56 protein-coding genes and 4 tRNA genes (2 of these 60 cut by a window edge) are annotated in these 54,808 nt (G+C 70.2%); 31 read left to right on the top strand and 29 right to left on the bottom strand.

The annotated features are described in order from the left end of the window. From AC1MGR_RS06350 to AC1MGR_RS06335, 4 genes are all read left to right on the top strand, one after another. Window positions 1-576, top strand: the 3' portion of a protein-coding gene (locus AC1MGR_RS06350; protein WP_480234018.1) for a 5-formyltetrahydrofolate cyclo-ligase. It extends 33 nt beyond the left edge of the window; 576 of the gene's 609 nt are visible here — the last part of the coding sequence; the start codon falls outside the window, past its left edge; the stop codon is at window positions 574-576. Between the two features lie 9 nt (window positions 577-585). Beyond that, window positions 586-1,407 (top strand): TIGR00282 family metallophosphoesterase, encoded by an 822-nt coding sequence (locus tag AC1MGR_RS06345; protein WP_480234017.1) that lies wholly within the window; start codon window positions 586-588, stop codon window positions 1,405-1,407. Between the two features lie 141 nt (window positions 1,408-1,548). Next, the gene (locus tag AC1MGR_RS06340) at window positions 1,549-2,544 is read left to right on the top strand and encodes a MotA/TolQ/ExbB proton channel family protein (RefSeq protein WP_108039261.1); all 996 of its coding nucleotides are present in this window, start codon (window positions 1,549-1,551) and stop codon (window positions 2,542-2,544) included. A gap of 1 nt (window position 2,545) precedes the next feature. Continuing rightward, the gene (locus tag AC1MGR_RS06335) at window positions 2,546-3,559 is read left to right on the top strand and encodes a peptidoglycan -binding protein (RefSeq protein WP_480234016.1); all 1,014 of its coding nucleotides are present in this window, start codon (window positions 2,546-2,548) and stop codon (window positions 3,557-3,559) included. A 9-nt stretch (window positions 3,560-3,568) separates the two neighbouring features. Here AC1MGR_RS06335 and AC1MGR_RS06330 read toward each other — a convergent pair whose 3' ends face one another. The 3 genes from AC1MGR_RS06330 to AC1MGR_RS06320 form a co-directional block, all read right to left on the bottom strand. Further along, complete coding sequence (locus AC1MGR_RS06330; protein ID WP_480234015.1) at window positions 3,569-3,946, bottom strand: hypothetical protein; 378 nt, start codon at window positions 3,944-3,946, stop codon at window positions 3,569-3,571. A 10-nt stretch (window positions 3,947-3,956) separates the two neighbouring features. Beyond that, the gene (locus AC1MGR_RS06325; protein ID WP_480234731.1) at window positions 3,957-5,480 is read right to left on the bottom strand and encodes a S10 family peptidase; all 1,524 of its coding nucleotides are present in this window, start codon (window positions 5,478-5,480) and stop codon (window positions 3,957-3,959) included. A 69-nt stretch (window positions 5,481-5,549) separates the two neighbouring features. Beyond that, window positions 5,550-6,002 carry a DNA polymerase III subunit chi gene (locus AC1MGR_RS06320; protein ID WP_480234730.1) on the bottom strand — a complete coding sequence of 151 codons (453 nt, stop codon included), beginning with the start codon at window positions 6,000-6,002 and terminating at the stop codon, window positions 5,550-5,552. Between the two features lie 301 nt (window positions 6,003-6,303). On the opposite strand from AC1MGR_RS06320, the gene AC1MGR_RS06315 reads away from it, so the two are divergent. Further along, entirely contained in the window at window positions 6,304-7,215 is a 912-nt protein-coding gene (locus AC1MGR_RS06315) for an alpha/beta fold hydrolase (protein ID WP_480234014.1), read from the top strand. Window positions 7,216-7,387: 172 nt separating this feature from the next. Then, the gene (locus AC1MGR_RS06310; protein WP_480234013.1) at window positions 7,388-7,618 is read left to right on the top strand and encodes a hypothetical protein; all 231 of its coding nucleotides are present in this window, start codon (window positions 7,388-7,390) and stop codon (window positions 7,616-7,618) included. A gap of 8 nt (window positions 7,619-7,626) precedes the next feature. Here the strand turns inward: AC1MGR_RS06310 and AC1MGR_RS06305 are convergent, their stop codons facing one another. From AC1MGR_RS06305 to tpiA, 5 genes are all read right to left on the bottom strand, one after another. Then, complete coding sequence (locus AC1MGR_RS06305) at window positions 7,627-7,929, bottom strand: hypothetical protein (protein WP_108039272.1); 303 nt, start codon at window positions 7,927-7,929, stop codon at window positions 7,627-7,629. Window positions 7,930-8,124: 195 nt separating this feature from the next. Beyond that, window positions 8,125-9,753 carry a CTP synthase gene (locus AC1MGR_RS06300; RefSeq protein ID WP_108039273.1) on the bottom strand — a complete coding sequence of 543 codons (1,629 nt, stop codon included), beginning with the start codon at window positions 9,751-9,753 and terminating at the stop codon, window positions 8,125-8,127. A gap of 190 nt (window positions 9,754-9,943) precedes the next feature. Further along, window positions 9,944-10,366 (bottom strand): preprotein translocase subunit SecG, encoded by a 423-nt coding sequence (gene secG, locus AC1MGR_RS06295; protein WP_108039275.1) that lies wholly within the window; start codon window positions 10,364-10,366, stop codon window positions 9,944-9,946. A 205-nt stretch (window positions 10,367-10,571) separates the two neighbouring features. Beyond that, entirely contained in the window at window positions 10,572-11,330 is a 759-nt protein-coding gene (locus tag AC1MGR_RS06290; RefSeq protein ID WP_480234012.1) for a GNAT family N-acetyltransferase, read from the bottom strand. 72 nt (window positions 11,331-11,402) lie between these two features. Then, entirely contained in the window at window positions 11,403-12,167 is a 765-nt protein-coding gene (gene tpiA, locus AC1MGR_RS06285) for a triose-phosphate isomerase (RefSeq protein WP_108039279.1), read from the bottom strand. Window positions 12,168-12,342: 175 nt separating this feature from the next. Here tpiA and AC1MGR_RS06280 point away from each other — a divergent pair, with 175 nt between their 5' ends. The 7 genes from AC1MGR_RS06280 (at window position 12,343) to AC1MGR_RS06250 (ending at window position 20,211) form a co-directional block, all read left to right on the top strand. Continuing rightward, window positions 12,343-14,247, top strand: a complete 1,905-nt coding sequence (locus tag AC1MGR_RS06280) for a peptidylprolyl isomerase (RefSeq protein ID WP_480234011.1) — start codon at window positions 12,343-12,345, stop codon at window positions 14,245-14,247. Between the two features lie 6 nt (window positions 14,248-14,253). Then, a complete protein-coding gene (gene trpE, locus AC1MGR_RS06275) occupies window positions 14,254-15,777 on the top strand; it encodes an anthranilate synthase component I (RefSeq protein ID WP_480234010.1) in 1,524 nt (507 codons plus the stop codon). A 92-nt stretch (window positions 15,778-15,869) separates the two neighbouring features. After that, on the top strand, window positions 15,870-16,484 hold the full coding sequence (locus AC1MGR_RS06270) for an aminodeoxychorismate/anthranilate synthase component II (RefSeq protein ID WP_108039286.1): 615 nt from the start codon (window positions 15,870-15,872) through the stop codon (window positions 16,482-16,484). 78 nt (window positions 16,485-16,562) lie between these two features. Continuing rightward, window positions 16,563-17,588: an anthranilate phosphoribosyltransferase gene (gene trpD / locus AC1MGR_RS06265; protein ID WP_480234009.1), complete on the top strand. Its 1,026-nt coding sequence runs from the start codon at window positions 16,563-16,565 to the stop codon at window positions 17,586-17,588. Window positions 17,589-17,597: 9 nt separating this feature from the next. After that, complete coding sequence (gene trpC / locus AC1MGR_RS06260) at window positions 17,598-18,461, top strand: indole-3-glycerol phosphate synthase TrpC (protein WP_480234008.1); 864 nt, start codon at window positions 17,598-17,600, stop codon at window positions 18,459-18,461. An 8-nt stretch (window positions 18,462-18,469) separates the two neighbouring features. Beyond that, window positions 18,470-18,955 carry a cyclic pyranopterin monophosphate synthase MoaC gene (gene moaC / locus AC1MGR_RS06255; RefSeq protein WP_480234007.1) on the top strand — a complete coding sequence of 162 codons (486 nt, stop codon included), beginning with the start codon at window positions 18,470-18,472 and terminating at the stop codon, window positions 18,953-18,955. Beyond that, a complete protein-coding gene (locus AC1MGR_RS06250; RefSeq protein ID WP_480234006.1) occupies window positions 18,952-20,211 on the top strand; it encodes a molybdopterin molybdotransferase MoeA in 1,260 nt (419 codons plus the stop codon). Before moaC ends, AC1MGR_RS06250 begins: the two co-directional genes overlap by 4 nt. Before the next feature lie 14 nt (window positions 20,212-20,225). On the opposite strand, the gene AC1MGR_RS06245 is transcribed toward AC1MGR_RS06250, so the two are convergent. From AC1MGR_RS06245 to AC1MGR_RS06235, 3 genes are all read right to left on the bottom strand, one after another. Beyond that, window positions 20,226-20,360, bottom strand: coding sequence for a hypothetical protein (locus AC1MGR_RS06245; RefSeq protein ID WP_480234005.1), 135 nt, complete (start codon window positions 20,358-20,360; stop codon window positions 20,226-20,228). 79 nt (window positions 20,361-20,439) lie between these two features. Then, window positions 20,440-21,624 (bottom strand): hypothetical protein, encoded by a 1,185-nt coding sequence (locus AC1MGR_RS06240; protein ID WP_480234004.1) that lies wholly within the window; start codon window positions 21,622-21,624, stop codon window positions 20,440-20,442. Window positions 21,625-21,627: 3 nt separating this feature from the next. After that, entirely contained in the window at window positions 21,628-22,998 is a 1,371-nt protein-coding gene (locus AC1MGR_RS06235; RefSeq protein WP_480234003.1) for an RsmB/NOP family class I SAM-dependent RNA methyltransferase, read from the bottom strand. Between the two features lie 83 nt (window positions 22,999-23,081). Between AC1MGR_RS06235 and AC1MGR_RS06230 the strand changes: the two genes are divergently transcribed. Next, on the top strand, window positions 23,082-23,309 hold the full coding sequence (locus AC1MGR_RS06230; RefSeq protein WP_108039298.1) for a DUF1674 domain-containing protein: 228 nt from the start codon (window positions 23,082-23,084) through the stop codon (window positions 23,307-23,309). A 75-nt stretch (window positions 23,310-23,384) separates the two neighbouring features. Continuing rightward, window positions 23,385-23,693 carry a cupin domain-containing protein gene (locus AC1MGR_RS06225; RefSeq protein ID WP_108039300.1) on the top strand — a complete coding sequence of 103 codons (309 nt, stop codon included), beginning with the start codon at window positions 23,385-23,387 and terminating at the stop codon, window positions 23,691-23,693. A gap of 66 nt (window positions 23,694-23,759) precedes the next feature. Here the strand turns inward: AC1MGR_RS06225 and AC1MGR_RS06220 are convergent, their stop codons facing one another. From AC1MGR_RS06220 to AC1MGR_RS06210, 3 genes are all read right to left on the bottom strand, one after another. Continuing rightward, complete coding sequence (locus tag AC1MGR_RS06220; RefSeq protein ID WP_108039302.1) at window positions 23,760-24,290, bottom strand: L,D-transpeptidase; 531 nt, start codon at window positions 24,288-24,290, stop codon at window positions 23,760-23,762. A 213-nt stretch (window positions 24,291-24,503) separates the two neighbouring features. Next, the gene (gene bluB, locus AC1MGR_RS06215; protein ID WP_480234002.1) at window positions 24,504-25,169 is read right to left on the bottom strand and encodes a 5,6-dimethylbenzimidazole synthase; all 666 of its coding nucleotides are present in this window, start codon (window positions 25,167-25,169) and stop codon (window positions 24,504-24,506) included. A gap of 179 nt (window positions 25,170-25,348) precedes the next feature. Next, window positions 25,349-25,621: a DUF6894 family protein gene (locus tag AC1MGR_RS06210; RefSeq protein ID WP_480234001.1), complete on the bottom strand. Its 273-nt coding sequence runs from the start codon at window positions 25,619-25,621 to the stop codon at window positions 25,349-25,351. Between the two features lie 426 nt (window positions 25,622-26,047). Between AC1MGR_RS06210 and AC1MGR_RS06205 the strand changes: the two genes are divergently transcribed. Further along, window positions 26,048-26,422 carry a DUF2794 domain-containing protein gene (locus tag AC1MGR_RS06205; RefSeq protein WP_108039308.1) on the top strand — a complete coding sequence of 125 codons (375 nt, stop codon included), beginning with the start codon at window positions 26,048-26,050 and terminating at the stop codon, window positions 26,420-26,422. Window positions 26,423-26,684: 262 nt separating this feature from the next. On the opposite strand, the gene AC1MGR_RS06200 is transcribed toward AC1MGR_RS06205, so the two are convergent. From AC1MGR_RS06200 to rpmI, 6 genes are all read right to left on the bottom strand, one after another. Continuing rightward, a complete protein-coding gene (locus tag AC1MGR_RS06200) occupies window positions 26,685-27,452 on the bottom strand; it encodes a Bax inhibitor-1/YccA family protein (RefSeq protein ID WP_108039312.1) in 768 nt (255 codons plus the stop codon). Window positions 27,453-27,798: 346 nt separating this feature from the next. Beyond that, window positions 27,799-28,641 (bottom strand): DUF1186 domain-containing protein, encoded by an 843-nt coding sequence (locus AC1MGR_RS06195; RefSeq protein ID WP_480234000.1) that lies wholly within the window; start codon window positions 28,639-28,641, stop codon window positions 27,799-27,801. 15 nt (window positions 28,642-28,656) lie between these two features. Beyond that, complete coding sequence (gene pheT / locus AC1MGR_RS06190) at window positions 28,657-31,080, bottom strand: phenylalanine--tRNA ligase subunit beta (RefSeq protein ID WP_480233999.1); 2,424 nt, start codon at window positions 31,078-31,080, stop codon at window positions 28,657-28,659. A 106-nt stretch (window positions 31,081-31,186) separates the two neighbouring features. Then, a complete protein-coding gene (gene pheS / locus AC1MGR_RS06185) occupies window positions 31,187-32,269 on the bottom strand; it encodes a phenylalanine--tRNA ligase subunit alpha (protein ID WP_480233998.1) in 1,083 nt (360 codons plus the stop codon). 272 nt (window positions 32,270-32,541) lie between these two features. After that, entirely contained in the window at window positions 32,542-32,913 is a 372-nt protein-coding gene (gene rplT / locus AC1MGR_RS06180) for a 50S ribosomal protein L20 (RefSeq protein ID WP_056476294.1), read from the bottom strand. 48 nt (window positions 32,914-32,961) lie between these two features. After that, entirely contained in the window at window positions 32,962-33,165 is a 204-nt protein-coding gene (rpmI, locus tag AC1MGR_RS06175) for a 50S ribosomal protein L35 (protein WP_018044555.1), read from the bottom strand. 305 nt (window positions 33,166-33,470) lie between these two features. Here rpmI and AC1MGR_RS06170 point away from each other — a divergent pair. From AC1MGR_RS06170 to AC1MGR_RS06155, 4 genes are all read left to right on the top strand, one after another. After that, a tRNA-Asp gene (locus tag AC1MGR_RS06170) sits at window positions 33,471-33,547 on the top strand. A 26-nt stretch (window positions 33,548-33,573) separates the two neighbouring features. After that, window positions 33,574-33,650: transfer RNA gene (locus tag AC1MGR_RS06165), tRNA-Asp, on the top strand. A gap of 78 nt (window positions 33,651-33,728) precedes the next feature. Next, a complete protein-coding gene (locus AC1MGR_RS06160; RefSeq protein ID WP_480233997.1) occupies window positions 33,729-33,944 on the top strand; it encodes a hypothetical protein in 216 nt (71 codons plus the stop codon). Window positions 33,945-34,081: 137 nt separating this feature from the next. After that, window positions 34,082-34,603: a CAP domain-containing protein gene (locus tag AC1MGR_RS06155; protein ID WP_480233996.1), complete on the top strand. Its 522-nt coding sequence runs from the start codon at window positions 34,082-34,084 to the stop codon at window positions 34,601-34,603. Between the two features lie 23 nt (window positions 34,604-34,626). Here the strand turns inward: AC1MGR_RS06155 and AC1MGR_RS06150 are convergent, their stop codons facing one another. The 8 genes from AC1MGR_RS06150 to AC1MGR_RS06115 all read right to left on the bottom strand — a co-directional run bounded on the left by AC1MGR_RS06150 (window position 34,627) and on the right by AC1MGR_RS06115 (window position 42,530). Beyond that, window positions 34,627-35,265, bottom strand: coding sequence for a cyclic nucleotide-binding domain-containing protein (locus AC1MGR_RS06150; RefSeq protein ID WP_108039363.1), 639 nt, complete (start codon window positions 35,263-35,265; stop codon window positions 34,627-34,629). A 42-nt stretch (window positions 35,266-35,307) separates the two neighbouring features. After that, window positions 35,308-35,595 (bottom strand): hypothetical protein, encoded by a 288-nt coding sequence (locus tag AC1MGR_RS06145; protein ID WP_480233995.1) that lies wholly within the window; start codon window positions 35,593-35,595, stop codon window positions 35,308-35,310. A gap of 46 nt (window positions 35,596-35,641) precedes the next feature. Further along, window positions 35,642-35,717 (bottom strand) — tRNA-Val (locus AC1MGR_RS06140). Between the two features lie 145 nt (window positions 35,718-35,862). Beyond that, window positions 35,863-38,289, bottom strand: a complete 2,427-nt coding sequence (gene lon, locus AC1MGR_RS06135) for an endopeptidase La (protein ID WP_108039326.1) — start codon at window positions 38,287-38,289, stop codon at window positions 35,863-35,865. Window positions 38,290-38,569: 280 nt separating this feature from the next. After that, window positions 38,570-39,841 carry an ATP-dependent Clp protease ATP-binding subunit ClpX gene (gene clpX / locus AC1MGR_RS06130; RefSeq protein ID WP_055955375.1) on the bottom strand — a complete coding sequence of 424 codons (1,272 nt, stop codon included), beginning with the start codon at window positions 39,839-39,841 and terminating at the stop codon, window positions 38,570-38,572. Between the two features lie 222 nt (window positions 39,842-40,063). After that, window positions 40,064-40,690, bottom strand: coding sequence for an ATP-dependent Clp protease proteolytic subunit (locus AC1MGR_RS06125; protein WP_055955505.1), 627 nt, complete (start codon window positions 40,688-40,690; stop codon window positions 40,064-40,066). Window positions 40,691-40,822: 132 nt separating this feature from the next. Further along, complete coding sequence (gene tig / locus AC1MGR_RS06120) at window positions 40,823-42,271, bottom strand: trigger factor (RefSeq protein WP_480233994.1); 1,449 nt, start codon at window positions 42,269-42,271, stop codon at window positions 40,823-40,825. A 174-nt stretch (window positions 42,272-42,445) separates the two neighbouring features. Further along, window positions 42,446-42,530 (bottom strand) — tRNA-Leu (locus AC1MGR_RS06115). 233 nt (window positions 42,531-42,763) lie between these two features. On the opposite strand from AC1MGR_RS06115, the gene AC1MGR_RS06110 reads away from it, so the two are divergent. Beyond that, window positions 42,764-44,233 carry a multicopper oxidase family protein gene (locus AC1MGR_RS06110; protein ID WP_480233993.1) on the top strand — a complete coding sequence of 490 codons (1,470 nt, stop codon included), beginning with the start codon at window positions 42,764-42,766 and terminating at the stop codon, window positions 44,231-44,233. Here AC1MGR_RS06110 and AC1MGR_RS06105 read toward each other — a convergent pair. Beyond that, on the bottom strand, window positions 44,230-45,732 hold the full coding sequence (locus AC1MGR_RS06105) for an NAD(P)H-hydrate dehydratase (protein WP_480233992.1): 1,503 nt from the start codon (window positions 45,730-45,732) through the stop codon (window positions 44,230-44,232). The two genes, AC1MGR_RS06110 and AC1MGR_RS06105, sit on opposite strands and share 4 nt — an antisense overlap. A 206-nt stretch (window positions 45,733-45,938) precedes the next feature. Here AC1MGR_RS06105 and AC1MGR_RS06100 point away from each other — a divergent pair, with 206 nt between their 5' ends. From AC1MGR_RS06100 to rnr, 10 genes are all read left to right on the top strand, one after another. Beyond that, complete coding sequence (locus AC1MGR_RS06100) at window positions 45,939-46,277, top strand: P-II family nitrogen regulator (protein ID WP_003600526.1); 339 nt, start codon at window positions 45,939-45,941, stop codon at window positions 46,275-46,277. A 675-nt stretch (window positions 46,278-46,952) separates the two neighbouring features. Beyond that, window positions 46,953-48,365 carry a type I glutamate--ammonia ligase gene (gene glnA / locus AC1MGR_RS06095; protein WP_108039334.1) on the top strand — a complete coding sequence of 471 codons (1,413 nt, stop codon included), beginning with the start codon at window positions 46,953-46,955 and terminating at the stop codon, window positions 48,363-48,365. Window positions 48,366-48,555: 190 nt separating this feature from the next. Beyond that, entirely contained in the window at window positions 48,556-49,263 is a 708-nt protein-coding gene (locus AC1MGR_RS06090; protein ID WP_480233991.1) for a hypothetical protein, read from the top strand. A 225-nt stretch (window positions 49,264-49,488) separates the two neighbouring features. After that, a complete protein-coding gene (locus AC1MGR_RS06085) occupies window positions 49,489-50,304 on the top strand; it encodes a quinoprotein dehydrogenase-associated SoxYZ-like carrier (protein WP_480234729.1) in 816 nt (271 codons plus the stop codon). Beyond that, the gene (locus AC1MGR_RS06080; protein ID WP_108039338.1) at window positions 50,282-50,887 is read left to right on the top strand and encodes a rhodanese-like domain-containing protein; all 606 of its coding nucleotides are present in this window, start codon (window positions 50,282-50,284) and stop codon (window positions 50,885-50,887) included. The genes AC1MGR_RS06085 and AC1MGR_RS06080 overlap by 23 nt, the downstream gene beginning before the upstream one ends. A gap of 35 nt (window positions 50,888-50,922) precedes the next feature. Continuing rightward, the gene (locus tag AC1MGR_RS06075) at window positions 50,923-51,315 is read left to right on the top strand and encodes a thioredoxin family protein (RefSeq protein ID WP_480233990.1); all 393 of its coding nucleotides are present in this window, start codon (window positions 50,923-50,925) and stop codon (window positions 51,313-51,315) included. A gap of 9 nt (window positions 51,316-51,324) precedes the next feature. Continuing rightward, window positions 51,325-52,044, top strand: a complete 720-nt coding sequence (locus AC1MGR_RS06070) for a cytochrome c biogenesis CcdA family protein (protein ID WP_480233989.1) — start codon at window positions 51,325-51,327, stop codon at window positions 52,042-52,044. An 82-nt stretch (window positions 52,045-52,126) separates the two neighbouring features. Continuing rightward, window positions 52,127-52,705, top strand: a complete 579-nt coding sequence (locus AC1MGR_RS06065; protein WP_480233988.1) for an NADPH-dependent FMN reductase — start codon at window positions 52,127-52,129, stop codon at window positions 52,703-52,705. A 72-nt stretch (window positions 52,706-52,777) separates the two neighbouring features. After that, window positions 52,778-53,116 carry a hypothetical protein gene (locus tag AC1MGR_RS06060; RefSeq protein WP_480233987.1) on the top strand — a complete coding sequence of 113 codons (339 nt, stop codon included), beginning with the start codon at window positions 52,778-52,780 and terminating at the stop codon, window positions 53,114-53,116. Between the two features lie 145 nt (window positions 53,117-53,261). After that, window positions 53,262-54,808, top strand: the 5' portion of a protein-coding gene (rnr, locus tag AC1MGR_RS06055) for a ribonuclease R (RefSeq protein WP_480233986.1). It continues 763 nt past the right edge of the window; only the first 1,547 of its 2,310 coding nucleotides appear in the window; the start codon lies at window positions 53,262-53,264; its stop codon lies off the right edge, out of view.

Genomic DNA, 54,808 nt, shown 5'->3' with positions numbered 1-54,808 from the left:
ACATCCATTCCCGCCTTCAAGGCGGCCTTGCGCAACGAGGCCCTAGCGCGCCGTGATGCACTCCGGGACGAGCACCGCCGAATTGGTTCGATGCGGATCGCCGAGACGGTGATGACGATCGAGGCGCTGGCGGAGGCCGAGATCGTCGGGGCTTTCTGGCCCATCCGCAGTGAAGTCGATCCGCGTCCCCTCGCTCGCCTCCTGTTCGCACGTGGGCAGCGCATCGCACTTCCGAAGGTCACGCCCGACGGATTGGTGTTCCGGGAATGGCGCGAGGGCGAGGCCCTCGTCGCCGGTCGCTTCGGGCTCAGCGAGCCACACGACGACCTGCCGCCTCTTGATCCCACTGCGCTCCTCGTGCCGCTGGCGGCCTTTGATCGGCGTGGCCATCGGATCGGCTACGGGCGCGGTTACTACGACCAGGCGATCGAGCGTCTGTCGCGGAACGGCCCCGTGCTCACCATCGGGATCGCCTTCTCGGTCCAGGCCGTGGATACCGTGCCCGCGGAGCCGCACGATCAGCCCCTCGATCATCTCATCACCGAAGCAGGGCCTGTCCCGCTGATACGGACCTGACGTCCTGCAATGCGCATCCTCTTCCTCGGCGATGTGGTGGGCCGTCCTGGCCGGACCGTCATCTCGCACCGGCTGCCGGGCCTCCGTGAGCGTTGGCGCCTCGACTGCGTCGTCATCAACGGCGAGAACGCCGCGGGGGGCTTCGGGCTGACGGAAGCGATCTGCGACGAACTGCTTCAGGCGGGAGCCGACGCGGTGACGCTCGGCAACCATTCGTTCGACCAGCGCGAGGCCCTCGTCTTCATCCAGCGGCAGACCCGCCTGGTCAGGCCGGCCAACTATCCGCCGGGTACGCCGGGCCGCGGAGCCACGGTGATCGAGACCCACAAGGGCGCTCGCGTGCTCATCCTGAACGTCATGGGCCGGCTCTACATGGATGCCCTGGACGATCCCTTCGCTTCGGCAGAGCGGGAACTCTCGGTCTGTCCCCTGGGCGCGGTGGCGGATGCGGTCATCGTCGACGTGCACGCCGAGGCCACGAGCGAGAAGCAGGCCTTCGGTCATTTTCTCGACGGCCGAGCCAGCCTCGTGGTCGGCACCCACACCCACACGCCGACCTCGGATCACAGGATCCTGCCCGGCGGCACCGCCTATCTCTCGGATGCCGGCATGTGCGGCGACTACGATTCGATCCTCGGCATGCAGAAGGACGAGCCCCTGCGCCGGTTCCTGCAGAAGACGCCCGGCGCCCGCCTGGAAGCGGCCCAGGGCGAAGGGACGCTCTGCGGCATCGCGGTGGAGACCGACGACGCGACGGGCCTCGCCAGGAGCGTGGCCGCGGTGCGCCTCGGACCGCATCTGGAGGAGGCCTGGCCGCGGGCGTGGGATTAGCCGGCGTACCGCAGCCCCCATACACGGGACGACGCCACGCCCGACTTGATCAGCGCCGAACCACCCTGCAATGTGCCGGCGCGTTCGCCCCGCACCCTGCGCGCGGGCCGACAGTTCCGCGTTGAGAGTGTGCCCGAGCCGATGGCGACCCCCCCCGCACCCGCGACGATCGCCAAGCCGGGCATCTACCTCGTCCGGATGCTGGTATTCCTGATTCTGGTCGGCTTTCTCGCCTTCGTCCTGTTTCGGCAGATCACGCCGGCGTTCCTTGCCAATCCGGGCCTGAACGGACTCATCCTCGGGGTCCTGCTCATCGCCGTGCTGCTGGCCTTCGGGCAGGTGGTGCGGCTCTATCGGGAGGTGACCTACGTCAATGCCGTGGCGGCGGGCGAGAGCCCGAGCCGGCCGCCACCCCTGATGGCGCCCCTGGCCCCCGCCATCGCGGCCCGGCACGACGGAATTACCTTGCCGACCAGCCGCGCTTTCCTGGACACGGCGGCTGCGCGCCTCGACGAGGGCCGGGAAATCCTGCGTTATGTTTCAGGTCTCCTGATCCTGCTGGGCCTTCTCGGCACGTTCTGGGGCCTGATCGACACGCTGAGCGCGGTCGGCTCGGTCATCAAGACGATGCGGGGCGGCGGCGAGGCCGCGGCGATGTTCGACGAGCTGAAGAACGGCCTCGCGGTGCCGCTCTCCGGCATCGGTCTCGCCTTCTCGGCTTCCCTGTTCGGCCTGGCGAGCTCGCTGATCATCGGCTTCCTCGACCTGCAGGCCGGGCAGGCCCATGCGCGCTTCCACAACGAGCTGGAGGACTGGCTTCTCTCCGGCGAAATACCGCAGGGTCGTGTCGAGGTCGCGGCCCCGGCGAAGGCGCAACCCATGTCACCCCCGACACAGGATCCCACCAGCGCCCGCGAACTGAAGGAGGCGGTGGATCGCCTGACCGCCGTGGTGGCGGAGGGTGCCAACGGGCGGGTCGCCACCCAGGCCATGACGAATCTCGCGGAAGGCATCCAGGGGCTCGTGCAGCACATGCGTGCCGAGCAGCAGATGATTCGCGACTGGGTCGAGGCCCAGGCGACCCGCGAGCGCGAGCTGAAGCAGGTGCTCGAGCGCCTGGGTCGCGAGCGGAGCTGACATGGCCTCGACCCGCGGTCGCCGCGACCGGAGCCTCAACGTCTGGCCGGGCTACGTCGACGCCCTCGCGACGCTGCTGCTCGCGGTCGTCTTCCTGCTGACGATCTTCGTGGTGGGCCAGTTCTTCCTGTCCCAGGAGATCAGCGGCCGCGACTCGGTGCTGACCCGGCTCAACCGCCAGATCGCCGACCTCACGGACCTCTTGGCCCTGGAGCGCTCGACCCGGAAGACGCAGGAGGAGCAGGCCTCGTCCCTGCGCAGCACCCTGCTCGGGGCGCAGGCCGACCGGGACCGGCTCAAGGCGCAGGCCGAGGCGTCCCAGGGCGCGGCCGGGCGCCAGGGCGAGATCGACAGGCAGCTGGCGGCCGAGCGCGCCAACACCGCCCGGGCCGTCTCGCAGATCGACCTCCTGAACGAGCAGATCGCGGCGATGCGCCGGCAGCTCGCCGCCCTCGAGGACGCCCTGGCGGCCTCCGAGAATCGGGACCGCGAGAGCCAGGCCCGCATCGCCGATCTTGGAAGCCGTCTGAATGTGGCCCTGGCCCAGAAGGTCCAGGAGCTGGCGCGCTACCGCTCGGACTTCTTCGGCCGCCTGCGCCAGATCCTCGGCAACCGCCCCGACATCCGCATCGTCGGCGACCGCTTCGTCCTGCAATCCGAGGTGCTCTTCCCGGCGGGCTCCGCCAGCCTGAAGCCGGAGGCCGGGCCGGAACTTGACCGCATCGCCGGCGCGATCCTCGACCTCGCCAAGCAGATCCCGGCCGACCTCCCCTGGGTGCTGCGGATCGACGGCCATACCGACGCCCGGCCGATCGCCAGCGCGCAGTTCCCCTCGAACTGGGCGCTGTCGGCGGCCCGCGCCATCGCGGTCGTGCAGGCCATGGTCGCCAAGGGCATCCCGCCCCAGCACCTCCTCGCGGCGGCCTTCGGCGAGTTCCAGCCCATCGAGGCCGGGACGACCGAGGAGGCCTACGCCCGCAACCGCCGCATCGAGATAAAGCTCACCGAGCGCTGAGCCGGACCTTCACTTGACGATGCGGTCGAGGCGGTTGTTGACGAAGAAGTACAGCTCCTTCGCGCCGGGCTCGTTGTAGAGCACCTGCACCTCGCGGCCGGCGCGCCCCTCCCCCACCAGCACGTCGGTGGGCGGCTTGCCCTTCAGCCGGACGAGGTCGCATTCGCCGATGCCGATCTCGATCGCGGCGGCTCCGGCCGGTGCCGGCGCCGTGCAGGTGCCGTCCCCCGTCAGGACGGGTCCCTGGAAGGTCGGGGCCGGGGCGGGCTTCGGCACGGCGACGGGGAGCGGGTCCGGCGCCCGGGTCTCGGTGCTGGTGCAGGCGGACAGGCCGGCGGCCGCGAGCGCGGCCAGGACGAGCAGGCGCGGATGGAGAAGAGCGGGCAAGACGGGGTCCTCAGCGCTGCGCGGGGCTCCGCGCGCTGAGCGCGGCCGCGTAGAGAGCCGCCGCATCCCGATGGAACGCGGCGCGCGAATCCGGTCGGGAATAGAACATGTGCCCGCCCGGGTACACGGCGAGATCGAGGCGTCCGCCGCCATAGGCCGGCATCTGGTCGATCAGGAGCTTCGAGGCGAAGTACGGTGTGACGAGGTCGGTATAGCCGTGGGCGACCAGGACCCGCATGTTGCCGTCGAGGGAGAGCACGCCGCGGAGGGCGCCGAGGGATTCGGGGGCCGAGCGCCCGCCGCCCCAGGTCCAGCCCCGGTTCACCGCCCCATTGAGCAGTTCGTAGCGCAGGTCCGGCACCCGGTAGTTCAGAGTGTCGTTGTAGAGCGCGATCATCGCGCTGGTCAGCGGCGCCTGGAGCGCGGTGAGCAGTGGGTCCTCGAAGCCCGAATGGGCCGCGTTCGGATCGGGGTCCCATCCGGTCACGCCGGTGTCGTAGGCGCTGGCGACGCGGCCGGTGTCGCGCCCGATCTCGCGCTGAACGCTCTGGCCGGAGAGCCGCCCGGCCTGGCGCCGGACGAAGCTCGGGTCGAGCCCCGCCAGGGCACCGACCCGGTCGCCCAGCCGCGCCACGGCGGCGTTGTCGGACGGCCCCTTGAGGAGATCGGCGAGGTAGGGTCCGGTGGCGTAGGCCTCGGCATCCGCCATGGTCTCGCGCGTCGGGACGCCGCCCGCCCGCTCGATGGCGGCGGCGGCGAAGGAGGGCAGCTTGATCACGTGGCCCCAGGGGGTCGTGCGGGGCGCCTGCAGCCAGGCGAAATCCAGCACCGGCGAGAGCAGAACCATGCCCGACAGGCCGATTCCGATCTCCTCCTGCAGCTTCGCGGCGATCAGCGGTCCCCGGAAGCCGCCGTAGCTCTCGCCGACGTAGAATTTCGGCGCGGCCATGCGGTCGTTGGTACGAAGCCAGCGGGCGATGGCCGAGGACAGCACGGACGCGTCTGCGTCGATGCTCCAGTAGCGCTTGGCGTCGCCGTCGGCCGCGCGGCTGTAGCCGGTGCCCACGGGATCGAGGAAGACGAGGTCGGTGAAGTCGAGCCAGGTCCCGTCGTTGGGCACGAGGCCGATCGGCGCCGAGGGGCTGATGCTGGCCCCCTCCACCGGCAGGCGCCAGGGTCCGATCGCACCGATGTTGAGGTAGGCCGAGGCGGCGCCCGGCCCGCCATTCACCGCGAAGGTGACCGGGCGCGCCGCATCCCCCTTCCGGCTGCCGCCTGGGCCGGCCAGCGTGTAGGCGATGAAGGCGATCTCCGCCTGGAGCTTGCCGGCCTCGTCGACCAGGGGCAGGCTGCCGGCGCGCGCGGTGAAGGCGAGCGTGCGGCCGTCCGGCAGGGTGACGCTGTGCTCGGTGACGGAATCCGCGGGGAGCTTGCCGCCCTGGGTGGGGCGCGGCTCCGGCGCCTTTCGCGCCTCGGCCGGACGCTCGCCCTGGAGGGCGGGCTGCGCCTGCAGCGGCGGGGTCGCGATCAGCATGGCCGCGAGGCCGATGGCGAGACGTCTCATGGCAATCCTCTCGGCGGTGGTCGGAATGGCAAGGCGCCGTCAGGCCTTCTTTTGCCAGCGGCCGTCGTCGTCCTGCTGCCAATAGGCGATCGTATGCCCGGCGGCCTTCGCCTCCTTCCACTGCTCGCGGGCGCGCAGCAGGGATTCCTGGTCGGTGCCGTCGAACAGCACGCAGATGCGGGCATAGTCGGCGGCATCGGCCGGAAGGTCGGCGCCCTCCACCAGGAAGCGGATCGAGGCGGCGTTCGGGTTGACATCCTTCAGGGTCAGCACGACGGGCTGGCTGGCCGCATCGCTGTCGCGGTCGGTCCCGTGCGGCAGGAAGCTGTCGTCGCTGTAGGTCCAGAGCTGGTCGTCGAGCGCCTGGAGCCGCTCCTCGCTGGCGGCCTGGATGGCCGCCCGCCACTGGCGCTCCAGCGAGCGCTCCAGAAGGTTCGGAAGCACCTTCTCGAGGGGCTGGTTCTGGAGGTGGTAGAACAGGATCTCGGTCACAGGCTGCAAGGTAGTCGACCGCGGCGCCAATGCCAGCGCCATGGCCGCGCCCCACGCCCCTTCCGGCGGGCGGACCCGCGCGTGAAAACCGCGCAGGCGCGTCCTGAAGACAGAACCCGGCGCACCCGCGTGGGTAAGCGTTTCGCGGACGCGGATGGCGATCCGCCGGACAAGTCGGGGGACGAGACACCATGCGACACCGGAATGCTCGGACCGATCACCGGGGGGTGCTGGACACGTCGAGCCGATGCGCGGGCGTCACGACCCCACCCCGCGCCGATCATGACGGGTCCTCGTCCTGATGGGGATCGGCCCCATCGACAGCCCGGCCGGGTGGATCTCGCCGGCGGTCTCCCGCCGCCTCGTGCCGCGATCGACCATCGACCTGCAGGACGGGCGGACGCTCGCCTACGCCGAAGCCGGGACCGGAGCGCCCGTCGTGGTCATCCACGGCACGCTGATGTCCCTGGAAGACCTCTGGCTCGGACCGGTGCCGCACCTCGCCGCACAATTCCGGGTCATCGCATTCGACCGCCCGGGCCATGGGTTCAGCCGCCGCCAGGGCGCCGCCGACGCTCATCTCTGGCGGCAGGCCGCCCTGATCCGGGACGGCGTTCGGGCGCTCGGCCTGGAGCGGCCGATCATCGTCGGGCATTCCTTCGGCGGCGCGGTGGCGCTCGCCTACGGCCTTCAGTTTCCCGATGAAATCGCGGGCGTGGTCGCCTTGGCGCCGATCTGCTTCCCCGAACCGCGCCTGGAGCACCTGCTGTTCGGCCCGCGGGCGGGGCCGGGTGGGCAAGTGGCGTCGGACCTCCTCCAGCGCACCGTGGACCCCGCACTGCTGCCGCTCCTGTGGAACGCGATGTTCCTGCCGGCCACGATGCCGCCGGACTTCGCCGCCGCCAATCCGTTCGGGCTGGCCGGTACCGCGGACCAGCTGGTGGCCGAAGGCGAGGACGCCGCCGGCCTCATGGCGGGGCTGACCCGGAACGCGTTGGCCTATGCGACCTGCCGGGTGCCCGTCCGCATCCTGGGCGGTGATTCGGATCTCGTCGTCAACACGCCGCGGCACGGCTACTGGGCCTCGTGGCGGATTCCCGGAGCCGATTTCACCCTCCTGCCGGGGACTGGCCACATGCTGCATCACCAGCATCCCGAGGCGGTCCTCGCTGCGATCCGCGCCCTCGCCGGTCACGTTCGCGCGAAAGCCTGATCCGAATCGCGTCGGGCGCGTTTCCGCTCAGCCTTCGTCAACCGAAGGCCATTATTGCAGTGCACATGCAACCCGCCGACGGCAGGCCCCTGCCCGCCGCGCGGCTCTCCATCCCATGTCGAGCCGCATCCCGAGGCCGGGGTGCCGAGCCACCAGCCAAGGATCTCATCCCGTGAGCTTCACCGTCAGCGCGCGCGTCTCCGACCGGTGCTTCAGTTTCCGCCACAGCTCGATCCTGGGCGCCGTGGAGCAGGGCTGGTCGCTGATGACCGCGGGGATGACCGAGGTGCGGATCACCGATGTCGCGGGCCGCGTCCATTGTCCGAACGCCCTGCACCAGCACCTGTTCGGGCCGCGCGAGCCGGTTCTGCCCGCCGCGGCCGTCATCAAGCTCGCGGCCTGAGCCGCGCCTCAGCGCCGGACGGTCTTTCCTCCGAAGGTCGAGAACGACTCGTCGATGACGCCCTTCCGGGCGTCGTCGGCTTCGACCCGTACCTGGATCGCGCCGGTCAGCGCAGGCTCTCCCTCGGTCTCGCCCTTCCGCTGCCCGTCTTCCAGGTCGCCCCCGGCCTGTTCCGTTCCGGCGCTGTTGCGGTCCCCCGCCGAGACGACCGTGATCGCCTTCCGGTCGAGCCCGTGCTCCTGGACGAGGTGCTCGACGCTCATCTCGGCGTCGCGGCGGGTCTCGAAATCGGCGGTGAAGATCGGCGGCATGCTGTGGCTCCCTGCGGGCCGTCAGGGCCCGTGTCCACAGTCAATGGAGCAGCCGGAGCGACGTTCCCCTCTCGGCCGGGCGTCGCCGGATCAGGCACCGATGCCGCGCGTCCCCGTCACGGCCCCGGGGATTCCACCGAGCCGCCGCGGCAGCCCTGGGCTTCGCGCGCGCCGCGAGGCAGGCCGGGTTTCAGATCAGACCAGGCGGCTCTGGACCATCGCGGCACCGACGAAGCTCTCGAACAGCGGATGCGGCTCGAAGGGCCGGGACTTCAGTTCCGGGTGGAACTGCACGCCGATGAACCAGGGATGCCCGACATGCTCAACGGTCTCGGGCAGGAGCCCGTCCGGCGAAAGGCCGGAGAAGCGCAGGCCCTTGGCCTCCAGGCACTCGCGATAGGCCATGTTGACCTCGTAGCGGTGGCGGTGGCGCTCGGAGATCTGGGTGCTGCCGTAGATCTCGGCGATCTTCGAATCCGGCCGCAGGCTGGCCTGGTAGGCGCCGAGCCGCATGGTGCCGCCGAGATCGCCGGCCGCGGCGCGGCGCTCGAGCTCGTTGCCCTTCAGCCACTCGGTCAGGAGACCGACCACCGGCTCGCTGGTCTCGCCGAACTCGGTCGAATTGGCGTCCGCGACCCCGGCGAGCGACCGGGCCGCCTCGATCACCGCCATCTGCATGCCGAAGCAGATGCCGAAATACGGGATCTTGCGCTCGCGGGCGTAGCGGGCCGCGCGGATCTTGCCCTCGGCGCCGCGCTGGCCGAAGCCGCCCGGGACGAGGATGCCGTGGATGCCCTCGAGGAACGGCGCGGGGTCCTCGCGCTCGAAGACCTCGGCCTCGATCCACTCGAGGTTGACCTTGACCCGGTGCGCGATGCCGCCGTGGGTCAGCGCCTCGGTGAGCGACTTGTAGGCGTCCTTGAGGCCCGTGTACTTGCCGACGATGGCGATGGAGACCTCGCCCTCGGGGTTCTTCACCCGCTCCGAGATGGTACGCCAGCGCGACAGGTCCGGCTCGTCCTGCGAGGGCAGGCCGAAATGCGCCAGCACCTCCCGGTCGAGGCCGGCCTCGCGGTAGGAGAGCGGCACGTCGTAGATCGAGGCGACGTCGCGGGCCTCGATCACGGCCGTCTCGCGCACGTTGCAGAACAGGCCGAGCTTGCGCCGCTCGTCCGTGGGGATCGGCCGGTCGCAGCGGCAGAGCAGCATGTCGGGCTGGATGCCGATGGAGCGCAGCTCCTTCACCGAGTGCTGCGTCGGCTTGGTCTTCAGCTCACCGGCGGACGGGATGTAGGGCAGCAGGGTCAGGTGCACGAAGGCGGTGGCGCCGCGGGGCAGTTCCTGCCCGAGCTGCCGGATCGCCTCGAAGAACGGCAGGCCCTCGATGTCGCCGACCGTGCCGCCGATCTCGACCAACACGAAGTCGAAGGCCTCGTTGCCCTCGAGGACGAAGTCCTTGATCGCGTTGGTGACGTGCGGGATCACCTGGATCGTCGCGCCGAGGTAATCCCCGCGCCGCTCCTTGGTGATGATGTCGAGGTAGATCCGCCCGGTGGTGATGTTGTCGGCGCGGGTCGCGGGCAGGCCGGTGAAGCGCTCGTAATGCCCGAGGTCGAGGTCGGTCTCGGCCCCGTCGTCGGTGACGAAGACCTCGCCGTGCTGGGTCGGACTCATCGTGCCCGGGTCGACGTTCAGGTAGGGGTCGAGCTTGCGCAGGCGGACCTTGTAGCCCCGGGCCTGCAGCAGGGCCGCGAGGGCGGCCGATGCGAGACCCTTGCCGAGCGAGGAAACCACGCCGCCGGTGATGAATACGTACCGCGTCATGGGCCTCGGTCCATAAACAAGGGAGAACGATTCGCCAAACAACAAAAACGCCTATCCCCCGCGAAGCCTGCGCATGCGCGGTGGGGGCATCGGTCGATCGGCATTGCGACGATGATCGGCGTCCGAACCCTCGGACGCCGCGGTCAGGTCCCGGTCGAGGCCGGCGCCCGTGGGGCCGCCGGCCGGCCGATCAGCGCGACTGCGGGGCCTGCGGCACGGCCGGCTGGGCCGGCGCGGTCTCGGGAACCTGCGCGGGGGTGCCGGGCTGCGTGCCCGGCTGGGCGCCGCCCTGCCCCCGCAGGGTGTCGAGCAGGTTGCCGGCGTTCGGCTGGGTCGCCGGCTGGCTGGTCCCGGTCCCGTCCAGGATCGAGCGCGGGGCCGCGCTCCGGTGCGACAGGATCGCCAGGGCCATGCTGGTGGTGAAGAACAGGGCCGCCAGGATGGCCGTCGCGCGGGTCAGCGCATTGGCCTGGCCGCGTCCCGTCATGAAGCCGGCGACGCCGCCGCTGCCACCGCCGCCGAGACCGAGGCCGCCCTCGGAGCGCTGGAGCAGGACCACGGCGATGAGGCCGAGGACGACGATGAGATGGATCGAGATCAGAACGGTCTGCATCGGGTTTCCGGAAGCTTCATCCGCCGCGCGCCGGTTCCGATGAGAGACCCGGGCACGGGTGCGTTACGGGCCGGAGAGTCCTGGCACCGCCGACATATCCGCGGGGCCATACACCAGATGGCCGCGCGCGCCAACCGGACCGGGGCTTCGGCGCGCGTCCGGCGCGACGGCTTTTCCGACGCCGAAGGGAATCGCGCGGGAAGCCCTAGTCGCGTCGGCGGTAGCGATAGCCGTAGAGGTTGCGGGAAAACCCGAGCCCGGCATAGAGCGCCCGCGCCGGCGCGTTCCCGGCGACCACCTGCAGGCAGGCCCCGCTCGCCCCCGCGCCCCGTGCCCAGGCCATCAGCGCCACGATCAGGCTGCGGGCATGCCCCGCCCGGCGATGGGACGGGTGCGTCGCGACGGATTCGAAGACGAGGATCCCGCGATGCAGGACGCCGTAGGCGACGGCGATGGTCCGGCCGGCCTCGATCCGCCGGGCGAACATCCGGGGCAGGATCAGCGACGCGATGGACTCGCGATACGTCCGCAGGGCGAGCGCGGACGCCGCGCCCTCGCAGGCGGCCCGCGCCTCCAGCCACGCCGCATCCGGCGCGGGCGCGAGGACGACGTCGGCGGGCCCTTCGCGATCGCCCGGCGGCAGCGCCGCGAAGAGCGTGCAGGTCTCGCCCTCGGACCGATATCCGAGCCCGTCGAGCAGGGCATCCATCTCCGGGACGAGATCCGGGACCCGGACGATCAGCGGGCGCCCGAGGGTCCGGTAGACGATCTCGGCCTCCGCGACGACGCGGGCGGGATCGTCGCGCCAGCCGCGCAGGGGATTGAGCGAGTTCGTCCGCCGCGTCGGACCGCCCGAGGCCCGCAGGACCCAGCCGCCGAGGCCGATCTCCAGCGGCGAGGGGCGCGCGTTGCGGCAGGCCTCCTCGACGGCCCAGGCCCGATCCGCGTCCGATTGCCAGATCATGTCCACCGACGAATCATGGGGCCGCTCCCGCCGAAAGAAACCCGGCGCAGACGGGCGGTTCGAGCCCGGACCTCAGCGCAGGTAGGCGCGGGCGATGCCGAGGAAGTCGTCGGCGACCAGGCTGGCGCCGCCAACCAGCGCGCCGTCGACGTTCTCCACCGCCATCAGCTCGCGGGCGTTGCTCGGCTTGACGGAGCCGCCGTAGAGGATCCGCACCTTCTGCGCCTCGGCGCCGATGAGCTGGCCGAGCATCTCGCGCAGCGAGGCGTGGACCTCGGCGATGTCCGCCGGGGTCGGGGTCAGGCCGGTGCCGATCGCCCAGACCGGCTCGTAGGCGATGACCGTATCCTTCGCAGTCGCCCCCTTCGGCACGCCGATCGCGAGCTGCGCGCGCACGATGTCGAGGGTCCGGCCCTCCTCGCGCTCTTCCTTGGTCTCGCCGACGCAGATGATGCCGCAGAGGCCCGCGCGGCGAGCGGCCAGCGCCTTGGCGTGGACGCCGTCATCGGTCTCGTGGTGGTAGGCCCGGCGCTCGGAATGGCCGACGATGACGTAGGAGGCGCCGAGATCGGCCAGCATCTCCGCCGAGATGCTGCCCGTGAAGGCGCCGTTCGGCTTGGCGTGGAGGTTCTGGCCGCCGATGGCGATCGGCGAGCCGTACGCGGCCGCAACGCAGGAGGCGATCAGCGTCGAGGGCGGGCAGATGAGGACGTCCACCGTGTCGAGCAGGTCGGCGGTGAGGCCGTTCCGGACGGCTTCCACGACGGCGACCGAGCTGCGCAGGCCGTTCATCTTCCAGTTGCCGGCAACCAGCGGCCGTCGCCCCGACTTCGTCATCCGTCCCTCGCTGTTATGGCTTCGCTTCGCGCTCGCGCCGGCCCTAACAGAGCCTCCGGAAGGGCGCAAACCGCGAACGCCCTTTGCGGTGACAGCGCGGATGGTCTATCGCGGGCGACCTTCCCAGGAATGACGGGCGCTTCCGGCGCCCACGCGACGGGTACCCGGACGTTCGATGCTGCAGAACATGCGCAAGGCCAGCCAGCACTGGCTCGGCAAGATCATCCTCACGGTGGTCTTCACCTTCCTGATCGCCGGCGTGGCGATCTTCGGTGTCGAGGAATTCTTCCGCGCGGGCTCGTCCACCAGCGTGGCCACCGTGGGCCGGGCGCAGATCTCCGCCGAGACGGTGCGCAGTGCCTATCAGAACCAGCTCCAGCGCTACCAGAGCCAGACCCGCCGCACCCTGACGCCGGACCAGGCCCGGGCCCTCGGCATCGACCGCCAGGTGCTGGCGCAGCTCGTCAGCGAAGCCTCCCTGGACCAGCAGACCGCCGCCCTCGGCCTGAGCATCCCCGATGCGGCCGTGCTGCGCGCGATCCAGGAGGAGAAGAGCTTCCAGGGCGCCGACGGCAAGTTCGACCCGGCCCTGTTCTACCAGACGCTCCAGCGCGCCGGCATCAACGAGGCGACCTTCGTGCGCGAGCAGCGCTCCGTCGCCGCCCGCCTCCAGCTCGCCGAGGCGGTCGCGGCCGACCTGCACGTGCCCGAGGCCCTGCGGGAGGCCGTGCACCGCTACACCACCGAGCGCCGCTCGGCCGCCCTGATGATGCTGCCGCCCTCCGTGGCCGGCGAGATCCCGGCGCCCTCCGAGGAGGCGGTCAAGGCGTATTACGAGGACAACAAGTCCGCCTTCCGCGCACCGGAGGCCCGCGCCGTCACCCTGCTGGTCCTCGACCCGCAGGCGATGGCCAAGCCGGAGGCCGTGACCGCCGAGGAGATTGCCAAGCGCTACGAGTCCGAGAAGGCGCGCTACGGCACGCCGGAGCGTCGCACGATCCAGCAGATCGTGTTCCCGGATCAGGCCGCCGCCGAGGCGGCCCGGAAGGCGATCGAAGCCGGCGAGAAGCCCTTCGAGGCCGCCGCAGCCGAGACCGGCGCCGATGCCAAGAACCTCTCCCTCGGCACGCTCTCGAAGGCGGAGCTGTTCGATCCCGCCGTGGCGGACACCGCCTTCGGCCTGCCCCTGAACGCCGTGAGCGCGCCGGTGAAGGGCCGCTTCGGCACCGTCCTGCTGCGCGTCACCGCCATCGAGCCGGAGACGGTGAAGCCCCTGGCCGACGTTTCCGCGGACATCGCCAAGACCATCGCGTTGGAGCGCGCCAACAGCGGCATCGACGCGACCCACGACGCGATCGAGGACCAGCGCGCGAATTCGAAGCCGCTCGCCGACATCGCCAAGGAGCGCGACCTGCCGCTCAAGACCATCCCGGCCGTCACCGCGCAGGGCCTCGATCCCGCCGGCAAGACCGTCGAGGGCATCCCGGATCGCGACACCACCCTGACCGCCCTGTTCCGGGCCGAGATGGGCGGCGACAACGAGCCCCTGCGCACCAAGACCGGGGGCTACATCTGGTACGACGTGACCGGCATCGACCGGGCGCACGACAAGCCCCTCGACGAGGTGCGCGACGATGTCGTCACCCGCTGGCGCGCCGCCGAGGTCCAGAGCCGGCTGCTGGCGAAGGCCAAGGCGCTGACGGAGCGCCTCGACAAGGGCGAGACCGTCGAGGCCGTCGCATCGGAAGCGGGCCTGAATGTCCAGACCCTCACAGACCTCGCCCGCAACCAGGCCCAGGGCGATCTGACGGCCGAGGTGGTCAACCGCGTCTTCGCCACGGCCGTCGACAAGTCGGCCTCCGCCGAGGCCGGCGAGAGCCGCGCCCTGTTCAAGGTCACGGCCGCCACGATGCCGGCCTTCGTTCCCGGCTCGTCGGAGGACGAGGCGATCACCAAGCGCTTCCAGCCCACCATCGCCGACGATGTCCTGGGCCAGTACATCGGCGACGTGCAGACCTCGGTGGGCGTGACCGTCAACCAGGCGGCCTTCCGCCGGGCGATCGGCGGCGGCGAGTACTGAAAAGAGATGTCCGAGGACTCAGCTTTCGCGGCCTTCGTCGACGCCTACGAGGCGGGCCGTCCGACCCTCCTCAACATCACCCTGGTGGCGGATCTCGAAACGCCCGTCGCCGCCTTCCTGAAGCTGCGGGCGCAGCACGGTGGAACGGCCTTCCTGCTCGAATCCGTCGAGGGTGGCGTCGTGCGCGGGCGCTACTCGATGATCGGGCTCGACCCCGACTTGGCCTGGCGCTGCCGCGACGGCCGGGCGGAGATCGCGCGCGGTCCCGAACTGTCGACGTTCGTGCCCGAGGATGCCGCCCCCCTCGCGAGCCTGCGGGCCCTGATCGCCGAGAGCGCGATCGGTGCGGAGCGCGACGCGGATGTGCTGCCGCCGATGGCGGCGGGCCTGTTCGGCTATCTCGGCTACGACATGGTCCGGGCCATGGAAGCCCTGGGAGACCCGAATCCCGATCCGCTCGGCGTGCCGGACGCGATCCTCGTGCGCCCCCGCCTGATGGTGGTCTTCGACTCGGTGCGCGACCTCATCACCGTGGTCGGCCCGGTCCGCCCGGCCGCCGGAATCGGCGCGCGCGCCGCCTACGAGGCGACGCTGGGCCGACTGGAGCGGGTGGCCGAAATCCTCGAAGGCCCCCTCCCCGTCGAGGCGCGGATCGACCCGCGCGCGATCGCCCATCCGGAACCGGTCTCGAACACGACCCCGGACGAATACCTGGGGATGGTCGCCCGGGCCAAGGAGTACATCGTCGCCGGCGATGTCTTCCAGGTGGTGCTGTCACAGCGCTTCGAGGCGCCCTTCACCCTGCCGGCCCTTGCCCTCTATCGATCCCTGCGCCGGACCAACCCGGCCCCGTTCCTCTGCTACCTCGATTTCGAGGCGTTTCAGCTCGTCTGCTCCTCTCCAGAAATCCTGGTCCGGGTCCGGGACGATCGCGTCACCATCCGGCCGATCGCCGGCACGCGCCGGCGCGGTGCCACGCCCGCCGAGGACCGGGCACTGGCCGAGGAACTGCTGGCCGATCCGAAGGAGCGCTCCGAGCACCTCATGCTGCTCGACCTCGGCCGCAACGATGTCGGCCGCGTCGCGCGCATCGGCAGCGTCACGGTCACGGGCTCGTTCTTCCTCGAATTCTACAGCCAGGTCATGCACATCGTCTCGAACGTCGAGGGCGACCTCGACCCGAAGCACGATGCGCTCGCCGCCCTCGCCGCCGGCTTCCCGGCCGGAACCGTCTCCGGGGCCCCGAAGGTGCGGGCCATGGAGATCATCGACGAACTCGAGCGTGAGAAGCGCGGCCCCTACGGCGGCTGCATCGGCTATTTCGGCGCGCGCGGCGAGATGGATACCTGCATCGTGCTCCGTACGGCCCTGGTGAAGGACGGCCGCATGCACGTGCAAGCCGGGGCCGGCATCGTCTACGATTCCGATCCGGCCTCCGAGCAGCAGGAATGCGTCAACAAGGCCAAGGCCCTGTTCCGGGCGGCCGAGGATGCGGTGGTGTTCGCGAGCCGGGCCCGGCGGGGGCAGTAGAGGTCAGCGCAGGCACGGGTTGACCGCTCCCGTGTGTTGACCGCTCCGGGGAGTCCGGTCAAACCGCTGGCATGCCTGCGCGTGAGCCGCCCATGTCCGACGTCCTCGTCATCGACAACTACGATTCCTTCACCTGGAATCTCGTCCACCTGATCGGTCCCCTCTGCGGCTCGATCGACGTGGTGCGCAACGACGCGATCACCACCGCGGAGATCCGCGCGCGCCGGCCGGACGCCGTGGTGCTGTCGCCGGGACCGTGCTCGCCGAACGAGGCCGGCATCTGCCTCGACGTGGTCAAGGACCTGTCGACCGAGATCCCAATCTTCGGCGTCTGCCTCGGTCTCCAGGCCATCGGGCAGGCCTTCGGGGGCGACGTCGTGCGGGCGCCGACGCCGATGCACGGCAAGGTCTCCAGCATCCAGCACCGGGCCTCCGGCATCTTCCGCGGCCTCAACGGGCCCTTCGATGCCACGCGCTATCATTCCCTGGTGGTGGAGCGCGGCGGCTGCCCGCCCGATCTCACCGTCACGGCCGAGGCCGACGGCCTGATCATGGGCCTGCAGCATGCCCACCGGCCCGTGCACGGGGTGCAGTTCCACCCCGAGAGCATCCTCTCGCACCACGGTTCGCAGATCCTGCGCAATTTCCTCGACATCGCGGCGGCCTGGAACGCAGCGCGTGACAAGGGCCGCGACGGCGTGCATTGACGGAACCCGTCGCTCGTCAGGAATCATCCCGGTTCTCCCACCGGATCGTCACGCCCGAGTTCTTCGCGCCCGAGACCCATGGAATCGTTCAAGCCCCTCCTCGCGAAGGTTGCCACGGGTGCGAGCCTCACCCGCGACGAGGCGCGTCGGGCTTTCGACGACCTGCTCTCGGGCGAGGTGACGCCGGTCCAGGCCAGCGCCTTCCTGGTCGCCCTGAAGGTCCGCGGCGAGGCGCCGGACGAGATCGTCGGGGCCGTGGAGGCCATGCGCGCGCGAATGCTGCCGGTGCGCAGTGTCCCGGGGGCGGTCGATGTCGTCGGCACCGGCGGCGACCATTCCGGCAGCTACAACGTCTCGACCCTGGCGGCGATCATCACCGCCGCCTGCGGTGTGCCGGTGGCCAAGCACGGCAACCGCGCCGCCACCTCGCGCTCGGGCGCCGCCGACGTGCTCGCTGCCCTCGGCGTCCGCATCGGGCTCGCCCCCGACGAATTGAGCCTCTGCCTCGCCGAGGCGGGCCTGTGCTTCATGTTCGCGCAGACGCATCACGCCGCCATGCGCCACGTGGCCCCCGTGCGGGCCGAACTTCCGACGCGCACGATCTTCAACATGCTCGGCCCCCTGGCCAATCCGGCCGGCGTCCGGCGCCAGCTCTTCGGCGTGTCGTCGCCGGCCTGGGCCGAGCCGCTCACCGGCGTGCTGGCCGAGCTCGGCAGCGACCGGGTCTGGACCGTCCACGGCAGCGACGGGCTCGACGAGATCACCGTCACCGGTCCAACGGCGGTGGTGGCCCTGGAGGGGGGCCGGGTGTCCCGGTTCACCATCGATCCGCGCGATGTCGGATTGCCCCTGCACGGCCTCGACGCCCTGCGCGGCGGCGATCCAGCCCACAACGCCGCGGCGCTCGCCGAGGTCCTGGACGGCGCGCGGAACGCGTATCGCGACATCGCCGTGCTGAATGCCGGGGCCGCCCTCGTCGTGGCCGAGGCGGCACAGACCCTCGCCGACGGCGTCGCCCGGGCGGGTCAGGCCCTCGACAGCGGCGCCGCGCGCGCCACACTACGGACGCTGGTCCGTCTCTCGAACCTTCGCTCGAACGCCTGAAAGCCCGTCATGTCCGAGCTCAAGTCCGAGTCCAAGCCTGAGTCCGTCCCCGAGATCGCGCCGGCCGAGCGCAAGGACGTGCTCGCCCGCATCGAAACCTACAAGCGGCGCGAGATCGCCGAAGCGAAGCTGCGCGTGCCGCAGACGAAGCTCGAGAAGCGCATCGCCGACGTCACGCCGCCGCGGGGCTTCGCCGACGCCATCGCGGCGCATATCGCGCAGAAGCGGCCCGCCCTGATCGCCGAGGTGAAGAAGGCCTCGCCCTCGAAGGGCCTGATCCGCGCCGACTTCGATCCGGCGATCCTGGCCGCGGCCTACGAGGCCGGCGGTGCCACCTGCCTCTCGGTCCTGACCGATACGCCCTCGTTCCAGGGCAAGCCCGAATACCTCACCGAAGCCCGCGCGGCCTGCGCCCTGCCGGTGCTGCGCAAGGACTTCCTGTTCGAGCCCTACCAGGTGTTCGAGGCGCGGGCCTGGGGCGCCGATTGCATCCTCGTCATCATGGCCTGCCTCGACGACGAGGAGGCCGCCGCCCTGGTGGAGACCGCCCACGACCTCGGCATGGACGTGCTGGTCGAGGTGCACGATGCCGACGAGCTGGCGCGGGCCCTGCCCCTCGGCACCCGGCTGGTGGGCATCAATAACCGGAACCTGAAGACCTTCGAGGTCTCGTTCGAGACGGCGATCCGCCTCGCCGAGGGCGTGCCGGCGGACCGCATCGCCGTGGCCGAGAGCGGCATTGCGGGCCATGCCGACGTGGTGCGCCTGGCCGAGAGCGGTCTCGACACGATCCTGGTCGGCGAGAGCCTGATGCGCGAGGCCGACGTCACCGCCGCCACCCGCCGCCTGCTCTTCGGCGACGCGAAGGCGTGAGTGGAACGATGGCCGAACTCACCCACCTGGATGCCTCCGGCGCGGCCAACATGGTCGACGTCTCGGAAAAGGACGCCACCACGCGCACGGCGCGGGCCACCGGTTCGGTGGTGATGCTGCCCGAGACCCTCCGGCTGATCCGGGAGGGCGACGCCAAGAAGGGCGACGTCATCGGCACGGCCCGCCTCGCCGGGATCATGGCCGCGAAGCGGACGCACGAGCTCATCCCCCTCTGCCACCCCCTCCTGCTCTCGAAGGTCCGCGTCGATTGCGAGCCCGACGACGGCCTGCCGGGCCTTCGGGTGACCGCGGAGGTGAAGGTGCTGGGGCCGACCGGCGTCGAGATGGAGGCGCTGACGGCGGTCTCGGTGGCCTGCCTGACCATCTACGACATGGTGAAGGCGGCCGATCGCGGCATGCGCATCGAGGGGATCCGGCTGCTCGCCAAGGATGGCGGCCGGTCGGGGCCCTACCGCGCCGAGGATCACGCTTGAGCGGCAAGCCGTCGAAGCGGTCGGCGTCCGGAGGCCTGATTCCGGTCGCCGAGGCGCTGTCGCGGGTTCTCCAGGCCATCCCCGGACCGGTCGAGACGGAGACCGTTCCGATCGGGCAGGCCGCCGGGCGTACGCTCGCGACGGATGTCCGGGCGACCCGGACGCAGCCGCCCTTCCCGGCCTCGGCCATGGACGGCTACGCGGTCCGCAGTGCCGATGTCGCCGCAACGCCCGCCACCCTTCGGCTGATCGGCGCCAGTGCCGCCGGGCACGGTTTCGCCGGTGTGGTCGGACCGGGCGAAGCCGTGCGGATCTTCACCGGCGCGCCGGTGCCGGAGGGCGCCGACGCGATCCTGATCCAGGAGGACGCCGAGGCGAGCGCCGACAGCGTGACCGGCCGGGAGCCCGTGCCCGCGGGGCGTTTCATCCGCCCGAGCGGCCTGGATTTCCGGAGCGACGATCGGCTACTCGCCGCCGGCGACGTGCTGGACTCGCGCCGGATCGCCCTCGCGGCCGCCGGGGGGCACGGCCAGCTCTCCGTCCGGCGGCGCCCCCGGGTGGCCATCCTGGCCACGGGGGACGAGCTGGTGGCCCCCGGGGAACCGGCGCGCTGGGATCAGATCGTCGCCTCGAACGGGCTGGCGGTCGCGGCCCTGGTCCGCGAGGTCGGTGCCGAGGCCATCGATCTCGGCATTGCGGGCGACACGCTGGCGGCCCTGGACGACGCGATCCTGCGCGCGGTGGCGGCCGACGCGGATCTGCTGATCACCCTGGGCGGGGCCTCGGTCGGCGACCACGACCTCGTGCAATCGGCCCTGCGGACCCGCGGTCTGGAGCTGGGTTTCTGGCGCGTCGCACTCCGCCCCGGCAAGCCCTTGATGCACGGGCGCCTCGGCCGGATGGCCGTCCTCGGCCTGCCGGGCAATCCCGTGGCCTCGGTGGTGTGCGGGCTGCTGTTCGTGGTCCCGGCGATCCGTGCGCTGCTGGGCGATCCGCGTGCCGCCGCGGACCTGTCCGAACCGGCGATCCTCGGCTGCGATCTGCCCGAGAACGACCTGCGCCAGGATTATCTCCGCTCGCGGATCGAGACGGCGCCCGACCGCATCCCGGTGGTCCATCCCGAGAACCGCCAGGATTCCTCGATGCTCTTCATCCTGGGGTCGGCCGAAGCACTGCTGATTCGCGCGCCGCATGCACCGGCCGCCAGGGCCGGCGACCCCTGCCGCATCCTCAGGCTCGACCGGCGGCTGTTCTGACGACCGAGCTGGGTTCAGACGAGGTAGAGCGTGGCCTCGGCGCGGAACACCCGCGGGCAATGGGCGGCATCGACCCAGAGGCGCGCCTCATCGAGACTGATGCTGCGGGACTCGGCGATGTCCTTCAGGGTCATCCAACGTGACGACATGGTCAGCTCCCTCATGGTTAACGAGGTAACGGCCGAGGCTGTCGTTTGTTTCCGCGCGGGCGAATGACCGTCTCAACGCTCACCGCAGGTACGTGACACTGTAGAGCGTGCGGCGCAGGGCCTCCTCGTCGACCCAGACGCGGCCGTTCTCGCAGGCCTCGCGCATGCCGGGTCGCATGCGGGCGCAGTATTCGCCGGTGTTGTCCTGCACCCGGTACTGGCAGCGACCGCCGACGTTACGCCGCCCGATGACCGGACTGGCGTGATCCGCGTGCAGATCCGGGTCCTTCGGATCGCGGTCCTCCAGGAGGTACCAGCTGTAGCCGATGGTGGGTACGCGGCGATGGTCCAGGGCGTAGTCGATCATCGCCAGGATCCGGCCGATCGACCGCGGACTCGGCGGCGTCCCGGAATCCCGCATCTCGACGAACTCGGCCTGATTGGCGGCGACCCGATAGGACACCGGCAGCAGGGGGACGGGGAGGCCGACGCGCCGGCAGCGTGCCTCCACATGCGCGATCCAGCCCGCGTTGAAGGTGTCGGTCCGGGGATGCCGCAGATGAGGAACCGTGCCGGCGAGGCTGCGGAAGCTCATCGGCTTGGGCGCCAGGCGGCTGCGATAGCGCAGGCGGTTCAGGGTCGGCGCGGCGTAGCGGTAGCCGTCGTTGGACGGCAGGTCCCGGTCCTCGCACAGGCCGCCGATGTTGTAGAGGAGTGCGGCCGTATCTTCCTCGCCGCCTTCGATCTTGTCGAAGAATGGCAGCAGCTTCGGATTGCCGATCGCCGACATCTCGGCGGCGTTGCGGCTCCAGGCGATGTCGGCCCGCCAGTTCGGGTGCGCCGTCAGGTGCTCGCGCAGGGCCGGAATGGCGGTCAGGCGCTCGGGATCGGCGAAGTAATATTTCGTGGCGACGTCGAGGGGCGCGATCTGGCGGTCCAGCCGGTGGGAGATCATGTCGGCGGTGGCGTAGGCGAAGCAGATCGCACTCTCGCCCTGGTTCAGGGGCATATCCCGCGGAGAGGGCGACAGGCCGACATCGCGCGTGCCCGCATGCTCCTCGAAGGGGATGCGGGTCTCCACCGGCGCACAGGTCGGATTGCGCGCGTAGGTCGGATGGAGCGGCAGTATGCGCGGATCGACCTGCGCCCGGGCGGGCATCGCCCCCACGACAAGCGATGCCAGAAGGACCCAGATCGGGACGAAGCCCGGCCCCAGGACCGGTGCCGCTCCACGACGGAGGCGTCCGAGCCGGACCGGGACCATCGCTCAGGTCTTTCGACGCAGCCGGCTCGCGAAGAAGCCGTCGAGGCCGCCGCGACCATCCGGCGTGGTGCCGTCGAGGTGGGCGGGCAGCGTCCGCAGGTCGCCGGCGGCATCGATCGGTTCCGACAGGCCACCGAGTTCGGAGGCCTCGACGGGGATCCGTTCGAAATCCGGGTTGCGGGTGAGGAAGGTCGCGACCTGATACTCCCCCTCCTCCCGCTCCAGGGAGCAGGTGCAGTAGACGAGGCGTCCTCCGGGGCGCACCAGGGCTCCGGCCTTGTCGAACAGGCGCTTCTGCAGCCCGATCAGGCGACTGATATCGCTCTCGGTCTTGGTCCAGGCGACATCGGGGTGCCGCCGCAGGGTGCCGGTGGCCGAGCAGGGCGCATCCAGGAGGACGGCATCGAAGGCCCCGTCATCGGTCAACGCCAGGGCATCGCCGACCCGGATCTCCGCCTCCAGCCCGAGCCGGGCGAAGTTCTGCGACAGGCGCTCCAGGCGCGGGCTCGACCGGTCGACGGCCAGGACCGTGGCGCCGGCCGCCGCGAGTTGCGCGGTCTTGCCCCCGGGCGCGGCACAGAGATCGGCGACGCGCTCGCCGGGGCGGACGGCGAGGAGCCGGGCCGGCAGGGCCGCGGCGGCGTCCTGCACCCACCACTGGCCCTCGGCATAGCCCGGCAGGTCCGCGACGGCGGCATGGACGTCGTGCAGGCGCACGCTCCCCGTCGGCAGGGCCACTCCGCCCAGGCGTTCCGCCCATTCGGCCGCCGAGCCCCGCACCGTGATGTCGAGGGCGGCGCCCTGGAGATGCGCCGCGGCGATGGCGCGGGCCGTCTCCTCGCCGTAGGCGGCGCGCCAGCGGCGGGCGAGCCAGTCGGGGGTGTTGTCGGCCAGGGGATCACCGGGATCGGCCACGATCTCGGACCGCTCACGCACGATCCGGCGCAGGACCGCGTTCACGAGGCCGGAGAGGTGCTGCAGCTGCGGATCGGCCTTGGCGAGGCGGACGCCGAGATCGACGGCGGCGTGGTCGGGGACGTTCAGATCGAGGATCTGCACGGCGCCGGTAGCCAGGAGCGCGACGAGACGCGGCTGATCCTCGGGCAGCCCCTGCGACAGGCGGGCGGCGAGCACCCGGCGGAGGAAGCCGAGGCGCCGGAAGGTCGCGGTGGCGATGGCGCGGGCGAGGCCCGCATCGGCGACGTCGAGGCCGGCGTTCCGGCTGGCCTGCGCCAGGGCATCCTCGAGAGCGAAGCCGCGGGTCTTGCCGATGAGGTCGGCCACCGCGCTGTGCGCGACCTGACGGGCGGCCAGCCCGGCGACGCCGCGATCAATCGGCGCCGTCGGCGCATCCGTGTTGCGGCGTGTCGCCATGAGTGCCACTTCCTGAAGCATGTGCCCGCGCATGGCGGGCCTCCCTGCGATGCCCTTCCACCCGTGACACCGAGATGCAAGCCATGACCAGCCCGGAACCGACGGAAATCGCTGCGAATGAGGCCCCGGCCGAGGGCCGGACCCTGACGCCGGAGGCGGCGCGGGCGCTGGCCGAGGCGGCGGAGCGGCGGGCGGCGATCGATGCCCATGCCGCCGAGATCGCGGCGAAGCGGGAGCGCCAGGGCCGGGGCGGCCTGGAGCCGGTGCGCTACGACGATTGGGAGATCAAGGGCATCGCCGTCGACTTCTAAGGGCACTTCGCCGCCGGAACGGCGGTGGTCCCCTCCCGTTGTTCCGGCCACGGACAGACCGGAGGGAGCACGACGATGGCGATCAAGGTTTCGAGCAAGAATGCGGGCGAGGGTCCGCACGGCGAAGTTGCCCTGGCCCGCGGGCAGGTGGTCGCGATGCGGATGTGGCGCGATGAATCGCCCAGCGCCGACAAGCCCATGGCCAAGCGCCCCTACGAGACCGTCGGCTACGTGATCGCCGGGCGGGCGGAGCTGATCGTCGAGGGCGAGACGGTGCTGCTCGAGCCCGGCGATTCCTGGCTGGTGCCCGAGGGGGCAGAGCACACCTACCGCATCCTCGAGGCCTTCACGGCCGTCGAAGCGACGTCGCCGCCCGCGCGCTGACCGCGCTGGAATGCCCGCGCGATCGTGTCGAGGTCGCGCGGGTGTTCGCGTTTGCGGGTGTCCGCGTCAGCGGGTGACGTAGACCTGCGTGCCCACCGAGACGCGCTCGTAGAGGTCGGCGATGTCCTGGTTGTACATCCGGATGCAGCCGTAGGACGCGTAGGTGCCGATCGAGTTCGGACGGTTGGTGCCGTGGATGGCGTACTCGCCGCCGGCGAGGGTCATGGCCGCGACGCCCATCGGGTTCGACGGCGAACCGCCGGCGATGACGGCGGGGAGGCGCGGGTTGTCGCGCTTGACCTCCCGCGGCGGCGACCAGGCCGGCTCCACGTACTTGCCGTCGATCTGGGTGGCGCCGCTCCACTGCTTGCCGGGCTTGCCGACCGCGACGGGGTAGCGGATCGCGGTGCCGTCGCCGTTGACGAGGTAGAGCCGGCGCTCGGCGGTGCGCACGATGATCGAGCCCGGCATCACGCCGTCGTGGAAGGCCACGACCTCCCGGGCCTGGGCGGGTGCGCTCAGGAAACCCGCACCGAGGGCGGCGCCGAGGACCGCCGCAGCCCATGCGTGAGGGCGAACCGTGCCGTGCCGAACCATGACCTGTCTCTCCGAAAGCGTGACCGTTTGCCCGACCATCAATCGCGGAGGCAGGTTCTCGTTCCGGTAAAACGAAGCGTTCGCACGCGGGGAATACGCAGGTTTTCTGAAGCGCGGTAAAGCAGGGTCCGCGAAACCCGACCAAAGCTTGCGCTTCGCCTTTGGACTTTCTTGACTCTGCGGACTTTCTTGACTCTGTCAGTCCTCGGACAGTCAGCGCTCGATCAGGGGCATGCCGCTGCCGAGGCGCTGCTGCCAGCCGTGGCGGACGAGTTCCGGGTCCTCGTGCTCTTCCTCGGGGAAGCCGACGCAGAGATAGGCGACGAGGCTCCAGGCACAGGGGACCTCCAGGGTCCCGCAGACCGTTCCGGGCTCGAGGATCGAGACCCAGCCCACGCCGAGGCCGTGGGCCCGGGCGGCGAGCCAGAAGGTCTGGACGGCGGTGACCACGGAGTAGCGCAGCATCTCCGGCATGGTGGCGCGCCCGAGGCCGTGCCCGGTGGCGGTGGCCTCGTCGCAGAACACCGCGAGATGGACCGGGGCCTCGCGCAGGCCCGCGAGCTTCAGCCGGACATAGGCCTCCCGATGCGCGGCGCCATAGGCCTCGGCGGCGGCGGCGTTGCAGCGCTCGAAGCTGGCGATCACGGCGGCCCGGCGCGCCGGATCCGCCACCCGGACGAAGCGCCAGGGCTGGCTGTTGCCGACGGAGGGGCTGAAGCACGCGAGGTCGAGGCAGCGGCGCAGCAGCGCCTCGTCCACCGGGTCGGTCCGGAACCGGCGCACGTCGCGGCGCCAGGCGAACAGGCTCGCGAGCGTCTGGCGAAACTCGGCATCGAAGCTGACCAAGACCCGTCCCCGGCGGTGAATGCCCCCCTTCATAGACGGAGTTTCTCGGCGGAGCGGATTTTTCGCGCACGGGCTCGCGCGCCGAAGAGCTCGCGCGCTAACGGGCTCGCGCGATCGAGGTCTGCTGCGATCCGACGCCCTGGCCGCTGTCCGACAGCGCCCCGGGCGGCGACTGCCGCGCGACGAGGGAAGCACCGCCCGAAATCCGGCCCTCAGGGCTCGAGATCGCCCGATCCCGACTCGGGGCTCATCCACAGACCCGAGAAGGTCAGGGTCGCGGAATAGACCGGCGCGCTGTCCGCGTCGCGGACGATGACGGTGAAGGCCTGAGCCTCCGCGCCGCGCTGGGGGATCGCGTCCCGCGCGATCTCCGGCAGGGCGCGCATGGCCTCGCGGCGGATCTGGTCCGTGTCGACGCAATCCTGCCCGATCGGATCAGGGAGGAACGCCCGGCCGTCGTGGATGTCGAAAAAGTAGCGTGCCACGCCGGTGCCCCGCTGTCCTCGCCTCGGCTTCCTAGACGTGAAGTGCCGCGCAAGATCACCGGTTCTGTCGGGTAGACCACAGAAAGCACAGGCCGGCACCGGCACCGGCGCGCGGTCGCGGCTTAAAAAAAGGGCCGCGCTCCGAAGAGGCGGCCTGAAGTCCTTGGGTCTCGAAACCTCTGGAATGTCGGTCCCGCCGAACCGGGCGCCGTCCGAAAAGCTGGGGAGCCGTGGAGATCGGACGCCGCACCGGAACGGGATCGACGAAGTTTCAGCAACAGGTGTCGCGCCTCATCAAGGCCGACGCTGGGCCTTATGACGGCGAAATCATGGTGATGTGTTTCCGCCGGCGGGCGCGAATCGCCGCTCTTGCAGGCCGGAAAGCCCGGCATCATGATGGTGGATCAGTCCGGAACAGGAGTGACGATGAGCGAGAGAGCCGGTGCCGATACGCGATTGCCCGAGGCGGCTGCCCGGGTCATCCCCTTCCCGACCGCGCCGGTCCAGCCCCAGATCGCCTTCGACCGCGCGGAGCTGCGCGTCCTGTTCAATCTCTATGGACGGATGGTGTCGCAGGGCGAGTGGCGCGACTACGCCCTCGATTTCCGGCGCGACAAGGCCGTCTTCTCGATCTACCGCCGCAGCTCCGAGATGCCGCTCTACCGGGTCGAGAAGGACCCCAAGCTCGCCCGGCGCCAGGGCGCCTATGCCGTGGTGGCCGCCTCAGGCCTCGTGATGAAGCGCGGCACCGACCTCGCCCGCGTCCTCGCCGTGCTGGAGCCGCCGCTTCGGGCCGTGTGAGCGCGCCAACGCGGCAAGTACCGAGAGAGGCGACGTCGCCCTCCTGGGCACGGGGGCAGCGGCATGGAGGACGTGCCACGACGCCCACTCCTTCCAGGGAGGGAGCCCACGCCTCCCACGAATCGCGAAGGCGGACGGATCGGTGCCCGCCCAAGCAAGAGCTCGCAGGGGCCGCACCCACATCCTCCCTTGATCCAGCAAAAAGGCCCCGGCGGTCTCCCGCCGGGGCCTTTTCGTCACGCGTTCGAATGACTGGGTTCGCTTAGCGGCGGTCGCCGAGGAGCGAGAGCAGCATCTGGAACATGTTGATGAAGTCCAGGTACAGGGTCAGGGCGCCGTTCACCGACAGCTTGGCCGCACCCTCGGCATCGGCGCCGCTGTAGAGGAACATCTCCTTGAGCTTCTGCGTATCGTAGGCGGTGAGGCCCGCGAAGATCAGGACGCCGATCACCGAGATCGCGAACTGAAGCGCCGAAGAGGCGAGGAAGATGTTCACCAGCGAGGCGATGATGAGGCCGATCAGGCCCATGATCAGGAACGAGCCCATGCCCGACAGGCTGCGCTTGGTGCTGTAGCCGTAGAGGCTGAGACCGCCGAAGGTCGCCGCCGTGATGAAGAACACCCGCACCACGCTCGCGCCCGTGAAGACGAGCAGGAGCGAGGACATCGAGGCGCCCATCACCGCCGCGAAGGCGAAGAAGGTCAGGCGCGCCGAGGCCGCGGACATCCGGTCCATCCGCATCGAGAAGATGAAGATGAAGGCGAGCGGCGCCAGCATGACGACCCACTTCAGCGGGCTGGTGTAGAGCAGCTGGCCGAACGGCGTCAGGGCGACGCGGCCGGTCGCCGTCTGCGCGACGGCGGCCATGTTGAGGCCGAGTGCCACGAGACCGGAGATCCCGAGGCCGATGACCATGTTGTTGTAGACGCCGAGCATGAAGGTACGCAGGCCCTGGTCGATCTCGACCTGGCTGCCGGCATACCCGGTCGGCTGGGCGCCGTACCGGAAGGGGCTGTTATCGAATGCCATGGGAGTTTCCCTTGGAAGCTCTCTCAGCGTGTGATTTCGGAATGAGGCTCACGCACAGGACCTCTTGGCGCCAAGCGACGCCTCACGACGAAATATGTTCGGTCACGCTGCCCCGCACAAGGGGCCGGCCCAGGCTGAAACGCCTGAATCGCACCGGTCTATGCTGGTATTTTGCTCGGTTCGGCAGGGATTAAAATCGGTCCTGACCATGCGAGCATTGCGCGGGCCGGGGATTAACCAAGGTGGACATCGGATCCCGTCGCGGCGCCGAACCGGCGCATGGATGGGACGCCGCGAGGTCGCCGAGCGGGCAGGCGGATGAGCGCGGTTCCCGCGGCGGCTGCGCTCAGGTGACGGCCTTGTCCAGGCAGCACTTCTTGAACTTCCTGCCGCTGCCGCAGGGGCAGGGATCGTTGCGGCCGACGTTCTTCAGGGGATTGCGCACGGGCTGGCCGAAGCCCTCCGCGGTCCAGGCGAGGTCCGCCAGGGGATCGTCGATGGGCCCGAAGCGCAGGGGATCGAAGCGACCGAGGTCGTCGCCCTCCGCCTCCGCCTGGCTCAGGGCCCTGGGGAACCAGGTCGGATCGCTGTTCGACGCGTTGAGGCGGCCGTCCCGGCGGGCGGCGGCGACGCGCTCCGCGAGGTCGCGCAGGCCCAGGAGGGCGATCGCCTCCTCCCAGCCTGCCCAGGCGAGATCGCCCTCGACCGCGGCACGCTTGTCGTCGAATCGGACCAGGAGGGCCTGGGTCTCCGGACGCGGGATGCGGCCGGTCTGTGTGAGGTAGGCCAGGGCGGAGAAGGCCACGTTCCGCACGGCGTCGTCGACGGTGCTGTCGAGCAGCAGCGCACCGAGGGGCGCCGCGTCCCCGTCGAAGACGCCGATGAGGAGCCGGGTCAGGGTCGTCGAGACCGCGTCGCCGAGGAGGATGTCGAGGGTCTCGCCGTCGAGGGCGAGCAGCCGGATGAGCGGCCGGTAGGCCCGGGTCTCCCCGACCGAGCCGAGGACGTGCAGGCCCCAGAACAGCAGGTCGGCCTCGGACTCCTCGAGGTCCGGCTCCCGGGCGGCCCGTTCGAGGACCGCCAGCACGGCGTCGACGATGCGGTCCGGCTCCGCCAGGGCCGCGCGCATCTCGGGCACCGGGAGGTACTTGGCGGCCGAGAGGGCGGCGACGAGGTCCGGATCGAGCATTGGTGGTCTCTCCTGTCAGGAGCGTAGGGTCGCCCCGGTCTTGCGCGCGACCTCGGCGACGATCCGGGCGCTGACCGCCTCGATCTCCGCATCGGTGAGGGTCCGGTCCAGGGGCTGGAGCCGGACCGCGATCGCCACCGACTTCGCGCCCTCGGGGATGCCGACGCCCTCGTAGATGTCGAACACGTCGATCCCCGTGACGAGCTTGCGCTCGGCGGCCTGGGCGGCCTTCACCACGTCCCCCGCCGCCACGTCGCGACCGACCACGAAGGCGAAGTCGCGGGAAATCGGCTGGAAGTCAGAGAGGGCCAGGGCCGCCTTGACCTTGGTGGGACGGTATTTCGGCAGCGGCACCGCGTCGAGGGTGATCTCGAAGGCGACCAGCTGGCCCTTGAGGTCCAGGGCCTTCATCACGCGGGGATGGACCTCGCCGAAGACGCCCACCTGGTTCTTGGGGCCGAACTGCAGGGTGCCGGAGCGGCCCGGATGCAGCCAGTCCGGCCCGCCGGCGACGACCTGGAGGCCGCCACCGGGGACGCCCAGAGCCGCCAGGAGCGCGAGGGCGTCGGCCTTGGCGTCGAAGGCGTCGACGCCGTCGGTGCGTCCGTCCCAGTGCCGGCCGGCGCCCGCATGGGTGGCGGTGCCGCGGCGGATGGCGGCCACCCGGATGGTCTGGCCCTCGGGCTGGTCGGTGGCGAAGCACTGGCCGACCTCGAACAGGGCGACGTCGGGGCTGCCGCGGTCGGCATTGCGCTGGGCGGCGCGCAGCAGGCCGGGCACCAGGCTCGGGCGCATGTCGGAGAGATCGGCCGCGATCGGGTTGGCCAGGGCGAGGTCCGCGCCGCCGCCACCGAACAGCACGGCATCGTCATGGGGAATGAACGACCAGGTCACGGCCTCGACGAGGCCGCGGCTGGCGAGCGCCCGCTTCGCGAGGCGCGTGCGCTTCTGCATCACGGTCAGGACCGGCTTGCCCACAGCCGCCTCGATGCGCGGCAGGGGCTTGGGCTCGATGCGGTCGAGGCCCGCGATCCGGACGATCTCCTCGACGAGGTCGGCCTTGCCCTCGACGTCGGGACGCCAGGAGGGGGTGAGCACCTTCACCCGGTCGCCGGAGCCCGCGACGTGGAAGCCGAGGGCCTCCAGGGTCACCTTCATCTCGGCGCGGGACAGCTCGATGCCGGCGAGGCGCCGGGTCTCCGTCCACGGGAAGTCGATGACCCGCTCGGTCTGGGGCGGCTCGCCCACGATCACGGGCTGGCTCGGGCTGCCGCCGCAGATCTCCAGGACGAGGCGGGTGGCGAGGTCGAGGCCCGGCAGGGTGAAGGCCGGATCGACGCCGCGCTCGAAGCGGTAGCGCGCATCGGTGATCACGCCGAGGCGGCGGCCGGACTGGGCGATGTTCACCGGGTCCCACAGGGCGGATTCGATCAGCACGTCGGTGGTGCCGTCGTCGCAGCCGGAGGCCTCGCCGCCGATGATGCCGCCGATGGACTCGACGCCGTTGTCGTCGGCGATGACCACGGTGTCGCCGGTCAGGGTGTAGGTCTTGCCGTCCAGGGCCTTCAGGGTCTCGCCGTCGCGGGCGCGGCGGACCACGAGGCCGCCCGCCACCTTGGCGGCGTCGAAGACGTGCAGGGGCCGGCCGCGGTCGAAGGTCAGGTAGTTGGTGATGTCGACGAGCGCGTTGATCGGGCGCAGGCCGAGCGCGCGCAGGCGCGCCTGCATCCAGTCCGGCGAGGGGCCGTTCGTCACGCCGCGCACGAGGCGCAGGGTGAAGTAGGGGCACAGGCCCGTGTCGGGCGCTTCGAAATCGAGGGTGACGGGCACCGGGCAGTCGCCCTCCCCGCGCACCGGCGGCTGGGGCGGGCGCTTGAGGTCGCCGAGGCCGGTCGCCGCGAGGTCGCGGGCGATGCCGTGGATGGCGGTGCAGTCGGGCCGGTTCGGGGTGAGGTTGATCTCGACCACCGGGTCGTCGAGCTTGGCGTAGAGGGCGTAGGGCTGGCCCGTGGGCGCGTCGGCGGGCAGGTCGAGGATGCCGCTCGACTCCTCGCCGAGGCCGAGTTCGGCGCCCGAGCACAGCATGCCGAGGCTCTCGACGCCCCGGATGGTGCCCACCGCCAGGGTCTTGTCGAGGCCGGGCACGTAGGTGCCGGGGGGCGCGAACACCGTCTTCATCCCGGCGCGGGCGTTGGGCGCGCCGCACACCACCTGGACCGGCTGGCCGGTGCCGGAATCCACCGTGCAGACGCGCAGGCGGTCGGCGTTCGGGTGCTGCTCGGCGGTGAGGACGTGCGCGACCACGAAGGGCTTCAGGCTCGCGGCCTTGTCCTCGATGCCTTCGACCTCGAGGCCGATCCGCGTCAGGGTCTCGGCCACGGTGTCGAGGGACGCCTCGGTGTCGAGGTGGTCCTTTAGCCAGGAGAGGGTGAGTTTCATCGCTTGAATCCCCTGGCGTCCGAGGCTCCCTGGAGGGTGGGATGCCGGCGCCGAACAGGAAAGGAAAGGTCTCGTCCGGCCTGAGCCGGCGCGCGAAAGCCCGGGCTCAGCCCGTCAGCCCGGCCACCAGGCTCGGAATGTCGAGGGGCCGGAAGCCGTAATGGTCGAGCCAGCGGACGTCCGCCTCGAAGAAGGGGCGCAGGTCCGGCATGCCGTATTTCAGCATCGCGATCCGGTCGATGCCGACGCCGAAGGCGAAGCCCTGGACGCTGTCGGGATCGAGGCCGCAATTGCGCAGCACGTTAGGGTGGACCATGCCGCAGCCGAGGATCTCGAGCCAGTCCGTCCCCTCGCCGAAGCGGATCTCGCCGCCCTTGCGCGAACACTGGATGTCCACCTCCGCCGAGGGCTCGGTGAAGGGGAAGAACGACGGGCGGAAGCGCATCTTCACCGCCTCGACCTCGAAGAAGGTGCGGCAGAATTCCTCCAGCACCCATTTCAGGTTGGCGATGTTGGCGGCCTTGTCGATCACCAGGCCCTCGACCTGGTGGAACATCGGCGTGTGGGTCTGGTCGGAATCGTGCCGGTAGGTCCGGCCCGGGCAGATCACCCGGATCGGCGGCTGCTGCGCCCGCATCGTCCGGATCTGCACCGGCGAGGTGTGGGTGCGCAGCACCTTGCGCTGGCCGTTGCGGTCGGGAGCCAGGAAGAAGGTGTCGTGCATCTCGCGGGCCGGGTGGCCGGGCGGGAAGTTGAGGGCCGTGAAGTTGTAGTCGTCGGTCTCGATGTCGGGCCCCTCGGCCACCGAGAAGCCCATATCGGCGAAGATCGCGGTGATCTCGTCCATGACCTGGCTGATCGGATGGACGCGGCCGCGCACCTCGGGCGCCTCGCGCACCGGAAGGGTCACGTCGATGCGCTCGGCCGAGAGGCGGGCGGACAGGGCCGCCTCCGCCAGGGCGTCCCGCCGGGCGCCGAGCGCGCCCTGCACCCGGTCGCGCAGGCCGTTGATCAGGGGGCCGCGCGCCTTGCGCTCGTCGGGGCTCATCGCCCCCAGGGTCTTCAGGAGTTCGGAGACCGACCCCTTCTTGCCCAGGGCGGCGACGCGCACGGCATCGAGGGCGGCCTCGTCGGCGGCGTCCGCGACCTGACGGAGCAGGTCGCCTTCGAGGGTGTCGAGATCGGTCATCGGTTCCACTCACCGGCTGCGGCGCCGGCCCCTCGCGGGACCGGGCGGGCTCGATCGGCCTTGGGGCATCGGCCTACGGGCATCGGAATCGGGCGTCGGCCTGGGGCGAGGGTTTTCCCGGTCCCCGGCCGCAACGCAAGCGGGCACGGGCCGAAAAACCCTCAAATCGTCGGGCCGAAAGACGAAAGGCGCGGCGCCCCGGGGGTGCCGCGCCTTTCGTGAAGAACAGCGCCCGGCTCGGGTGAGCCGGGATCGCCTCGGGCGGCCTTGACTCAGGCGGCCTTGGCAGCCGGGAGGGCGGCCTTGGCCATCTCGACCACGGCGGCGAACGAGGCGGGCTCGTGGATGGCGAGCTCGGAGAGGGCCTTGCGGTCCACCTCGATGCCGGACTTGGACAGGCCGTTGATGAAGCGCGAATAGGTCAGGCCATGCTCACGGACCGCGGCGTTGAGGCGCTGGATCCAGAGGGCGCGGAACGTGCGCTTCTTGTTCTTCCGATCGCGGTAGGCATACTGCATGCCCTTCTCGACCGCCTGCTTGGCGATCCGGATCGTGTTCTTGCGGCGGCCGTAATAACCACGGGCGGCCTTGAGGACTTTCTTGTGCTTCGCGTGACTGGTCACGCCGCGCTTGACGCGGGCCATGGGAGTTCTCCTGGATTACGAAAAAAGCAGTGTCGGCGTCGTGAAGGCTTACCGGCTGTTGGGCAGGAAGTACTTCTTCACGTTGGCAGCATCGCCCTCGAACAGGGTGGTGGTGCCGCGCAGGTTGCGGATCTGCTTCGTCGTCCGCTTGATCATCCCGTGGCGCTTGCCGGCCTGGGCATACATGACCTTGCCGGTGCCGGTGATCTTGAAGCGCTTCTTCGCGCCCGACTTGGTTTTCAGCTTGGGCATTTGGCTCTCCTGAACGCGCAGCGGCTCCGACCCGGTTGGATCGAAGAGATGCGCTCGGTTGATGCTTCTGATGGAGCAGCACGAACCGCCACGGCAGCCCGATCGGCCGGGCGGTTCAACGCGAGGGGGCTATGACAGAAAAGCGACGCGGTTTCAATGCCGCGCCTCGGGCCGCGTCATCGCCCGAGTTTCGGGCCGAGTCGCGACACCGGAAATTCCCGGCCGAATGCGCTCCGGGATTGCTTGACAGCCCCCGGCGCGGAACCTACACCCCCGACACCGCCGGAAACGGGGCGGGACGTCAAGCGGGCGTAGCTCAGTCGGTTAGAGTGCCGGCCTGTCACGCCGGAGGTCGCGGGTTCGAGTCCCGTCGCCCGCGCCACGTCACTTCTTCCCCGAATATTGGATGCGGGCGTAGCTCAGTCGGTTAGAGTGCCGGCCTGTCACGCCGGAGGTCGCGGGTTCGAGTCCCGTCGCCCGCGCCATCGCGCCCCAGGCGCGTTCACCTCGCCTTCCCCCACCGACGCCCTACACTTCTGCAGAGACTTTGCGGAGGGCGACGGATGTCGGGTGTCTTCTTCCTCTACTTCACCGCCTGCCTCGCCCGCGCGCCGGATACCTGCGAAGCGCGCAAGCTCGCCCTCGACGTGGACGACGCTCCGGCCTGCCTGCACGTGGCGCAGCCGCAGCTGGCGCAGTGGATCGGCAGCCATCCCGAATTCCGCATCACCGCCTGGCGCTGCGGCGCGCCGCCCCGCGATCACGGCACCCGGATCTGAGGCCGCCCCGTGACCGGGGAGACACAGGCGCGCCTCCGGCGCGCGCGCGCGGCAGGATCGCCGCGTTTTCGCCGCACGGAACGCGGAGGCGGGAGGCCGATCCCCGAAAGCCCCTCCCCCGAGATCCGTCCAGACCGATGCGCAGCTTCCGTTCCGCCCTTCCGCACCCGACGCCTCGCCTCGGGGCGGGCGCCCTCGGCCTTGCCGTCCTCCTGGCGCTGGCCGGCTGCGGCAGCCCCACCCTCCTCGCTCCCGACCAGCCCACCAGCGTGGTCATCCTGGACGAACAGGCGGCCGCGGCCGCGATCTCGCGCTACCGGGCGCAGCACGGCCTCGGCCCGGTGGTGATCGATTCGAGCCTGATCCGGGCCGCCTCCTACCAGGCCGCCTCGAACGCCAAGGCCGGCCGCCTCAGCCACGAGATCGGCGGCACCTTCGATTCCCGCATGGCCCAGGCCGGCTTCGGCCGGAGCTACGCCGCCGAAAACCTCAGCGCCGGCTCGGCCACCTTCGACGAGGTGCTGGCCCGCTGGAAGGCATCGGGCGAGCACAACAAGAACATGCTCATCCCACAGCTCCGACGCATCGGCATCGCCCGCGTCGACGCTCCCGGCACGCGCTACAAACGCTACTGGGCCCTGGTGATGGCCGGCGGCTGAGGCCTGCGCTGGCCGGCGACGCCTCAGAGCGCCCCGGTGCCGGTCGTAAGCGTCGCCTCCCGGGGCTGGGCGCGTTCCTGGGCGCCCTGGAACAGGCGTTCGCTGGTGAGCTTCAGGAAATAGAAGCCGAATTCCGGGTTCTGGTAGTAGAGCTGCTTGACCTCCGAGTAGGAGATCCGCAGGGCCTGCCCCGCCTCGACGCAGACCAGCGAGGCGGTCCGGGTGTTGCCCGGCGAGAGCAGCCCGAGCTCGCCGACGACCCCGCCGGCACGCACCGCGATCCCGTATTCCGGAATGCGGAAGCTGCCGCTCTCCACGTAGAACATCTCGCCCGCCGCATCGCCCTTGCGGAAGACGGTCTGTCCCGCCTTGAAGCGGACCGCGCTGCCGAAGGGCCGGAGCCAGTCGAGGGACAGGTCGCCCTCGGCCGCCGACTCCACCTGGCGCACCAGGCGCACCATCTGCCAGAGCCGATAGGCGTTGAAGGGGATCTGGATCGCCTCGGTGAGCACCACCGGCCAGCTACCGATCAGCACCCCGTAGGTGATGACGGCGACGCTGGCGACGAGGGCGATGATCCGCAGGGGGATCATGGTCGTCATCGCCGAGGCCGTGATGGTGAGGGCCGTGCCGAGATAGCCGATAGCCTCGACCCCGTCGATGCCGAGGACGGTCATCGCCTGGGCCCGGCCGATCGCGGCGTCTCAGTCCCGCGCATCGTCGGCATCCGCCTCGGCGAGCCCGTCCTGCAGGGAGCGGATGATGGTCCGCATCTCCGGCACCATGGCGATCGCCTTGGCGATCCGCTGCGCCTCCTCGCGCGTCATCGCGCCCGTGGCCGCGCGCGCCTCGGCCTCCTCCGCGAAGTAGGTCCAGGCCACGGCCAAGCCCTCCCCGTCCTCGACGCAGAAGCTGCCGTCCCGCTCGACCACGATCCAGGGCGGCGGGAATCCCCGGGCCGGCCGCGGGTGGATCTCGCCATCATCCGCCACGGGACACCTCAGCGTTGGGGCAGGGTCGCGATCGCCGCGTTGCAAATGGTGGGCGGTGAGGGACTCGAACCCCCGACCCTCTCCGTGTAAAGGAGACGCTCTACCAACTGAGCTAACCGCCCGTGCGCCGGCATGCGGTGCGACGGCTTCGTAGCGGACGCGCGGGCGGGGGCGCAACCCCCTCCCCCGGCGGGCCTCGGGTCCGGGCACGAAAAAGGCCCCGGCTTGGTGCCGGGGCCTCGGTTCAGGTCAGGGTTGCATCGGTCCTCAGTGGGCGATGACCGTCGCGGAATCGTCGTCGGCGATGACCGGGCGGACCTTCGGAGCCGGCTCCTCCCACTCGATCGCCTCGGGGACGCGGACCAGGGCGTGCTGGAGCACCTGGTCCATCCGCGAGACGGGGATGATCTCCATCCCGTTCTTCACGCTGTCGGGCACCTCGGCGATGTCCTTGGCGTTCTCCTCGGGGATGAGGACCGTCTTGATCCCGCCGCGGAGTGCCGCGAGCAGCTTCTCCTTCAGACCGCCGATCGGGAGCACGCGGCCCCGCAGGGTGACCTCGCCCGTCATCGCCACGTCGCGGCGCACCGGGATGCCCGTCAGCGTCGAGATGATCGCGGTCGCCATGCCGATGCCGGCGGACGGACCGTCCTTCGGGGTCGCCCCCTCGGGAACGTGGACGTGGATGTCCCGGCGGTCGAACAGCGGCGGCTCGATGCCGAAGTCGACGGCCCGCGAGCGGACGTAGCTCGCCGCGGCGGAGATCGACTCCTTCATGACGTCGCGCAGGTTGCCCGTGACCGTCATCTTGCCCTTGCCGGGCATCATGACGCCCTCGATCGTCAGCAGCTCGCCGCCGACTTCCGTCCAGGCCAGACCTGTGACCACACCGACTTGATCCTCTTCGTCGATCTCGCCGTAGCGGAACTTCGGTGGCCCGAGGAAGACCGGCAGGTTCTCCTCGGTGACGTTGACGGCTTTCACCTTGGTGATGAGGATCTCCTTCACTGCCTTGCGGATCAGGTTGGAGATCTCACGCTCCAGGTTGCGGACGCCCGCCTCCCGCGTGTAGCGGCGGATGAGCATCAGCAGGCCGGAATCGTCGACCTGCCACTCCTTGGCGTCGAGACCGTGCTTCTTCACGGCGCCCGGGATCAGGTGCTTGCGCGCGATCTCGAGCTTCTCTTCCTCGGTGTAGCCGGCGATGCGGATCACCTCCATGCGGTCCATCAAGGGCGCAGGGATGTTCAGCGTGTTGGCCGTGGTGACGAACATCACGTTCGAGAGGTCGTAATCCACCTCCAGGTAGTGGTCGTTGAACGTGGCGTTCTGCTCCGGGTCGAGGACCTCCAGCAGGGCGGCCGACGGGTCGCCCCGGAAGTCCATGCCCATCTTGTCGATCTCGTCGAGCAGGATGAGCGGGTTCGAGGTCTTCGCCTTGCGCATCGACTGGACGATCTTGCCGGGCATCGAGCCGATATAGGTCCGGCGGTGACCGCGGATCTCGGCCTCGTCGCGCACGCCGCCGAGCGACATGCGCACGAACTCACGGCCCGTCGCCTTGGCGATGGACTTGCCGAGCGAGGTCTTGCCGACGCCGGGGGGACCGACGAGGCACAGGATCGGGCCCGTGAGCTTGTTCGCCCGCTGCTGCACGGCGAGGTACTCGACGATCCGCTCCTTCACCTTGTCGAGGCCGAAATGGTCCTCGTCGAGCATGACCTGGGCGCCGAGGAGATCCTTCTTGATCTTCGAGCGCTTGCCCCACGGGATACCGAGCATCCAATCGAGGTAGTTGCGCACCACGGTCGCCTCGGCCGACATCGGCGACATCTGGCGCAGCTTCTTGAGCTCCGCCACCGCCTTGTCGCGGGCTTCCTTGGTGAACTTGGTCTTCTCGATCTTCTCCTCGAGCTCGGCCAGCTCGTCCTTGCCGTCCTCGGAGTCGCCCAGCTCCTTCTGGATCGCCTTCATCTGCTCGTTGAGGTAGTACTCGCGCTGGGTCTTCTCCATCTGCCGCTTCACGCGGGTCCGGATGCGCTTCTCCACCTGGAGCACGGAGATCTCGCTCTCCATCAGCGACAGCACGCGCTCGAGGCGCTGCGCCACGGTGGGGATCTCCAGGATCGCCTGCTTGTCGGCGATCTTGACGGCGAGGTGCGAGCCGACGGTGTCGGCGAGCTTCGAGGGCTCGTCGATCTGGGTCACCGCGGAGACGACCTCGGGCGAGATCTTCTTGTTGAGCTTCACGTAGTTCTCGAACTCGGCGATGACCGAGCGCGCGAGGGCTTCCGCCTCGACGCTGTCACCGAGCTCGTCGGTGAGGGTCTCGGCCTCGGCCTCGTAATAGGTGTCGGACTTGGTGAAGCGCGAGATCTTGGCGCGGCCGGCGCCCTCGACCAGCACCTTCACGGTGCCGTCGGGCAGCTTCAGCAGCTGCAGCACGCTGGCGAGGGTGCCGATCTTGTAGATGGCGTCCGTCGAGGGGTCGTCCTCGCTGGCGTTGATCTGCGTGGCCAGCAGGATGTGCCGGTCGGTGCGGACCGCCTCCTCAAGAGCGCGGATCGACTTCTCGCGGCCGACGAAGAGCGGCACGATGATGTGGGGAAACACGACGATGTCGCGCAGGGGGAGGACGGCGTAAGAGCCCGTCGAGCCCGGAACGACGGGCTGGCGCGATTTCGATTGGGTCATATCGGACTTCCTCATGATGGACGCCGGGCAGTCGCTCCTCCTCCGGAGCAAGCATCCTGCCAGGGGCCGACCGGGCCGCGAGGGGGTCGGAAGTGTCTTAGGGGACAGTCTTGGGAGACAGTCGGGAAACGGTCTTGGACTGTGCGGCTGGTGGCGGGACACCGCACCTCAGAGGGTGAGCGTGCGGCCATCGCGCTGAGGCTTCAGATGGAAATCGGGGCGGATGTTTTCAAGCATCCGCCCCGTGGCTCGACCAGACCTGACGAGACCCGAACGGGCCTCAGGCGCTGACGCTGGCCGGGGCTTCCTTGTTGCGGTCGCCGTGGATGTAGAGCGGCCGGGCCTTGCCCTCGACGACCTCAGGGCCGATCACGACCTGCTCGACGGACTCGAGGCCCGGCAGGTCGTACATCGTCTCCAGGAGGATCGTCTCCAGGATGGAGCGCAGGCCACGGGCGCCGGTCTTCCGCTCGATCGCCTTGCGGGCGACCATGGAGAGCGCCTCTTCCTGAAAGGTCAGGTCGACGTTCTCCATCTCGAACAGGCGCTGGTACTGCTTGACCAGGGCGTTCTTGGGCTCCTGCAGGATGCGCTTGAGGGCGGTCTCGTCGAGGTCCTCCAGGGTCGCCAGCACGGGCAGGCGGCCGACGAACTCGGGGATGAGGCCGAACTTCAGCAGGTCCTCGGGCTCGACGTTGCGGAAGATCTCGCCGGTGCGGCGGTCATCCGGGGCCTGCACGGTCGCGCCGAAGCCGATCGAGGTGCCCTTGCCGCGCGCCGAGATGATCCGCTCCAGGCCCGCGAAGGCGCCGCCGCAGATGAACAGGATGTTGGTGGTGTCGACCTGCAGGAATTCCTGCTGAGGGTGCTTGCGGCCGCCCTGCGGAGGCACGGAGGCGACCGTGCCCTCCATGATCTTCAGCAGCGCCTGCTGCACGCCCTCGCCCGAGACGTCGCGGGTGATCGACGGGTTGTCGGACTTGCGCGAGATCTTGTCGATCTCGTCGATGTAGACGATGCCGCGCTGCGCCCGCTCGACGTTGTAGTCGGAGGCCTGGAGCAGCTTGAGGATGATGTTCTCGACGTCCTCACCGACGTAGCCGGCTTCCGTGAGGGTGGTAGCGTCCGCCATGGTGAACGGCACGTCGAGGATGCGAGCCAGGGTCTGGGCCAGCAGGGTCTTGCCCGAGCCGGTGGGCCCGATCAGCATGATGTTCGACTTCGCCAGCTCGACGTCGTTGTGCTTCGAGGCGTGGGCGAGGCGCTTGTAGTGGTTGTGGACCGCGACCGAGAGGACCTTCTTCGCGAAATCCTGGCCGATGACGTAGTCATCGAGGACGCGGCGGATCTCCTTGGGGGTCGGGACCCCGTCGCGCGACTTCACCAGGGAGGACTTGGACTCCTCGCGGATGATGTCCATGCACAGTTCGACACACTCGTCGCAGATGAACACCGTCGGGCCCGCGATCAGCTTGCGGACCTCGTGCTGGCTCTTGCCGCAAAACGAGCAGTACAGCGTGCTCTTTGAGTCGTTGCCGCCAGTCTTGCTCATATCGGTCTCCGTTCGCGGGCATGGCGCCGGTCCGGGGCGCACACGCATCCTTCGAATTTAATGGCGTCCGCCTAAAGAAACAGTCACCTGCGCGCATCTGCCGGCTTCGATCAGACTGGCGATGCAAGCACGCGACCGCGACGGGATCAAGGCAGGCGCCGAAATTGCGCCCCGCCTCGAAACGACGCGCCGGGCCGGACGGCCCGGCGGTCCCGGTCGGCTCTACGCGGCGACGGGCTCGGGCCGCTTCTGGATCACCTCGTCGATGAGCCCGAACTCCTTAGCGGCATCGGCCGTCATGAAGTTGTCGCGCTCCAGCGCCTGGACGATGGTGTCGTAGTCGCGGCCGGTGTGCTTCACGTAGATCTCGTTGAGGCGCTTCTTGAGGGCCTCGATCTCGCGGGCATGGATCAGGATGTCGGTGGCCTGGCCCTGGAAGCCGCCGGAGGGCTGGTGGACCATGATCCGGGCGTTCGGCAGGGCGAAGCGGTGGCCCGGCTCGCCGGCGGTGAGGAGCAGCGAGCCCATCGAGGCGGCCTGGCCGACGCAGAGCGTGGTGACGGGGCAGCGGATGAACTGCATGGTGTCGTAGATCGACAGGCCGGAGGTCACGACGCCGCCCGGCGAGTTGATGTAGAAGGAGATTTCCTTCTTGGGATTCTCGGCCTCGAGGAACAGAAGCTGCGCGACGATCAGCGACGCGCCGTAATCCTCGACCGGGCCGGTAAGGAAGATGATGCGCTCGCGCAGCAGGCGCGAGTAGATGTCGAAGGCACGCTCACCGCGGCTCGACTGCTCGACCACCATGGGCACGAGCGCGCTGTTATAATAGTCGACCGGATCTCTCATCATCACGTGCCCCAGCTACAAGGGGTCCGGCCGCGCCGCGAATCGGGCGCGCACCGGACGTTTCAGCGAACTACGGCGATGGTGAACATCGCCTTACTCTCGAGCCCGCCGCCCTCGTGGGAGCAGCGCGGCTCAGTCGGCCTTGGCGACGGCGGGCAGGCCCTCGTCGGTTCCGGTCGCGGCGGACTCGCTGGTCTCGCTCTTCGTCTCGGACTTGCCCTCGGCACCGGCCTCGGCGTCGTCCTCGTCGGCGAACAGCGCCTCCTTCGAGACGGGCTCCTCGACCAGCTTCACCTGCGCGAGCACGTGGTCGACGACCTTCTCCTCGAAGATCGGCGCACGGAGCTCGGCGAGCGCCTGGGCGTTCTTGCGGTAGAAGTCCCAGACCTGCTGCTCCTGGCCGGGATACTGCCGCACCCGGGCGATCAGCGCCTGGTTCACCTCGTCGTCCGAGACCTTGATATCGGCCGTCTCACCGACCTGTGCAAGCACCAAGCCGAGGCGGACGCGACGCTCGGCGATTTTGCGGTACTCGGCGGTCGCCTTCTCCTCGGTGGTGCCCTCGTCCTCGAAGGTCTTCTCGCGGGTCTTCAGGTCCTGCTCGACCTGCGCCCAGACGGCGGCGAACTCCTGGTGGACGAGGCTCGGGGGCAGCTCGAAGGCGTACTTGGTGTCGAGCGCGTCGAGCAGGTCCTTCTTCAGCTTACGGCGGGACTGCGCCTCGAAGTCGCTGCCGATGGCGGTGGCGACCGCCTCCTTGAGCTTCTCGAGGGATTCCATGCCGAAGGTCTTGGCGAGCTCGTCGTCGATCTTGGTCTCGCCGGGCGCCTGGATCGCCGTGACGGTCACGTCGAACTCGGCGTCCTTGCCGGCGAGGTGAGCGGCGCCGTAGGCCTCCGGGAAGGTCGACTTCACGACGCGCTTGTCACCGACCTTGGCGCCGACGAGCTGGTCCTCGAAGCCGGGGATGAAGGAACCGGAGCCGAGCTCCAGGTCGATGCCCTCGCCGGTGCCGCCCTCGAACTCGGTGCCGTCGATGCGGCCGACGAAGTCGATGGTGACGCGGTCGCCGGTCTCGGCGGCGGCACCCTCCTCGCGGGGCGCGAAGGACCGGTTGGACGAGGCCATACGGGTGATGGCCTCGTCGACCTCCGAGTCGGAGGGCTTGGCCACCTGCTTCGTCAGGCTGACGTCGGACAGGTCGACGAGCTCGAAGGTGGGCAGCACCTCTAGGGCGACGTTGAACGAGACGTCGTCCTTTGCGTCGAGGGCGCGCTCGACGATCGACTTCTCGCCAGGGAACTCGATCTTGGGCTCGAGGGCGAGCTTGAGATTGTTCTCGGTGACGATCTTCTGGTTCGCCTCGTTGACGGCGTTCTGCAGCACGTCCGCCATGACCGAGCGGCCGTAGAGCTTGCGCAGGTGCGCGACCGGCACCTTGCCGGGACGGAAGCCCTTGATCTGGGCCTTGTCCTTGAGGGTCGACAGCTCGCTGGTCAGGCGCTCCTCGAGCTCGTTCGCGGCGAGCAGGACCTGAAACTCGCGCTTCAGTCCCTGGGAGAGTGTCTCGGTCACCTGCATGGTCGTCTTTCCGCTGTCGTCCGTGTGATCGCGCAAATTCGGTTGGTCCCTCGCGGCCCGCCCCTGCGGGCCCCACGAGGTCGGCGCCGGAACGATGCGCCGCCCGGGGCCGGCTTCCTGCAGCGGGCCGGCCGGCCATCGCACTGAGCCAATCCGTTCCCGATGGCGATGGACTGGTGCGGGCGGAGGGGCTCGAACCCCCACGTCTTGCGACACTGGAACCTAAATCCAGCGCGTCTACCAGTTCCGCCACGCCCGCAAGCGCCAACGCCCGGCGCGCTTTCCGCCGCCAGAGCGGGGTCCTATAGCACGCGCGCCACGGGCCGCAGCAAAAAAATCGGGCCCCGCCCCGGATCGTCCCCGCGGCCGGCGACCGCCTCCGCGCGGGGATTTGGCGTCCGCCGAATCCGCATTCTACAAGCGCTGCCCGGACCACGAACGCCGCCCGGCCGCGCCCGCGCCCCGCCCTGCCCTCCCCGATGCCGAGGTTTCATGCCGAACACCCGATCGCTCGTCCCGAACGATCCCGTCTCGGCCTCGCGCCGCGCCCTGCTGGGCGGCGTCGCGGCCCTGGCCCTGCTGCCCCGCGGCGCCCGTGCGCAGGGGACGAAGGCGCCCCCGCCCCCCGCCGCAGCACCGCCGGCTCAAGCCACGGCGGGTCCCGCCCGCACCCTGACGGCGGCCCCCGGCGCCCTGCGGCTGAAGCCCGAGCCGGCCGCCCCGACGCCGGTCTGGTGCTTCGACGGCCAGACGACGCCCCCAGTGGTGCGGATCCGGCTCGGCGAGACGGCGCGGCTGAAGGTCGAGAACAGGACGGACAAGCCGCTCAGCCTGCACTGGCACGGGGTACGCAACCAGAACCCCATGGACGGCGTCGGCGGCGTCACCCAGCCGCCGATCGCCCCGGGCGCCGACTTCACCTACGCGTTCGTGCCGCCGGATGCCGGCACCTTCCTGATTCGTCCCCTGGTGGTCGGCGGGTCGAGCGAGCCCTCCGGCCGGGGCCTCGCCGGCGCCCTGGTGGTCGAGGAGGCCACGCCTCCCGCCGTGGACCAGGACCTGACGCTGCTGATGCAGGACTGGCGGCTCGACGACGCGACCACCCTGCTGCCCTTCGGCCAGCCGCTCTTCGCGGCGAGCTCGGGGCGCCTGGGCAACATCGTCACCCTCAACGGCGTGCCGGTGCCGGCCCCGATCACCGCCCGTCCGGGCAGCCGTCTGCGCCTGCGCCTCGGCAACGTCTGCAACGCCCGCGGCACCCGCATCCGCTTCGACGGCGTAAAGGTCTACGTGCTGGCGGTCGACGGCCAGCCCACCGACACCTTCGAGCCCCTGCGGGCCACCCTGCCCTTCCCGCCCGGCACCCGCTACGACCTGATGCTCGACATGCCTACCGAGGCCGGCGCCAAGGGCGCGATCACGGCGCTGATCGGGAACGGCATCGCCCTCGCGACCCTCGCGACCACGACGGAGTCCGCCGCACCGCCGCGGCCGCCGATCGCCAAGATCGGCGACAACCCGCTGCTGCCGGCGGAAGTGAAGCTGCAGAACGCGGTCCGGCGCGACATCACCCTCACGGGGGGCGCCCGGGTCGACAAGGACAAGCCCGCCGCCGAGCCGGTCTATACCGGCGATCCCGCCCGGGTCTGGTCGGTGAACGGCGCCCCCGGCACGGCCGGCATGGCGCCGCTGTTCTCGGTCAAGCGCGGCCAGGTCGTAGTGCTGGCGATCCGGAACGAGACCGCGTTCCCACAGTCGCTGCACCTGCACGGCCACGTCTTCCGGCTGCTCCACCCCCTCGACGACGGCTGGGAGCCCTACTGGCTCGACACCTTCCAGCTTCTGGAAGGGCGTACGGCGCGGATCGCCTTCAAGGCCGACAATCCGGGGCGCTGGCTCATCAGCGCCACGGTGCTGGAGCGCTTCGACACCGGGCTCTGGACCCTGTTCGAGGTGACCTAGGCCAGCAGCGCGCCGAGAACCTCGGGCATCATCTCCGGCAGGTCCTCGGCGATGAGGCCCGGCCCGTGGCGCAAGCCGGCATCGCCGTGGAGCCAGACCGCCGCCGCGGCCGCCTCGAAGGGCGCCATGCCCTGCGCCAGGAGCCCCGCGATGAGGCCGGCCAGGACGTCGCCGGCGCCGGCGGTGCCGAGATAAGGCGTGCCGTGATCGTTGATGGCGGCCCGTCCGTCCGGGGCGGCGACGACCGTGTCGGCGCCCTTCAGGACCACGACGGCGCCGGCCAGGGCGGCGGCGCGGCGGGCGCGCGTCAGCTTGTCCGCCTCCGGATCCGCCGCGTCCGTCCCCTCGAACAGGCGGGCGAATTCCCCATCGTGCGGCGTCAGCACCGCGGTGGACCCGCCGTCCGAGAGGTGCGCCCCCAGGAGAGCGGCCTGCCCCTTGAAGCTCGTCAGGGCGTCGGCATCGAGGACCAGGGTGCGGCCCGCCGCGGCGGCCACCGCCACCAGGTCGCGGGTGGCCGCGCCGACCCCGAGGCCCGGACCGGCCAGGACGACGTTGAGGCGCTCGTCCACGAGGAGGTCGTCGAGGTCGTCGGCGCTGTCGCAGGCGCGCAGCATGATCGCCGTGCAATGGGCGGCGTTCTCCGCCAGGGCGCCGCTCGGCGAGACCAGGGTGACGAGGCCGGCGCCCACCCGCAGGGCGGCGCGGGCCGCCATCCGGGCCGCCCCCGTGCGGGTGGCGGGGCCAGACAGGACCAGGGCGTGCCCGCGCGTGTACTTGTGGCTGGCGGCGCTCAGGCGCGGAAAGGCCGCCTCCCAGAGGCCGGGGCCGTTGCGCCAGGCCGGCGCGGCCCCGGCGAGGCTCGCCTCCAGGGCGTCCGCCCCGGTGCCGATCTCGGCCACCTGCAGGCTGCCGCAATGGCTCCGTCCGGGCTGAAGCAGATGTCCGGGCTTGAGGGCCACGAAGGTGACGGTCTCGGTGGCCCGCACCGCGATGCCGCGCACGGCGCCGGTATCCCCGTCGATTCCGCTCGGCACGTCGACGGCGAGGACGGGACAGGCGGCCTGCCCGAGCCGCTCCACCAGGGCGGCGACGTCATCCGCGAGGTCTCGGGCGAGGCCCGCTCCGAACAGGGCATCGATCACGAGGTCGTAGTCCGAGAGGTCGCCGACTGCGCCGAGAACGAGCACCGGCCCGGTCCAGCCCTTCGCCGCCTCGGCCGCATCCCCGGACAAACCCGCAGGCGGCACCAGTCCGGCGAGGTCGACCGGATGGCCGGCCTCGACGAGGCGGCGGGCCGCCACGTAGCCGTCGCCGCCATTGTTGCCGGGTCCGCACAGGACCAGGATGCGCCCGCCCGTCCCGGCCAGCGCCCGGGCGCGCTCCGCCACGGCGGCTCCGGCCCGCTCCATCAGGGCGAGGCCGGCGGTCCCGGCCGCGATCGCCGCCGCATCGACCCGGCGCATCGCCTCGACGTTGAGCAGACGCAGGGTGGTCATCGGGGTTTCCTTCGGCGTTTCGGGCTGGGCTGCTCGTATGAGGCTCATGAAACGGCCTCAACTCCGCCAATCGCCCAAACGATTTGCGGTGCGTGCATATTCGTTGTGCAGTTTTCCGCCCTCACCGAACAAATCGGCGTGGCGAAGGCCGGACGGCGATGATACCAACGATGGATCAAGCAGCATCGAGGTCAGGCCCGCCCGGCATGAAGAAGATCGAAGCGATCATCAAGCCTTTCAAACTGGACGAGGTGAAGGAAGCTCTTCAGGAGGTTGGCCTCCAGGGCATCACCGTGATCGAGGCGAAGGGCTTCGGACGCCAGAAGGGCCACACCGAGCTCTATCGCGGGGCCGAGTACGTGGTCGACTTCCTGCCCAAGGTGAAGCTCGAGATCGTCCTGTCGGATGCGCTGGTGGAGGGTGCCGTCGAGGCGATCCGCAAGTCGGCCCAGACCGGTCGCATCGGCGACGGCAAGATCTTCGTCTCGACCATCGAGGAAGCCATCCGCATCCGCACCGGCGAGACCGGGACCGACGCGATCTGAGCTGGCGCGCCTCGCCCCCTTGGCGCAGGCACCCTGCCGCTCGAGCCGGTCCGCGATCCGCGAGATTGGCGTGATGCCCACCCGATCCGACAGGCCGTCTCCGGGTGCCGCACGGACGACGTTCCGGATCATCCGCCTTCCCACCACCATCCCCTGCGCCGGACCGGCAGCGTGGCCCCGCTCGGCTCGGTACGACTGAACGGGCGCCGGACTTCGCCTGGGACGCCGACGAATGGGTCGGCCACCCGGCGGAGGGCATCCGGAGGCGCAAGCGCCTGAAAACCGGACAGAGCCTTGCCGGCAGAGCCTTGCCGGCAGAGTCTTCCGGACGCGACGGGGTTTGAAGGCGCTGACGGGCCCGGTCTCCGCCGCCCGATTTCATCACGGCTGTCCGGCCCGGCCAAGATGGGTGAAAGACAGAACTAAGTTTCTGTTTTTGCGGATCTTCTCCCGGCCGCTCCGAGCTGGTCCGCGTGAAATTGCGCTGGCCGGAAGGCTTCACCTGCGCTAAACGCTCGACGCCCAAGACGCTCGACGTGCCAGACGCTTGACGCCTGGGACGCTTGGCGCCGAAGACGCTTGACGCCGAAGACCCTTCCGCTCTGCGGCGCGCCGGTGCCCGCTGCGGCAAAACCACGGCCGCAACGGGCCGAGACATGAAGGAGACCCCCAAGGATGGCCAAGACTGCAGCCGACGTCCTGAAGGAAATCAAGGACAACGACGTCAAGTACGTCGACCTTCGGTTCACCGATCCGCGCGGTAAGTGGCAGCACGTCACGTTCGACGTCTCGCTCATCGACGACGACATGTTCTCCGAAGGCACGATGTTCGACGGCTCGTCGATCGCCGGCTGGAAGGCCATCAACGAATCCGACATGCTGCTGATGCCGGACCCGGCGACCGCCTGCATGGACCCGTTCTTCTCGGCCTCGACCATGTCGATCGTCTGTGACGTGCTCGAGCCCTCCACGGGCGCGCCCTACAGCCGCGACCCGCGCGGCACCGCCAAGCTGGCCGAGGCCTTCCTCAAGTCCACCGGCATCGGTGACACCATCTATGTCGGCCCCGAGGCCGAGTTCTTCGTATTCGACGACGTCAAGTTCGGCGCCGACCCGTACCACACCGGCTTCCAGCTCGACTCGACCGAGCTGCCGACCAACGGCTTCACCGACTACGAGGGCGGCAACCTCGGCCACCGCGTCGCCACCAAGGGCGGCTACTTCCCGGTGCCGCCGCAGGATTCGGCGCAGGACATGCGCGGCGAGATGCTGGCCGCCATGCAGTCCATGGGCGTGAAGGTCGAGAAGCACCACCACGAGGTGGCGTCCGCCCAGCACGAACTGGGCATGAAGTTCGACACCCTGACGCTGCTCGCCGACCACATGCAGATCTACAAGTACTGCATCCACCAGGTCGCCCAGAGCTACGGCAAGACCGCGACGTTCATGCCGAAGCCGGTCTACGGCGACAACGGCTCGGGCATGCACGTGCACCAGTCGATCTGGAAGGACGGCAAGCCGCTCTTCGCCGGCGACAAGTACGCCGACCTCTCGCAGGAGTGCCTCTGGTACATCGGCGGCATCATCAAGCACGCCAAGGCGCTGAACGCCTTCACCAACCCGTCGACGAACTCCTACAAGCGCCTGGTACCCGGCTACGAAGCCCCCGTGCTGCTCGCCTACTCGGCGCGCAACCGCTCGGCCTCCTGCCGCATCCCGTGGACGACGAACCCGAAGGCCAAGCGCGTCGAGGTCCGCTTCCCCGACCCGATGGCGAACCCCTACCTCGCCTTCTCGGCCCTGCTGATGGCCGGCCTCGACGGCATCATCAACAAGATCGATCCGGGCGCGGCCATGGACAAGGATCTCTACGACCTGCCGCCGCGCGAGCTGAAGAAGATCCCCACCGTCTGCGGCTCGCTCCGTGAGGCCCTGCAGAACCTCGACCGCGACCGCGCCTTCCTCAAGGCCGGCAACGTCTTCACCGACGACCAGATCGATTCCTTCATCGAGCTGAAGATGACCGAGGTGATGCGCTACGAGATGACCCCGCACCCGGTCGAGTTCACGATGTACTACTCGCTCTGAGAGCGACCGAGCCGGGCCGCGCGCCCGGCTCACCGGATGACGGCGCAACGCCGGGGCCTCGCACGGGGCTCCGGCGTTGTGCGTTTCCAGCGACCTGCGGAATCCCGACCGTGGGTCGCGGCAGGCTCCGAAGGCGGAACCATGACCCTGCCAGCGGGCTTGCCGCCCCGACGTGAGGGCCGGGACCGGGATGCAGACGGACGACCAGATTCAGCGATCCCGGCGGGGCGACCGCCTGGAGCGCACCAATGCCCTGGTGCAGACCCTCGCGATCCTCGCGGCCGGCGCATGGGCGGTCTACACCTTCATCTACGAGGCCCGGATCAAGCCGGCCCTGGAGCCGCCTGCCGTCTCGGTGACCACGAGCCTCGTGCGGGCCGGTGAGCGCGACCGGCACGTCGCCATCCGCTCCACGGTGACGCGCAAGAACGTCGGCCAGACCGGCGTGCGCGTACTCGGCCTCGTCTACAACGTTACGGGGGTACGGGTGCGCTTCGATGCGTCCTCCGGCGGCAAGCCCGCGGACGGGCAGGCGTCGGCGGATCGCACACGGACGGCGCGCGCCTACGACTTCGCGGGTCCCGGCGAGGCGATCCTGCGCGAGGGCCGGCTGTTCGCCGGCGCCACCGCGACGGGGGGCGAGCCCTCCGATCTCAATCCCGGCGAGTCGGTCTCGCGCGACCTCATCGTCTATGCCGATCGCGACCGCTTCGATTTCGTCCGCTTCGAGGTCAGCCTCGCCTACACCAAGGGCGACGAACCCCCGGTGCTCCTGACTTTCGAGACCGCCCCGGACGGGACCCTCGCGTTGAAGCCCGACGCGGATTGCCGGGCGGACCCGCAGACCTGCGATCGGCTCAAGACCACGGATTTCGGCACGGAATTCTCGCTCTGGTAGGGGCACGCGACACGGCGACATCGATTCGGCGACGAAGACGGATGCGTCGACGAATCGAACGCCCTGACGTGCCCGACGCCTCGTCACGCAATCTTGCGCAAGATATCTCCGCACCCCACCATCCGAACTCGGACTTTCGTGGCGCATTGGCGTAAGCAGGCTGCAAAGGCCACCGCTGTCGCGAGAAGGCCTGCACGATCGTGCGAGGAGTGAAACGCCATGCGGATGTCCCACCGCGCCGCCGCCCTGAGTGCCGGCCTGTTCCTCGCGGCCCTGGCCGTACCCGTCACCGTCCGGGCCGCAGCCGGTGACGACGTCGCCGAGCGCGACGCGCGCTGGAAGGAGCTGCAGCAATCGATCTTCGGGAACCGCCCGGTCGAGACCGCCAAGCCGCTGGTGCGGATGGACCTTCCCGACCGCGCCAACGACGCCTCCCTCGTGCCCCTGACCCTGACGATCGCCGACAAGGACCGGATCAAGGGCCTCTACCTCGTCATCGACGACAACCCGGCGCCCCTCGCCGCGCACTTCACCTTCGGCCCCGCCGCCGATCCCGAGGAACTCAAGCTGCGCGTCCGGGTGAACACCTACACCAACGTCCATGCGGTCGCGGAGACCAAGGATGGAGCGCTGGTGCAGACCACCCAATTCGTGAAGGCCTCCGGCGGCTGCTCGGCGCCCATGGGCATGACCGACGAGGAAGCGATGAAGGGCATGGGCGACATGCGCCTGAAATTCGCCGATGCGGCCCCGGGCAAGCCCATCGGCGCGACCCTGATGATCCGCCATCCGAACTTCACCGGCCTGCAGATGAACCAGGTCAGCCGCGAGTACACGCCGGCGCGCTACATCAACCGGATCAGCGTCAACTACGGTGGCAAGAACGTCTTCGTGATGGAGGGCGACATCTCCATCTCGGCCAACCCGGTGATCAATTTCGCCATGCTCCCCGAGGGCAAGGGACCGGTCACGGTGGTGACGCAGGACAACCAGGGCGGACGCTGGGAGCACAGCTTCGATGCACCGGTCGCCAGCAACTGAGCGCCTCTGCGGGGTCGCGGCGGTCCTCCTGGCGGTCACGGTTCTGACCGCCGCGGCCCCGGCAGTCTCGCCGGTCGACGTCCCCGAGCCGGCCGGCCTGTGGGAGGGTGCGCTCCAGGGCTACACCCCCAAGTCCCTGGCGGGCGCCACGGTGGTCGACGGGCCCAAGCTCGACGCCCTGATCGCGACCGGCTCGGCGTTGCTGATCGACGTGTCCGACGCCGACCCGACACCGCCGAACCAGCCGGCCGGGCGCCTGTGGCGGCCGATCCACCGGGCCATCCCGGACAGCACCTGGCTGCCGGGGGCCGGGTCGGGCACCCTCTCGGCGCCGGAGCAGACCGCCCTCGCCGATCGGGTCGCGGCCCTGACGCAGGGAGACCGCGGCCGGGCGATCGTCACCTACTGCCACCCGGATTGCTGGGGCAGCTGGAACCTCGGCAAGCGCCTCGTCGGTCTCGGCTACCGGAACGTCCACTGGTATCCCGAGGGCATCGAGGGGTGGCAGGAACGGCACGACACGGCGGCGATCCGCCCCGACGAAACCTGGACGCGACGCGCCAAGGACGGCGCCGGGCCATGAGGCCCGATCCACATCAAGCCGAGGCTAGGCCTTCCATGCTGTACCGCCGCTCGCTCCTCGCCCTCCTGGCCCTGGCGCCCCTCGCCCTCGCGGGGCCAGTCCGCGCCGCCGAGAGCGTGCCCTTCACCCCGGAGGCCTTCGCCGCCGCACAGAATGCGGGCAAGCCGATCCTCGTCGAGGTCAGCGCACCCTGGTGCCCGATCTGCAAGACCCAGAAGCCGATCCTGGCCAAGCTCGCCGAGCAGCCCCGCTTCAAGGATCTCGTCATCTTCGACGTGGATTTCGACACCCGGAAGGACGTGCTGCGGCAGTTCAACGCCCGCATGCAGAGCACCCTGATCGCCTTCAAGGGCGAGACCGAGACCGGCCGCTCGGTGGGCGAGACCCAGCCCGAGTGGATCGAGGGCCTCGTCGAGAAGACCCTCTAGGGCGACCCCGTGGGCACCAGCCTGGGACTGGCCTTCCTCGCCGGCCTGCTGTCGGTGCTCTCGCCCTGCGTGCTGCCGCTGCTGCCGCTGGTCCTCGGCGCCGCCGCCTCCGAGCACCGGCTCGGGCCGCTGGCGCTGGCCTCCGGCCTCGCCCTCTCCTTCGTGGCGATCGGCCTGTTCGTGGCCACGATCGGCTTCGGCCTCGGGCTCGACACCGGGATCTTCCGGACGGGCGCCGCCGTCCTGATGATCCTGCTCGGCGTGGTGCTGATGCTGCCGGCGGCGCAGACACGGCTCGCCGTCGCCGCCGGCCCCTTGAGCAACTGGACCGAGGCGCGCTTCGGCGGCCTCTCCACTGCCGGCCTCTCGGGGCAGTTCGGGGTCGGTCTCCTCCTCGGCGCGGTCTGGAGCCCCTGTGTCGGGCCGACCCTTGGGGCCGCCTCGCTCCTCGCGTCCCAGGGGCGCGACCTCGGCGCCGTCGCCCTCACCATGTTCTTGTTCGGCCTCGGCGCGGCCCTCCCCCTTGTCGTCCTCGGCACCCTGTCCCGCGCCACCCTGGTGGGCTGGCGCGACCGGATGATGGGCCTCGGGAAGGGCCTCAAACTCGCCCTCGGGCTCATCCTCGTGGTGACGGGGCTGGCGATCGTGCTGGGGACCGACAAGGCGCTGGAGACGCTGCTCGTCGATGCCTCTCCCGACTGGCTCACGCGGCTGACGACGCGGTTCTGACGATGGAGCCACCGGGGCGGCGGGCTTGGTGGCCACCGGCACTCCGGCGTATCCAGGGACGGCATCCCCCGGAGGTCCTCCCATGTCCCTCGTCGTCCCCGTCATTCTCGGCTCGGTCCGCTCCGACCGGCAGGGCCTGCGCGCCGCCCGCTTCGTCATCCGCGAGCTGGAGAGCCGGGGCATCGAGGCGCCGCTGGTGGACCCGGCCGAGCTGAAGCTCCCCCTCCTCGACCGGATGTACAAGGAATACCCGAAGGGCGAGGCGCCCGCCGTCCTTGAAGAACTGGCGACGCTCTACCGACGCTCGGACGCCTTCCTGGTCGTCTCGGCCGAGTACAACCACTCGATTCCGCCGGCTCTCTCGAACACCCTCGACCACTTCCTGGAAGAGTATTCCTGGCGGCCCTCCGGGATCGTCTGCTACTCGGCCGGCCAGTACGGCGGCGTCCGTGCGGCGATGCAGCTGCGGGCGATGATGGCGGAGCTCGGCGCCGCGAGCATTCCTTCGCTGCTGCCGATCCCCCGCATCGGCAAGGCCCTGGACGAGGCCGGAGCGGCCCAGGACGACTGGCTGCCGAAGGCCGCCAAGCGCTTCCTCGATGAGCTGGTCTGGTATGCCGAGGCCCTGCGGGCGCAGCGGGCGACGGGAACGCCCTACTGAGGCGCCTCGGCACACGGTCTGGCGCGAGGCTTGCCCCGGGTCCGGACCGATCCCTCGCGCCGAGCGCCCTTCATGTCCGAGACCGCCACGGAACTGCGCACCCTCCTCGCCAACCTCGTGCGGGCCGCCCTGATGTCCGACGACCGGGCGAGCGCCCTCTGGCGCGAGGCTGCACGCCAGAGTCAGGCAAAGCTCGCGGCGGACCCGGACGGCACGAAGAGCCTGAACATCGAGGGCTTCTGGACCCAGGGCGTGCGCGAGGCCGAAGCGCCCGCGTACCGCGAGGCGGAGGCGCACGTGGAGTTCGGCTTCCCGGCCCTCTGTCCGTTCACCCTGGCCGAACTCACCGCGCCCGGCTTCGACGTCGACGCGGCGGTCGAGCGCCTGCGCAAGTCCGCCGCCACCGGCTGAACCATGTTGAGGGCCGGGCCAGCGCCGTTGCCGGTGCGGGGTTCAGCGCCCATGTTAAGACCTCGTCGTCGGGTCGCGATCCCGCCCCCGGCGAGACACGTCCTCTTCGCGTATGGCTTCGCGCCCACGCAGCGAGCCGGATCCCTTGGCAAAACGCATCAATCCCAATCCCGGCGCCGCCGGCCTTCCCTCCCGCGAGCAGATCCTCGCCTTCATCTCCGCCTCGACCGAGAAAGTCGGCAAGCGCGAGATCGCGGCGGCCTTCAACATCAAGGGCGCCAACCGGATCGGCCTGAAGCGCATCCTGAAGGAGATCGAGGAGGACGGCGCCATCGCCCGCGGGCGCGGCGGCCTCGCGCCCTCCGGCCGCCTGCCGCCGGTGGTCCTCGCCGACATCACCGCCCGCGACCGCGACGGGGAATTCCTGGCAAGCCCCGCCGAGTGGGATGTGGGCAACGGCGCCCCCCCGAAGATCACCGTGCCCACGCCCCGCGGCGGCAAGCGCCCGGGCCAGCCGGCGCCCGGCATCGGCGACCGCGTGCTCATGCGTGTGGAGGCCAGCTCCGGCGAGCCGGGCCGCTATACCGGTCGCGTCATCAAGGTGCTGGGCAAGAACAAGTCCGACATCATCGGCGTCTTCCGCGTCGGCCCCGAGGGCGGGCGCATCATCCCCGTCGAGAAGCGGGCACAGGGCCGGGAGGTCGCGATCCCCGCCGGGGAGGAGGGGGAGGCCCGCGACGGCGATCTCGTCAGCGTCACACTCCAGCGCGAGAGCCGCTTCGGCCTGCCCCAGGGCCGGGTGCGCGAGCGCCTCGGCTCCCTGGGTTCGGAGAAGGCGATCAGCCTGATCGCCCTGCATCTCCACCACATCCCCCACGTCTTCGCCGCCGCCACCCTGGCGGAGGCCGACGCCGTGGTGCCGGTGGGCCAAGACGGGCGCGAGGATTGGCGCGACGCGCCGCTCCTGACCATCGATCCGCCGGATGCCAAGGACCACGACGACGCCGTGATGGCGGTCCCCGATCCCGACCCGGCCAATCCGGGCGGGTTCGTCGTCACCGTGGCCATCGCCGACGTCGCCGCCTACGTGCGCCCGGGCTCGGCGCTGGACCGCGAGGCGCTCCTGCGCGGAAACTCGGTCTACTTCCCCGACCGGGTCGTGCCGATGCTGCCCGAGCGCATCTCCAACGACCTCTGCTCCTTGCGCGAGGCGGAGGACCGGCCGGCCCTGGCCGTCCGCATGGTGATCGACGGCGAGGGCACCAAGCGCCGGCACAGCGTCCACCGGGTGATGATGCGCTCGCGGGCCAAGCTCAGCTACGCCCAGGCCCAGGCCGCCATCGACGGCTTCCCCGACGCGGTCACCACGCCCCTCCTCGAGCCCGTGCTGCGCCCCCTCTGGGCCGCCTACGAGGCCCTGCGGCGCGCCCGCGACGCCCGCGGACCGCTGGCCCTCGACCTGCCGGAGCGCAAGGTGCTGCTCACGGCGGACGGGGCGGTCGACCGCGTGGTGATCCCGGCCCGCCTCGACGCCCACCGGCTCATCGAGGAGTTCATGATCCAGGCCAACGTCGCGGCGGCCGAGACCCTGGAGCAGGCGCGCCAGCCGCTGATCTACCGGGTGCACGACGAGCCCGCCTTGGAGAAGATGCGGGCCCTCGGCGAGGTGCTCGCCTCCATCGGCATCAAGCT

This window comes from Methylobacterium sp. BI1, assembly GCF_056680125.1.
This window is presented reverse-complemented; position numbering and strand designations above follow the sequence as displayed.

Bases quoted from the DNA above. Each gene is read 5' to 3' on its own strand.
- AC1MGR_RS06345 (WP_480234017.1), top strand. From the start codon at position 586: ATGCGCATCCTCTTCCTCGGCGATGTGGTGGGCCGTCCTGGCCGGACC.
- AC1MGR_RS06340 (WP_108039261.1), top strand. From the start codon at position 1,549: ATGGCGACCCCCCCCGCACCCGCGACGATCGCCAAGCCGGGCATCTAC.
- AC1MGR_RS06335 (WP_480234016.1), top strand. From the start codon at position 2,546: ATGGCCTCGACCCGCGGTCGCCGCGACCGGAGCCTCAACGTCTGGCCG.
- AC1MGR_RS06325 (WP_480234731.1), bottom strand. From the start codon at position 5,480: ATGCTGATCGCGACCCCGCCGCTGCAGGCGCAGCCCGCCCTCCAGGGC.
- AC1MGR_RS06315 (WP_480234014.1), top strand. From the start codon at position 6,304: ATGGGGATCGGCCCCATCGACAGCCCGGCCGGGTGGATCTCGCCGGCG.
- AC1MGR_RS06305 (WP_108039272.1), bottom strand. From the start codon at position 7,929: ATGCCGCCGATCTTCACCGCCGATTTCGAGACCCGCCGCGACGCCGAG.
- AC1MGR_RS06300 (WP_108039273.1), bottom strand. From the start codon at position 9,753: ATGACGCGGTACGTATTCATCACCGGCGGCGTGGTTTCCTCGCTCGGC.
- secG (WP_108039275.1), bottom strand. From the start codon at position 10,366: ATGCAGACCGTTCTGATCTCGATCCATCTCATCGTCGTCCTCGGCCTC.
- AC1MGR_RS06290 (WP_480234012.1), bottom strand. From the start codon at position 11,330: ATGATCTGGCAATCGGACGCGGATCGGGCCTGGGCCGTCGAGGAGGCC.
- tpiA (WP_108039279.1), bottom strand. From the start codon at position 12,167: ATGACGAAGTCGGGGCGACGGCCGCTGGTTGCCGGCAACTGGAAGATG.
- AC1MGR_RS06280 (WP_480234011.1), top strand. From the start codon at position 12,343: ATGCTGCAGAACATGCGCAAGGCCAGCCAGCACTGGCTCGGCAAGATC.
- trpE (WP_480234010.1), top strand. From the start codon at position 14,254: ATGTCCGAGGACTCAGCTTTCGCGGCCTTCGTCGACGCCTACGAGGCG.
- AC1MGR_RS06270 (WP_108039286.1), top strand. From the start codon at position 15,870: ATGTCCGACGTCCTCGTCATCGACAACTACGATTCCTTCACCTGGAAT.
- trpD (WP_480234009.1), top strand. From the start codon at position 16,563: ATGGAATCGTTCAAGCCCCTCCTCGCGAAGGTTGCCACGGGTGCGAGC.
- trpC (WP_480234008.1), top strand. From the start codon at position 17,598: ATGTCCGAGCTCAAGTCCGAGTCCAAGCCTGAGTCCGTCCCCGAGATC.
- moaC (WP_480234007.1), top strand. From the start codon at position 18,470: ATGGCCGAACTCACCCACCTGGATGCCTCCGGCGCGGCCAACATGGTC.
- AC1MGR_RS06245 (WP_480234005.1), bottom strand. From the start codon at position 20,360: ATGTCGTCACGTTGGATGACCCTGAAGGACATCGCCGAGTCCCGCAGC.
- AC1MGR_RS06240 (WP_480234004.1), bottom strand. From the start codon at position 21,624: ATGGTCCCGGTCCGGCTCGGACGCCTCCGTCGTGGAGCGGCACCGGTC.
- AC1MGR_RS06235 (WP_480234003.1), bottom strand. From the start codon at position 22,998: ATGGCGACACGCCGCAACACGGATGCGCCGACGGCGCCGATTGATCGC.
- AC1MGR_RS06230 (WP_108039298.1), top strand. From the start codon at position 23,082: ATGACCAGCCCGGAACCGACGGAAATCGCTGCGAATGAGGCCCCGGCC.
- AC1MGR_RS06225 (WP_108039300.1), top strand. From the start codon at position 23,385: ATGGCGATCAAGGTTTCGAGCAAGAATGCGGGCGAGGGTCCGCACGGC.
- AC1MGR_RS06220 (WP_108039302.1), bottom strand. From the start codon at position 24,290: ATGGTTCGGCACGGCACGGTTCGCCCTCACGCATGGGCTGCGGCGGTC.
- bluB (WP_480234002.1), bottom strand. From the start codon at position 25,169: ATGAAGGGGGGCATTCACCGCCGGGGACGGGTCTTGGTCAGCTTCGAT.
- AC1MGR_RS06205 (WP_108039308.1), top strand. From the start codon at position 26,048: ATGAGCGAGAGAGCCGGTGCCGATACGCGATTGCCCGAGGCGGCTGCC.
- AC1MGR_RS06200 (WP_108039312.1), bottom strand. From the start codon at position 27,452: ATGGCATTCGATAACAGCCCCTTCCGGTACGGCGCCCAGCCGACCGGG.
- AC1MGR_RS06195 (WP_480234000.1), bottom strand. From the start codon at position 28,641: ATGCTCGATCCGGACCTCGTCGCCGCCCTCTCGGCCGCCAAGTACCTC.
- pheT (WP_480233999.1), bottom strand. From the start codon at position 31,080: ATGAAACTCACCCTCTCCTGGCTAAAGGACCACCTCGACACCGAGGCG.
- pheS (WP_480233998.1), bottom strand. From the start codon at position 32,269: ATGACCGATCTCGACACCCTCGAAGGCGACCTGCTCCGTCAGGTCGCG.
- rplT (WP_056476294.1), bottom strand. From the start codon at position 32,913: ATGGCCCGCGTCAAGCGCGGCGTGACCAGTCACGCGAAGCACAAGAAA.
- rpmI (WP_018044555.1), bottom strand. From the start codon at position 33,165: ATGCCCAAGCTGAAAACCAAGTCGGGCGCGAAGAAGCGCTTCAAGATC.
- AC1MGR_RS06160 (WP_480233997.1), top strand. From the start codon at position 33,729: ATGTCGGGTGTCTTCTTCCTCTACTTCACCGCCTGCCTCGCCCGCGCG.
- AC1MGR_RS06155 (WP_480233996.1), top strand. From the start codon at position 34,082: ATGCGCAGCTTCCGTTCCGCCCTTCCGCACCCGACGCCTCGCCTCGGG.
- lon (WP_108039326.1), bottom strand. From the start codon at position 38,289: ATGACCCAATCGAAATCGCGCCAGCCCGTCGTTCCGGGCTCGACGGGC.
- clpX (WP_055955375.1), bottom strand. From the start codon at position 39,841: ATGAGCAAGACTGGCGGCAACGACTCAAAGAGCACGCTGTACTGCTCG.
- AC1MGR_RS06125 (WP_055955505.1), bottom strand. From the start codon at position 40,690: ATGAGAGATCCGGTCGACTATTATAACAGCGCGCTCGTGCCCATGGTG.
- tig (WP_480233994.1), bottom strand. From the start codon at position 42,271: ATGCAGGTGACCGAGACACTCTCCCAGGGACTGAAGCGCGAGTTTCAG.
- AC1MGR_RS06110 (WP_480233993.1), top strand. From the start codon at position 42,764: ATGCCGAACACCCGATCGCTCGTCCCGAACGATCCCGTCTCGGCCTCG.
- AC1MGR_RS06105 (WP_480233992.1), bottom strand. From the start codon at position 45,732: ATGACCACCCTGCGTCTGCTCAACGTCGAGGCGATGCGCCGGGTCGAT.
- AC1MGR_RS06100 (WP_003600526.1), top strand. From the start codon at position 45,939: ATGAAGAAGATCGAAGCGATCATCAAGCCTTTCAAACTGGACGAGGTG.
- glnA (WP_108039334.1), top strand. From the start codon at position 46,953: ATGGCCAAGACTGCAGCCGACGTCCTGAAGGAAATCAAGGACAACGAC.
- AC1MGR_RS06090 (WP_480233991.1), top strand. From the start codon at position 48,556: ATGCAGACGGACGACCAGATTCAGCGATCCCGGCGGGGCGACCGCCTG.
- AC1MGR_RS06085 (WP_480234729.1), top strand. From the start codon at position 49,489: ATGTCCCACCGCGCCGCCGCCCTGAGTGCCGGCCTGTTCCTCGCGGCC.
- AC1MGR_RS06080 (WP_108039338.1), top strand. From the start codon at position 50,282: ATGCACCGGTCGCCAGCAACTGAGCGCCTCTGCGGGGTCGCGGCGGTC.
- AC1MGR_RS06075 (WP_480233990.1), top strand. From the start codon at position 50,923: ATGCTGTACCGCCGCTCGCTCCTCGCCCTCCTGGCCCTGGCGCCCCTC.
- AC1MGR_RS06065 (WP_480233988.1), top strand. From the start codon at position 52,127: ATGTCCCTCGTCGTCCCCGTCATTCTCGGCTCGGTCCGCTCCGACCGG.
- AC1MGR_RS06060 (WP_480233987.1), top strand. From the start codon at position 52,778: ATGTCCGAGACCGCCACGGAACTGCGCACCCTCCTCGCCAACCTCGTG.